Origin of the sequence: Actinomadura sp. CNU-125 (assembly GCF_001942465.1) — a bacterium.
GTDB lineage: Bacteria > Actinomycetota > Actinomycetes > Streptosporangiales > Streptosporangiaceae > Spirillospora.
On sequence record NZ_MKJY01000233.1, the window covers coordinates 1 to 54,597 of the forward strand.

The following is a 54,597-nucleotide window of genomic DNA, read 5'->3' on the forward strand; positions in this document are numbered from 1 at the left end:
AAGATCACGCAGATCTACGAGGGGACCAACCAGATCCAGCGGATGGTCATGGCCCGCCAGCTCCTCAAGTAACCGGCAGGCGCACCTCGAAGAGGGCGCCGCCCTCCGGCGCGTCCCGTACCGTCAGCGTGCCGCCGTGCGCCGCCACCAGGTCGCGGGCGATGGCGAGGCCGAGCCCCGCACCGCCCTCGTCCCGGCTGCGCGCGTCGTCCAGCCGGACGAACCGCTCGAAGACGCGTTCCCGGTCGGCGGCCGGGACGCCCGGCCCGTCGTCGGCGACCCGCACCACGGCGTCCCGTCCCTCCCGCCGGGCGGTGACGCGGACGACCCGGTCCGCGTGCCGCTCGGCGTTGTCGAGCAGGTTGCCCAGCACCCGCGACAGCCGTCCCGGCACGCCCGTCACCCGGGGATCGCCCTCGACGGACGCCCGCACCGGGACGCGGTCGCCCGCGGCCCGCCGGTCGAGTTCGTCCCGCACCAGCTCCGCGAGCCGGACGGGACGCGCCGGCGGGCGCTCGCCCGCGTCGATCCGGGCGAGGAGCAGCAGATCGGCGGCCAGATGCTGCAGCCGGACGACGTCGTCCACGGTGCCCTCGACGTCCAGCAGTTCGGGGTGCGCGACCGCCACCTCCAGTTGGGTGCGCAGCGAAGCGATCGGGCTGCGCAGCTCGTGCGACGCGTCCGCGACGAACGCGCGCTGCTTCGCCACCGAGTCCTCCAGCGCGGCGAGCGTCGCGTTCGTCGTGACGGCGAGCCGGCCCACCTCGTCCCGCGCCTCCGGCACCGGGACCCGGCGCGACAGGTCGCCCGCCACGGTGATCTCCGCCAGTTCCGCGCGGACCGCCTCCACCGGGAACAGCGCCCGCCGCGTGACCAGCCACGTCACACCCGCCACCACGGCCAGCAGCAGCGGCAGCCCCACGAGCATCGAGCGGATCACCGTCCCGACGGCGCTGCGGGCCGCGTCCAGCTCGGTGCCCGCGTACACCGTGACGGTCTCGCCCCCGGGCGTCGTCACCTCGACCGCCGCGAACCGGTAGTCGTCCGTCCGGCCGTCGACGGTCGCGGTGCCGGTGCCCAGCGACGGATCGTCGCCGGACACCTGCCCGCGGCCGGGCGCGTCGTCGTCGGATTCGTCGTCCCCGGGGTCGTCGTCCCCGTCGTCGCGTCCCGGCGCCGGGACGGACGCGTCTCCGGCGGGCGGCGTCCCGGTGACGGCCGTCAGGTCCTCGCTCGCCGCGCGCACCCGGCCCGTCCCGTCCACGACCTGTACCGGATGCTCCTCGTCGTCCGGCAGATCGAGCTCCCCGAACGCGGTGCCGGTCGCCAGCTGCGACGCCACCTCCCGCGCCGCGACCTCCGACCGCAGATCCGTCTGCCCGCCCAGTTCCGCGCGCAGCAGCAGCACGACGGCGAGCCCCGCGACGATCAGCGCGGCGGCGACGACGGCCGTCGCGCCCAGCGTCGTCCCCGGCCGACCGAGCCGAACCAGCGCCGCACGGACATCTCAGGCGCCCCCGTCCCGCGCCAGCCGGTACCCGGCGCCCCGTACCGTCGCGATCGACCTGCGGCCGAACGGCACGTCCACCTTGCGGCGGAGCGCGCTGATGTACACCTCGACGATGTTGGGGTCGCCGTCGTAGGCGAAGTCCCACACGGCCTCGATGATCTGCGCCTTCGACACGACGCGGCCCGCGTTCACCGCCAGATGCTCCAGCACCGCGAACTCCTTGGCCGTCAGCTCGACCTCCTCGCCGGCGCGGAACACCCGCCGGGCGGCCGGGTCCACGGTGAGGTCGCCCAGGACGATCGACGGGGCCGCCCCGCGCGTGCGGCGCCGCAGCAGCGCGCGGACGCGGGCCACCAGCACCACGTACGAGAACGGTTTCGTCAGGTAGTCGTCGGCGCCCGTGTCGAGGCCCTCGGCCTCGTCGTACTCGCCGTCCTTCGCGGTCAGCATCAGGATCGGCGTCTCGTCGCCCGCCGCGCGCAGCGCCGCGCACACCCGGTAGCCGTTCATCCCGGGCAGCATGATGTCGAGGACGATCAGGTCGTAGCCGCCCCCGGACGCCCGTTCGTACCCTTCGGCGCCGTCGTGGACGACGTCCACCACGAACCCTTCGGCGGTCAGTCCGCGGGCGAGGGACGTGGCCAGGCGTTTCTCGTCCTCCACGATGAGCAGGCGCATGACGCACAGCCTGCCAAACCCATCCTGAAGAGCGCTTCAGGTTGCTTCAGGCCCGCTACAGGAACGTCCTGCATCGTCGACGACACAAGGGCCGACCGGCCACGACACACCGACACGGAGGTGGAACCACATGAGCATCGACGCGCGCCGCATCCTCAGCGGCCGCAGGCTGCTGGTCACGGCGCTCGCCGCGGCGGCCGTCGCCGGTGGGGGAGCCGCCACGGCGGCCGCGGCCGCGGGCCCGGACGGCGGGGACGAGAACGTCCCGGCGGGCACCCGGGTCACGGCGGTGAAGGCGGCGCAGGCCGCGCTGAAGGCGGCCCCCGGGGCGTCGAGGACATCGACCTCGACGACGGCGGCTGGGAGATCGACGTCGTCACGTCCGGCGGCGTCCGCACCGTGATCGTCGACACCGGTTCGGGCGAGGTCGTCCAGAATCGGGCCGACCGGGACGACGATGACGACGCCGACGACCGCCGCGAGGCGGCCGCCGAGGCGAAGGCGCTGGGCGGCGCGAAGACGACCGCGGCCGACGCCGCGACCGCCGCACTGCGGGCGGCGTCCGGTACCGTCACGTCCGTCGACTTCCGGGCCGGGGGGACGCCCGCCTGGGAGGTCGAGGTCACCGGCGAGACGGCACCGAGCGCGAGGTCACCGTGGACGCCGCCTCCGGGAAGGTCCTGCAGAACCAGGCCGACGACCGGGACGACGACGATGACGACGACCGCGGCGACGACGACGGCCCCGACGACGACTGACGCGCCCTCGCACGGCGTCCCCCGGCCGGAACCGGCATGGGGGGCGCCGCCGCCGGGAAGACCTCGATCACGGCGGGTCGAGGGGGAGGCTATGAACGGTGACCAGGCACCGGCGCCCGGCGTGGACACGACCGTCCCGCAGGTGGCGCGCATCTGGAACTACTGGCTCGGCGGCAAGGACAACTTCCCCGTGGACCGGGAGGTCGGCGACCGGATCCTGCGCATCCTCCCGGACGTCGCGCGGCTCGCCCGCGCGTCCCGGCTGTACCTCAACCGCGTCGTGTGGTTCCTCACCGCCGAGGCCGGCATCCGCCAGTTCATCGACGTCGGCGCCGGCCTGCCCACCGTCGACAACACCCACGAGGTGGCGCAGCGCGCCGCGCCCGAGTCGCGCATCGTCTACGTCGACAACGACCCGATGGTGCTCGCCCACGCGAAGGCGCTGCTCACCAGCGCCCCCGAGGGGCGCACCGCCTACGTCCACGCCGACCTGCGCGACCCCGACCCCATCATCGAGGCCGCCGCCGAGACGCTCGACTTCGGGGAGCCCGTCGCGCTGACGCTGATGGGCATCCTCGAATTCATCACCGACGACGACGAGGCGTACGCGATCGTCCGGCGGCTCATGGACGCCCTCGCCCCCGGCAGCTACCTCGCCATGTACGACGGCACGAACGTCGTGCACGGCGCGGCTTCCGACCGGATCGTGGAGGTCTGGAACGAGTCCGGAGACTCCCCGCTCGTCCTGCGCACCCCCGAGCGCATCGCCCGGTTCTTCGAGGGCCTGGAGATCCTGCGGCCCGGCGTCGTCCCGATCACGCGCTGGCGTCCCGAACACCCCGCCGACGACGTCGACGCCTACGGCGGCGTGGGCCGCAAACTCTGAGCGGCTACGTCCCGTCCTTCCGGCCGCTCGCACGGAACTCCAGTGCCTCCGGCGTCTCGGTGTACTCCACGAGGTGGCTGCCCGCGACGCGTTCCAAGGCCGTGCGCACCTCGGCGGGCGTGGCGTAGAAGAACTCGCGGCGCTGGTTGACCTGCTCCACGTGCGACCGTTCCTTGAGCAGGCGCGCCTTCTCCCGTTCGAACTCCTTGCGGGCCTTCTCCTCCTCGCGCTCCCGTTCCCGCTCGGCGCGCACCCGCTCCATCTCCCCTCCACCTTCGCGAGGTGGTCGGGGGTCAGCCGGAGTTCTCTGACCCGGACCGCCTCGGACGTCCGGGCGGTGGATCAGCGGCGCATGCCGCTGCCGCCGGATTCCTCTTCGCCGTCGCTGCTGTGCTCGGGTTCGAGGTACTCGTCGTCGGGCCACAGGGTGTCGGCGAGGCAGGCGAGGTACTCCTCGTCCTCGGGGTCGAGTTCGGCGGTCATCGACTCCGGATGGACGCCGGGCGGCCCGCTCGACGGCTCCGCGGGCGCGCGCGGGGGGAAAGGGGCGGAGCAGGTTGGACACGCACAGGCAGAGCACGGCGACCAGCGCGATGAGGACCAGCACTGTGATCACACCACCCCGTCCTTTCGCGGTCGGGTTACACATGATCCTTGCGTAAGTAGCGAAACATTTGAACGCTACCGGGACGACCGTTCGGATGGGAGTCCGACATGCTGACCGCCGGGGACAATGGGCGCATGGACTCTCACAGCCCCGTGGACGAGCGGGCGCGCGAGCTGGCCCGGATCCTCTGGGATCATCTGGTGCTGGCCGACCCTCTCTCCCAGGCTGACGTGATCCTCGCGCTGGGGTGTCACGACACGCGGGTGGCGGTCCATGCCGCCCGGCTCTGGCATGAGGGACGGGCGCCGCTGCTCGTCGTCTCGGGCGGCCGCGGCAAGATCACGTCGGGCTGGGCGGAGCCGGAGGCGCGGGTGTTCGCGCGGGTGGCGCGCGAGCACGGCGTCCCGGAGCGGGCGCTGGTGCTGGAGGAGACCGCGGCCAACACGGGCGAGAACATCACGGCGACGCGCCGCCTGCTGGACGTGCGGGGCATCGCGGTGCGCAGCGGGATCCTGGTCGCCAAGCCCTACATGACGCGGCGGTCGCTCGCGACGGCCCGGCGCCAGTGGGCGGAGGTGGAGTGGACGGTCGCCGCGCCCGAGGTGGGGTTCGACGCGTACGAAGACGACGAGCGGCGGTTCGTCGAGCTGATGGTGGGCGACCTGCAGCGGATGGTCGTCTACGCCGACCGCGGGTTCCAGGTGCCGATGCCCGTCCCCGCGGCGGCGTGGGCGGCGTACGAGGAACTGGTCCGGCTCGGTTACGACCGTCACGTGATCAGGTGACGGTCGCGGCCGTCACGCGAGGGTGACCGGACGGTGCGGGGCGACGACGCGGCCGTCGGGCAGCAGCTCTCCGGTGTCGTCGAAGACGACGGTGCCGTTGCACAGCAGGCTCCAGCCCTGCTCGGGGTGGTGCGCGACGGTGCGCGCGGCCTCCCGGTCGTGGGCGTCCGACGCCGGGCAGGACGGGTCGTGCGGGCAGGTCGGGATCGGTTCGGCGGTCACGGGTTCCTCCATGGCGTCCCTGTGATTAAGGACATACTTCACCCTGCCGCCGGACGACCGAAATATGCAAGTAGATGGGGAAGTCTTTACGTTACGGGCGTGTAAAGGTTCGGTGGTCCGGGCATCAGCGGCGATCGGGCTCGTCGCCGTGATCGACGTCCAATCCGACGACCGAGGTGCAGCCCGTGCAGATCCATTCCGCGATCACCGACTCGAAACCGCCGCCGCGCGTGCGGTAGGGGTGGGCGACGCGCCTGCGCCGCATGCCGTGACCGCAGGACGAGTGCAGCAGCCGTCCGCACGCCGGGCACGGCCACACGTCCTCGCGGCGGAGCGCGCAGCGGGGGCACAGTGGCGACTCGTGCGCCTCGGGCGGTCCGTCCGGACGGACGTCGCCGGGGCCGTCGAGGCCCAGTTCGGCACGCCAGTCGCGTTCGAGTTCCAGGTACTCGTCGCCCGGCCAGTGGTGGTCGGCGAGCCAGGCGAGGTACTCCTCCTCGCCCGCTTCGAGCACGGCCGTCAGCGACTCGGGGTGCCCGGGCGCCGGGGCGGGCGGACGCCGGAAGCGGCGCCGTCTCACGGCCAGCAGAATGAGCAGGCCGGTGAGCACGGCGGCCAGACCTGTCGCCAGGGGCATCGCGGGGGTTCCTTTGGATCATGAATTCGCTTCACAAAACCCTGCGAACGGTACAAGAAGGCTTCCTGACCGAAAAGTCGATCAGAAAGATCCTTTGTCCGGATCTCTGACAAGGCGGGTCCGAAAATTAGAGATCCCGTGACCGAAACCCCGGCCGGGCGGGCCGGGGTCCGGGGTGCCGGGCGTTCCTCAGTCCTTGCGGCCGAGCACCGCGACCATCTGCCTGTGCAGCGGATGCTCCAGCGGCCCCGCCGGCCCGTTCGGACGCCACGCCGACACCGGTTCGACGCCCGGCTCCAGGATCGTCAGCCCCTCCATCATCCGCTCGACCTCGGAGGAATGACGGAAATAGGAACCGCCGAGCCCCGACTGCAGGATCTTCTTCGCCTCCTCGACGCGCGGGTCGTCGCCCGAGTCGTGCAGGTGCGTCAGGACGATGTGGCTGCCCGCCGGAAGGCGCCGGTGCAGCGCGCGGACGACGCCGGCCGGGTCCCGCTCGTCGGGCACGTGGTGGAGGATCGCGGCGAGGATGACGCCGACCGGACGGTCGAGATCGATCAGCGCGGTCAGCGCCGGATCCGCGAAGATCTTCTCTGGCTCGTACAGGTCGCCCTGGATGAACGTGGCGACGCCGGTCTCGGTGAGCAGCGCGCGGCCGTGGGCGAGCACGATCGGGTCGTTGTCGACGTACACGACACGGGCGCCGGGGACGGCCTTCTTGGCGAACTGGTGCACGTTGGACGACGTGGGCAGCCCCGACCCGATGTCGACGAACTGGTCGATGCCGAGTTCGCCGGCGAGGTAGGCCACCGCCCGCTCGATCGCGACCCGGTTGCCCCGCGCGACGACGGGCGCCTCCGGGACGAGCCGCATCACCATGTCCGCGACCTCCCGGTCGGCGGCGAAGTTGTCCTTGCCGCCGAGGAAGTAGTCGTACACCCGGGCGAACGTCGGGGTGGCGGGGTCGATGCCGGGGGGCGCGTTCTCCGGGAGGTCGTCGGCCACGCGTGCGGCTCCTCGCTGATCGGTGCGACGGGGTGAAAAGCCCGTGCGGCGGGGAAATCCACATTAGGCTGAAGTGCCCGGCCGTGCGGGCCTTTCACCGATCATCGCCGTTCCCGTCACCGTCCGGCCGGTGCGCGGCGGGCGGCGACGGTGCGGTTTTCCGCAGGGCCGGGGTTGTGGCGCGCGGCCGGTAAGGTCGGCGGTGCGCTCCATGGTGGCGGTACCGGCGGATCTCTAGTGTGGCGAGGCATGATCACAATGACGTTTTTGGCGGCGACCGAGGGCGAGCCGGTGGGCGGCATCGCGGGCTGGGCCACCGACCTGATGGAGCAGCTGGGCGCGCCGGGCGCGGGGCTCGCGATCGCCCTGGAGAACCTGTTCCCGCCGCTGCCGAGCGAGATCATCCTCCCGCTCGCGGGGTTCACCGCCTCGCAGGGCAAGATGAACCTCATCGCCGCCCTGATCTGGACGACCGTCGGTTCCGTCGTCGGCGCGCTCGCCCTCTACGGCATCGGCGCGATCATCGGACGCGACCGCATCCGCAGGCTCGTCGCCCGGCTCCCGCTCGTCAAGATCGAGGACCTCGACCGCACCGAGGCGTGGTTCGCCAAGCACGGCGCCAAGGCGGTCTTCTTCGGCCGGATGATCCCGATCTTCCGCAGCCTGATCTCCATCCCGGCCGGGGTGGAGCGGATGCCGCTTAGCAAGTTCATGCTCTACACCACCCTCGGCAGCGCCCTCTGGAACACGATCTTCGTCATGGCCGGTTACGGGCTCGGCGACCAGTGGCACAAGGTCGAGGAGTACGTCGGCGTCTACTCCAAGGGCGTCCTCGCGGTGGTGGGCGTGGCGGTCCTGGTGTTCATCGCCTTCCGCATCGTCAAGTCGCGCAAGGACGGCAACGGGAACGGTGGGGCGCACCGCGCCGGCGTGGGAGACCCCGAGCGTGATCGCAGCGCCTTCTGACGGCGCCACCGGCCGCGCCGACGATCACGACGAGACCGGTCACCACCGGACCGACCGTGCTGAAACCGATCGGGGCGGGACGGCCGGGAGCGGCCCCGTCCGGACGGCGGCGCGGGCGTCCGCGGGGCTCGCGCTCGGCGCCCTGAGCGCCGTCCTGGAGCTCGTCTTCCTGCTGGCCACGGCCATTCCCGTCCTGCTCGCGCTGGGACGCCGCCCGCCGCCTGCCGCCGTCGGCGCCGCGGCCCGCGGACTCACGGAACTGGAGCGGCGCAGGCTCGCGGCCTTCTTCGCCGAGGAGAGCGCCGCACCCGAAGACCCCGGCCGCGCGCTCGCCTACCTGGCGGTGCGCGCACCGATCGGGCTGCTCGGCGGGGCGATCCTGCTGCTGATCGGCTACGGCGCGTACCTCGGCGTCGGCCTGGCGGTGAGCTGGTGGATCACCGGCGAATACATGGACGGGATCCCGCCGCACCTCTGGATCGTCGTCTACACGTTCCTCGCGGGCGCGCTGCTGCTGTTCATCGCCGTCCAGGGGTTGGCGGGGGTCGTCGCGTTGGAGCGGACGGCCGCGCGCCGCCGGCTCGGGCCGAGCCCGCTGGACGCCTACCGGCGCCGCATCGCCGAACTGCGGGAGACCCGGGCGCAGGTGGTGGACGCGGTCGACGACGAGCGCCGCCGCATCGAACGCGACCTGCACGACGGCGTGCAGCAGCGGCTCGTCGCGCTCGGCATGCTGATCGGCCGGGCCCGCCGCGCGGGCGGCGGCGACCCCGAGCGCGCCGCCGAACTGCTGCGGCAGGCGCACGAGGAGTCGCGGCACGCCCTGGAGGAGCTGCGCGAGGTGTCGTGGCGGGTGTTCCCGGCGGCGCTCGACGGCGAGGGCCTGCGGACGGCGCTGGAGACGGTCGCGGAGCGGTCCGCGGTCCCGGTGACGATGGACTACGCCTACCCGGGGCGACCCCCGCACATGGTCGAGACCGCCGCGTACTTCGTCGTCTGCGAGGCCGTCACCAACGCCGCCAAGCACTCCGGCGCCGGACGCGTCCGCGTCGGCGTCGCGGAACTGAACGGGGGGATCGGCGTGCGCGTCGAGGACGACGGGGCCGGGGGAGCCGACCCGGACGGCGGCGGGCTGGCCGGGCTGGCCCGCCGGGTCGCGGCACTGGACGGGACGTTCGCCGTGCACAGCCCGCCCGGCGGCCCCACCGTGATCACCGCGGAGTTGCCGTGCGGGTGATGCTCGCCGAGGATTCCACGCTGCTGCGCGAGGGCCTGGTGCGGCTGCTGTCCGAGGAGGGACACGAGGTGGCCGCGGCGGTCGGCGACGGCGACGCGCTGCTCGCCGAAGTGGCCGCGGCGCCGCCCGACGTCGTCGTCGTGGACGTCCGGATGCCGCCCACGCACACCGACGAGGGATTGCGCGCCGCGCTGGAGATCCGCCGCCGGTGGCCGGGCGTCGGCGTGCTCGTGCTGTCCCAGTACGTGGAGAAGCGGTACGCCGCCGAGCTGATCGGCGCGGACACGGGCGGGGTCGGCTACCTGCTCAAGGACCGGGTCGCGCAGGTCGACGAGTTCCTCGACGCCCTCGACCGGATCGCGGCGGGCGGCGCCGCGTTCGACCCCGACGTGGTGCGGCGGCTGGTGGCGCACAGCACGCACGCCGATCCGCTGGGCCGGTTGACGCCACGCGAACGGGACGTCCTCGACCACATGGCGCAGGGCCATACCAACGGGTCGATCGCCGCGCACCTGCACATCTCGCAGAGCGCCGTGGAGAAGCACGTCAACGCGATCTTCGACAAGCTCGACCTGTCGAACACCGCCGGGTACAGCCGCCGCGTGCTGGCCGTGCTGCGCTACCTGCGGTCGTGAGCCGTCACGTCCCGTCGTCCACCGAGTCGACGGGATAGCGGGTGCCCCCGGCGGCGCGGGCGCGGGCGAGCAGCGCGCGGTTGGCGGCGAGCATCGCGGCGGCGGGCGCGCAGCCGGGCGAGGCCGTCCGCAGCATGCCGAGCAGGACGGGATCGGGCGGGACGGCGAGGCCGGGCACTCGTCCGGTGCGCAGCGCCTTGATCAGGACGACGCCGCTGCGGCCGATCCCGGCCGGGTCGGTGGCCGCCAGTTCGGTCTCGATGACGGCGGCGGCGCGGTCGCCGGGCAGGAACACCATGCCCCACGGGTGGGGGCGCGCCCATTCGCCGAGCGCGACGAGTTCGGTCACGTCGGGGCGGAGGCGGTCGGCGAAGTCGAGGTAGGGGAGTTCCTCGGCCTCGACGGTCCCGGGCGGCGGCGCGCCGTCGTGCAGTACCGCCTTGGCCTCGTACCGCCACCCGCCGTCCTCCGCGGGCCGGGCCTGCCCGGAGACGTGCTCGGCCCGCGTCTCGCGCTGGACGCGCAGCAGGTCGGCGGCGTCGCGGCACGGGATCGTGCAGGACAGCACCCGCTCGGGGACGGGCACGAGCCGCAGCGTCGCCCGGGTGATGACGCCGTGCCGACCGAGGCCCGCCCGGACCGCGTCGAACAGTTCCGGCCGGACGGCCGGGGAGCATTCCACCGGCCCGCCGCCGGACCGGACGACTTCGAGCGACGAGACGTTCGCGGCCTGCAGCCCGTGCCGGTGCGAGGTGCCGCCGACGCCGCCCGCCGACAGCGTCCCGCCGACGGTGACGTCGAGGTGGTCGGTCAGGACGGGCGGGGCGAGGCCGTGCGGCAGCGTCGCGTCGAGGACCTCGCGCCAGGTCGTCCCGGCGGCGACGACCGCGTGCGCGTCCGGACCGGCGGCGACCGCGCGGACCCCGGCCAGGCCGCGCATGTCGAGCGAGACGCCGTCGGTGAGCGACTGCCGAACGTGGACGTGCCCGAGGCCGCGCGGAACGGCGTCCAGGCCGTCCGCGGCGGCCTCCCGGAGCGCGGCGGCGACCTCGGCGGCGACCCGGGCCGGACGGTCCGTACCGGGGAGCGCTCGACGATCCCGCCGAAGTCGCGCACGCTACCGGCTCCGCAGGCGGTCGGCGACGCGGCCGAGCGCGTCCCCGAGCAACTCGATCTCCTCGCCGGACAGCACGTCGATCAGGGACTCCCGGACGACGCGCCGATGCCCCGGACGGACGCGTTCGAGCGCGGCCGCGCCCGCGCCGGTGAGCTCCGCCCACACCGAGCGGCGGTCGGTCTCGCAGCCGGTGCGCCGCACCAGCCCGGCCCGTTCCAGCTGCGTGACCTGGTAGGTCAGCCGGCTCTTGGAGATCATCACCTGGCGGGCGAGGTCGGACATGCGCAGTCGTCCGCCGTCGGCCCGGTCCAGCCGGACGAGGACCTCGAACTCGGGATGCGAGAGCCCGCCGTCGCGCTTCAGCTGCCGCTCGACCTCGTGGTCCATGAGGTGCCCGGCGGCCGACAGGAAGGCCATCCAGGCGCGCATCTCCGGGTCGCCGAGCGGATCCGCCGCGTCGCTCATGCGCCGATCTTAGTTGGCCCGCGTCCGGCCTGCGGTTTCTAGGCGGTCCGGGATTCGATCACCGCACGCGGCCATGGCGGCGCCGCACGCTCGACGGCCCCTCCGAGGCCGAGACCTCCGACCGACGACGCGGCGATGGCAGGACCCACGGCCGAGGGCGCGGCCGAGGCCCGATCCTCCGGTCGGCGACGGAGCCATAGGGAAGTGCGTCGGAGCGGCGGCGCGGCCGGAGCCGGGTCCTCCGGTCGGTCGACGGCCGATGGTCGGGCGGCCGGTCGGCGGGCGGGCCGCCGGGTGCGCCGCGCGGTGCGCCGCACGTCAACGCCGGTATGTGATCTGGGACACATTTTGTCAGGATCGGCCGGTGAAGGTGACGGCGCGGTAAACATCGGTCACCTGGCGCGAAAGGGATGTGGCCCGCTCCAATCCCGGTCATCGGTGGTCCCGCGTTCCTTACGCGACCCTTTTCCCGTCATGATCTCTTTGCGTCGAAGTGACAAGATGTTCCCGATGACCGTTTCTGGGCATGGTGATCACTGAGGTTCCTGGAGAGGCGGGTCGCAGTTGTCGCGGGGTAGTGAGTTCGTGGTGGTGGCCAACCGGCTTCCGGTCGACCGGATCGTCGGAGCGGACGGCGAACCGCGCTGGCGGCGCAGTCCCGGCGGGCTGGTCAGCGCGATCGCGCCGGTCATGCGGCGCCGCAACGGCACGTGGGTCGGCTGGACCGGAGCGCCGGACGAGCGGCTGGAGCCGTTCGAGGAGGACGGCATGGCGCTCGTCCCCATCTCGCAGTCGGCCGAGGACGTGGAGCTTTACTACGAGGGTTTCTCGAACGCCACGCTGTGGCCGCTCTACCACGACGTCGTGGCGCCGCCCGTGTACGACCGCGCGATGTGGGACGCCTACGTGCGCGTCAACCGGCGCTTCGCGGAGGCGGCGGCAGAGGTCGCCGCCGAGGGCGGCATCGTCTGGGTGCAGGACTACCAGCTCCAGCTCGTCCCGGCCATGCTGCGGGACCTGCGTCCCGACCTGCGCATCGGGTTCTTCCTGCACATCCCGTTCCCGCCCGTGGAGCTGTTCTGGCAGCTGCCGTGGCGGCGCCGGATCCTGGAGGGGCTGCTGGGCGCCGACCTGGTCGGTTTCCAGCTGCCCGGCGCCGCGGCCAACTTCGTGCGGCTCTGCCGGCGCCTGCTGGACACCCGGCACGTCAAGCAGGACGTCCTGTGGGACGGCCGCGTCGTCCGCGCCCGCGCGTTCCCGATCTCGGTCGACGTCGGCGAGCTGGACGACCTCGTGGCCCGTCCGGAGGTGCGGGAGCGTGCGCAGGAGATCCGCGGCGACCTCGGCGACTCGACGCTGCTGCTGGGCGTCGACCGGCTCGACTACACCAAGGGCATCCGGCAGCGCCTGGAGGCGTTCGGGGAGCTGTTCGAGGACGGCCACCTCAAGCCGGGCGAGGCCGCGTTCGTGCAGATCGCGACGCCGAGCCGCGAGCGCGTCGAGCAGTACCAGCTCCTGCGCGAGGAGATCGAGCAGGAGGTCGGCCGGATCAACGGCGAGTACGGCGAGATCGGTTTTCCGGTCGTGCACTATATGCACACTTCGTATGACCGTTCCGAGCTGGCCGCGCTCTACCTCGCCGCGGACGTCATGGTCGTCACGCCCCTGCGGGACGGCATGAACCTCGTCGCCAAGGAGTACGTCGCCTGCCGTGCGGACCTGCGCGGCGCCCTGGTGCTGAGCGAGTTCACCGGCGCCGCCGACGAGCTCAAGCGCGGCGCGTTCCTCGTCAACCCCTACGACATCGACGGGCTCAAGGAGCGGCTGCTGGACGCGCTCGGCGCCGAGCCCGCCGAGCTGGCCCGGCGGATGCGCTCGATGCGCCGCCGCGTCCTGGAGCACGACGTGGACCGCTGGGCCCACGCGTTCCTCAGTGAGCTGGAGCGTCCGGAGCGGGAACGTCCGGCCGACGCGGCGTCTCCGGTCCTTCCGGTGCCGGAGGGCTGACCCGCCGGGCGAAGGCCGCCCACACCGACTTGCCGCCGGTCGCGAGCGGCGCCCAGCCCCAGGCGTCGCTGACCGCGCCGACCACCAGCAGGCCCCGGCCGCCCTCGACGAACCGGTCGGGGTCCACCGCCGCGGGCTCGGGGGCGCGCCCGCTCGGGTCGGTCACCGCCACGACGAGCCGCCGCCGGTGGCCGATCAGCACGAGCTGGATCGGCTGCCGCGGCAGGGGCTGGGGGAGACCCTCCAGGCCGTGCCGCAGGGCGTTGGTGACCAGTTCCGACACCGTGACGACGATGTCTCCGGCGTCGGCGGCGTCGCCGTCCAGGCCCCACTCGCGGAGCGTCGCGGAGGTGAACTCGCGCGCCGTCCGGGGACGCGGTGATCTCGGCCCGCAGGACCCGGCGCGCGGTGCGCGGGACGCCGCGTGCGGCGTCGGCCAGCGTCCGGCCAGGCCGGGTTCCGGAGCCGGGACGCCGGGGACGGCGCGGCCGTCCGCGGGCACGTGCGCGGGCGCGGGCGCGTCCGGCCAGGTCGAGTGCCCGGCCGCGGCGTTGCGCGGCCGTAGGCCCTCCGCGGCGCCGTGGAGGGCGCCGTGCCTGGCGGCGTGCGCCGCGACGTCGTCTGCCTGGTCAACGGTCATGGTGTGAACCTCAGAGGCGAGCGGGTTGGTCACCGGCGAGCGTTCGCTATCTTGCTCCTCAAGTCGTGCAGATGCAAGACCGTCTGCACGAACGGGTGCAAGAACGAATGCAAGGCCAAATGCACGTGCATCTCGTACCATGGTGTGGGGTGGGGCGAGATCGCGGCCTCCCTGCGGGGAGGCGGACACGCCTAGAGGGGGCAAAGATGAACGGCCACCAGATGCCGCCCGGCGGCGCGAGCCGCAGCGGACTCGTCTGGCAGAAGAGCCGGCGGAGCAATCCGAGCGGCAACTGCGTCGAGATGGCCGAACTCCCCAGCGGAGACATCGCCGTGCGCAACTCCCGGGACCCCGAGGGGGCCGTCCTCGTCTACACGCGGGAGGAGGTGGAGGCGTTCGTCGGCGGGGCCAAGGACGGTGACTTCGACCACATGCTGGTCTGAGCGGCCGAATAAACCGAATCCCATTCCATTGCGGGGTGCGGCCCGCTAACGTGCGGATATGCACCTGGGGCAGATCGCCGCACAGACACCAGACAAGCCCGCCGTGATCATGGCGGGCTCGGGCCGCACCGTCACGTACCGGGAACTGAACGAGGAGTCCAACCGGCTCGCGCAGCTGCTCCACGCGGAGGGGCTGCGCCCGGGGGACCACATCGCGTTCATGCTGGAGAACCATCCGCTCTACCTCGCCATCGCCTGGGCCGCCCAGCGGTCCGGGCTCTACTACACGGCCGTGAGCTCGCGGCTCGGCCCCGACGAGGTCGCCTACATCGTGGGCAACTGCGAGGCCGAGGTGTTCATCGCGGACGCGGCGATCCCGGCGATCGCGCAGAACCCGCCGGACGTGCCGCTGCGCCTCATGCTCGGCGGCACGGCCCCCGGCTACGAGTCCTACGAGGAACGCGTCGCCGCGCACCCCGCCACGTCCATCGAGGACGAGTGCGAGGGCGTCGACATGCTCTACTCGTCGGGCACCACGGGCCGCCCCAAGGGCGTGAAACCCGCCCTCAGCAAGGCCGAGATGGGCACCCCCGGCCCCCTGACCCAGCTCATCGCGCTGCTGTTCCAGCCCGACGGCGACTCGGTGTACCTGTCCCCGGCGCCGCTCTACCACGCCGCCCCGCTGCGCTACTGCCTCACCTTCCAGCGCTTCGGCGCCACCGTCGTGGTGATGGAGAAGTTCGACCCCGAGCAGGCGCTCGCGGCCGTCGAGAAGTACGGGGTCACGCACAGCCAGTGGGTGCCGACCATGTTCATCCGGATGCTGAAGCTCCCCGCGGAGACGCGCGCCCGGTACGACGTGTCGAGCCTCCGCGCCGCCGTGCACGCCGCCGCGCCCTGCCCCGTCCCGGTCAAGGAGCAGATGATCGACTGGTGGGGCCCGATCCTCCACGAGTACTACGCGGGCACCGAGGGCAACTGCTTCGTCTACGCGAACTCCGAGGACTGGCTGGCCCACAAGGGCACCGTCGGACGTCCCGTCCTCGGCAAGGTCCACGTGTGCGACGAGGAGGGGGAGGAGGTTCCGACGGGCACCCCCGGGACGCTCTACTTCGGCGAGGGCCCCGAGTTCGAGTACCACGGCGACGACGACAAGACGGCGGCGTCCCGCGACCCCAAGGGGCGCGGCTGGAGCACCCTCGGCGACGTCGGCTACGTCGACGAGGACGGGTTCCTCTACCTCACCGACCGCCGCGCGTACATGATCATCAGCGGCGGGGTGAACATCTACCCGCAGGAGGCCGAGAACACCCTGGCCGTGCATCCGAAGGTCGCCGACGTCGCCGTGCTCGGCGTCCCGGACGCGGAGATGGGCGAGGCCGTCAAGGCGGTCGTCCAGCCGCTGAGCATGGACGACGCGGGCCCCGAGCTGGAGGCCGAGCTGATCGCCTACTGCCGCGACCGGCTCGCCCACTACAAGTGCCCGCGCTCGGTCGACTTCCGTGCCGAGCTGCCCCGCCACCCCACCGGCAAGCTCTACAAGCGGCTGCTGAAGGACGAGTACTGGAAGGACGCGGCGGCGTCCTGAGACGGGACGAGCCCCGGTCCGGGACGATCCGGACCGGGGCTCGCGGCCGTTCGGCGGCCGATCAGTGCATCGCGATCGGCGGACCGTCCGACGCCGGGGCGTCCGGCTTCTTGCGCGGGAGCACCAGCGCGGGCACGAACGCCAGGAGCAGCAGCCCCGCCGCGTACCAGAACGTGTTCTGGAACGCGTCCGCCATCGGGCCGACGATCTTCGCGAGGGCCTCGGGCGGCAGCTCGCTCATGGACCCGAGGCCGACCTCGCCGCCCCCACCGCCCTCGCCGCCCGGCATGGGCGGCAGCTGCGAGGTGAACTGACGGGCCAGCAGCACCGACATCATCGCCGTGCCGACCGACGCCGCCACCTGCTGGATGATGTTCAGCATCGTGCTCGCGCGCGGCACCTCGTCGTGCACGAGCGGCTGGATGGCCGCGGCCATGGTCGGCATCATCGTCATGCCCATGCCGAGGCCCATCGCGAACAGCGTCGCGCCGAGCGCCCAGTAGGAGGTGTCCTCCTGCACCTGGTAGGCGAAGCCCGCCAGCGAGAGGATCACGATCGAGAGGCCGCCCAGGACGACGCGTCCGGGGCCGATCCGGTCGGTGAGGCGGCCGCCGATCGGCATCGTGACCATCGCGCCGAGGCCCTGCGGCGCCAGCAGCAGGCCGGAGGCCATGGCCGCCTCACCGCGCACCACCTGGTAGTACAGCGGCATCAGCAGCATGGCGCCCATGAACGCGACGGCGAACAGCACCAGCGTCCCGGACGCGGCGGCCACCGACCGCCGCTTGAGCAGCCGCAGGTCGATCAGCGGGTTCGCGGCGGTCAGCGCCCGGGCCACGAACCCGAGCACCAGGACGGCGCCGACCAGCGTGAACGGCAGCGCCTCGGCCGCCAGGAAGTCGCTCAGCTCGCCGCCCTTCGCCAGCCCGTAGATCAGCAGTGCGAGACCGGGGGAGAGCAGCAGGAGCCCGATGAGGTCCAGCTTCTCGGCCGGCTTGGGGTTGTCGGGCGGCAGGATGCGGGCCGCCAGGAACAGCGACACGATCCCGATGGGCAGGTTGATGAAGAAGATCCAGCGCCAGGACACGTCGTCGACGAGGTAGCCGCCGAGGATGGGCCCGATGATCGGGCCGAGCAGCATCGGGATGCCGACGATGCTCATCACCTGGCCGACCCGCTGCGGGCCCGCCGCCTGGGTCATGATCGTCATGCCCGCGGGCATGATCATGCCGCCGCCGAGGCCCTGCAGGACCCGGAAGGCGATCAGCGACTCCGCCGACCACGCCATGCCGGCCAGCATCGAGCCGATCACGAACAGCGCGATCGAGATCATGTAGAGGCGCTTGGTGCCGAACCTCGCCGACGCCCAGCCCGTGATCGGGATCACGGTGGCCAGCGAGAGCGTGTACCCGGTCGCGACCCACTGCATGGTCGCGAGCGAGGTGTTGAACTCCTCGGTCAGCGCGTTGAGCGCGACATTGACGACGGTCACGTCGAGGATGGACATGATCGCGCCGAGCACCACGACGCCGGCGACCGCGAGCACGCCGCGGTCGAGACCTCCGGATTCCGGGGCCTCCGGCGGGCCGTCCGCCGCCTTGGGAGACGCGGGAGCGGTCAACTTACTTTCCAATCGTCGAGGTCCGCGCACGCGGGCACGCAGGGACCGGGGGAATCGTCATGGGGGATACCGCAGCAAAATACTGCAGAGACTGACACTTTCGCGAACGGTTAAACTCGCCCGACCTCGGAAGTATTCCGGCCGGGTCGGACGAACCGGTCGGGTCTGCGCTGCTCCCCGCGTTCCAGCGTCAGACCTCGACCGCGCTTGAGGTCAACCGAATGTGACGGACGCGACATATCGCCCTCCACCTCCGCGTTCACCCCGAAGCGACCGCGCACCGACTCAGACTTCCCCTGTCCTCGGAACTCATCGCCGCCCCTCGATGAACTCCCGACCAACAGCTTTGGGATCACTTTGTGTTACATTTACGATACTTGAGGTGGTCGCATCGGTCGAGGGTCAGAGGCCGTCCGCGACGCGATCCTCCAGGGCGAGGACCGTCAGCGCCTCGTCGGCCTCGTCGAGCGACACGAAGCGCCCGCCGTCCGAACCGGGGACCTCCAGCCGGAGACGCGTCTCACCGGACCCGCCGTCGGCTCGCCAGGCGATCCGGATCGAACCCCGAGACCTCCCGATATAGGTCAGGTGGTCGCCGTCCTCGTATTCGTGCCGGAGTCGGGCGAGGCACTCGGACAGGGTGTAGATCCCGTGATTGCCCCGGCCGTCGTCGGTGTAGGGATTGGACGGCACCATCTCCAGCATCTCCTCGGCCGGGCGGGCGGCGACGGCAGCGAAGGCGTCCGGGTCGAAGTCCGCACCGGCGAACAGCGGACCGAACGCCTCCTCGACCGAGCGCAGCGGCAGGTCGAACTCGACGATCCGCTCCTCGCCGGGCACGTGGAGGGTGCCGCGCAGCCGGTCGTACACGCGGTGGACCCGCAGTTCGTGCCGGCGCACGTCCTCGATGGACAGCCGGACGCCGTCCGGCATCACCGGCCGCGCCCACGCCTTCGCCCAGGCGATCCGCGCCAGGATGTCCGGGGCGGAGAACACGGTCGGACGCGGGCGCTTCGGGTTGACCCGGAAGAAAAGGTCCGCCGCGCCGTCGTCCAGGCGCCGCACGTCGGCCCTCGCCTCCGGCTCGCGGTCCCAGTAGCAGCGGGACTTGGTGAGCGTTCCCCACAGGAACCTGTGGGCGTCCGTCCCGTCCGCCGCCTCGGTGCGGTGGACGGGCACGACCTCCATGCCGCGGTCCTCCAGCGGGCGGCCGCGGAAGAAGGGGGCGTGCCCCGCGCCGAAGAGGGCCGCGCGGTCCAGGGCGAACCCGGGGACGTCGATGGGCCGCAGCCGGACGATCGCGCCGAGGTCGTCGCGGTCGGCGAGCCCGTCCACGGCGTCCAGCAGGGCCGCCGCGACGTCCTCGCGGTAGGCCCGGTTCGCGCGGATCGCCAGCACGCGGTCGCCCCGGACCCGGTAAACGGTCGTTCCCCGCCCGCCCTCTTCGAGGAGGACGTCGTGCCGCCCGATCCGCGCGGGCACGCAGGGAAACGCCCGGCCCTGCGAAATGAGCGCGATCCAATCGTTCGTGTCCATGCGGCGGAACGGTAACGCGGCGGACCGACATCCGCCGTGAGACGCCGGGGGCGGGGCGGCCGGTCCCGGCCGAGCCGCCGTGGCGCGTCCCGGCCGGGCGGCCGTCAGCCCATGCTCTTGGCACCGTCCAGGGACTCGCGGATGATGTCGGCGTGGCCCGCGTGCTGGGCGGTCTCGGCGATGATGTGGACGAGCGCCCGGCGGGCCGAGCAGGACGCGCCCGGCTCGAACCACGGGGCCTTCGGGAGCGGCTGCGCGGCGTCCAGGTCGGGGAGCGAGACGACGAGCCCGTCGGTCCGGCGGGCCGTCTCGTCGTAGTCGGCCAGCACACCGGCCAGCGTCTCGCCCGGCAGCAGGCGGAACCCGTCGACGCGCGCGGCGAAGTCCGCCTCGGTCATGGAGTCGAAGTCGCCCAGCGCGGACGGGCCCGTCACGATGAAGTCCGCCCAGCCCCGCTCGGTCGCGGCGACGTGCTTGATCAGGCCGCCGATCGTCAGCTCGCTGTCGGTGGTCCGGCGCCGGGCCTGCTCGTCGGTGAGGTCGCGGGCGGTGAAACGCAGGAAGTGGCGGGTCTCGGCCAGCTTCGCCAGCAGGTCGGCGCGCTCACCGGTGCGGGGCGCGGTCTCGCCGGTGGTCTGGTCGGTGGTCTGGTCGGTGGTTTTGCCGATGGTCTCGTTCATGGGTTTCGCCTCCCGGGTGTTCCGTCGGACAGAGTCCACGCTAGGAGGACAAGCGGCCACTTTCTGACCTATTTGCGGGCAGAATTCGGTCATGGCGAACACGAGCACGCGGACGCTGCGGCTGCTGTCCCTACTGCAGAACCGGCGCTACTGGCCGGGCGACGAACTGGCGGGACGGCTCGGGATCTCGCGGCGCACGCTGCGCCGGGACGTCGACCGGCTGCGCGAGCTGGGCTACCCCGTCGAGGCGCGGCGCGGCGTCGACGGCGGCTACCAGCTCGCGGCGGGCGCCGCGCTGCCGCCGCTGGTGATCGACGACGACGAGGCCGTCGCCCTGGCCGTCGGGTTGCAGACGGCCGCGCAGAGCGCGGTCGAGGGCATCGCCGAGCCTTCGGTGCGGGCGCTGGCCAAGGTCGTGCGGGTGATGCCGGCGCGGCTGCGGAGCCGGGTCGAGGCGCTGCGCACGATGACCGTGCCCGCCGGGTGGGGCGGCGCGTCCCGTCCGGGCGCCGACGGGGGCGTCGATCCGGGCGTGCTCACCGAGGCGGCGCTGGCCTGCCGGGACACCGAGCGGCTCCGCTTCGGCTACACCGCCGCCGGTGGCCGCCGCACCGACCGGCACGTCGAGCCGCACCGGCTCGTCTGCCTGGGCCGCCGCTGGTACCTGGTCGGCTACGACCTCGACCGGCACGACTGGCGCAGCTTCCGGGTCGACCGGCTCACCGGGCCGTACTCCACCGGGGCCCGCTTCCGGCCGCGCGAACTGCCCGCGGGGGACGCGGCCGAGTTCGTCCGCGCCGGGCTCGACGAGATGCCCCGCCCGTACACGGTCGAGGCGCTGATCGAGGCGCCCGCCGCGGTCGTGCGCGCGCGGATCGGCCGGTGGAGCACCGCCGAGGAGATCGACGCCGGGCGCTGCCGGGTGCGCATCACCGCCGACTCGCCGGACTGGGCGACGATGGCACTGGGCGTGGTCGGCGCCGACTTCCACGTCGTGGACCCGCCCGAGATGCGCGAGCGGGTCCACGAGTGGGGGAGCGCGGTTCCGCCGGGCGTAGGCCCGGCCGGGCCCGGCCGGGCCCGGCCGGGCCCGGCCGAACCCGGTTACGCCGGGGGCAGGCCGAGGGCGCGGGCGATGAGCATGCGCTGGACCTCGGACGTGCCCTCGCCGACTTCGAGGATCTTCGCGTCCCGGTAGAACCGGCCGACGGCGTACTCGTTCATGAACCCGTAGCCGCCGAAGACCTGCGTGGCCTCGCGGGCGTTGTCCATGGCGGCGTTCGACGCGACGAGCTTGGCGATCGCCGCCTCCTTCTTGAACGGCTCGCCCGCCAGCAGCCGGGCTGCGGCCGCGTAGTACGCCAGCCGGGCCGTGTGGGCGCGCATCTCCATGTCGGCGATCTTGAACTGGATCGCCTGGTAGCGGCCGATCTCCTTGCCGAACGCCTCGCGCTCGCGGACGTAGCGCAGCGACTCGTCCACGCAGCCCTGCGCGAGACCGACCGACAGCGCCGCGATGGCGATGCGGCCCTCGTCCAGGATGCGGAGGAACTGCGCGTAGCCCCGGCCGCGCTCCCCGACGAGGTTCTCGGCGGGGACGCGGACGTCGTCGAACGACAGCTCGCGGGTGTCGGACGCCGACCAGCCGACCTTCGAGTACTTGCGCCCGACCGTGAAGCCCGGCGTGCCGTTCGGGACGATGATCGTCGAGATCTCGCCGTCGCCGGTGAACGCGGTGACGGTGACGAACGCCGTGATGTCGGTGCCCGAGTTCGTGATGAACGACTTCGACCCGTTGATCACCCAGGAGTCGCCGTCGAGCCGGGCCGTGGTGCGCATGCCGCCCGGCACGTCCGAGCCGCCGCCCGGTTCGGTCAGGCCGAACCCGGCGAGGTTCTCACCGGACGTCAGCCGCGGCAGCCACCGGGCCTTCTGCGCGTCCGAACCGAACCGGTAGATCGGCATCGCGCCCAGGGAGACCCCGGCTTCGAGAGTGATCGCGACGGACGAGTCGACGCGCGCGAGCTCTTCGAGGGCCAGGCACAGCGCGAAGTAGTCGCCGCCCATGCCGCCGTGCTCCTCGGGGAACGGCAGCCCGAACAGGCCCATCTTCCCCATCGCCGCGACGATCTCGTACGGGAACTCGCCGCGCTCGTACAGGTCGCCGATCACCGGCGCGACGGTCTCGCGGGCGAACCGCTCGACCGTGCCCCGCAGCTCCTCCTGCTCGTCGCTCAGGTTGAAGTCGATCATCATTGCTCCGTTTCGGGGGACAGGGCCTGCACGACGCGGGACGGGCTCGGGCGGCCGAGCCGCCCGGCCATCCACCGGCTGGTCTCCACCAGCTTGCCGAGGTCGACTCCGGTGTCGACGCCGAGCCCGTTCAGCATCCACACGAGGTCCTCGGTGGCGAGGTTGCCGGTGGCGCTCTCGGCGTACGGGCAGCCGCCGATGCCGCCCGTCGAGGCGTCCACGACCGTGACGCCGGCGCGCAGCGCGGCGAGCGTGTTCGCGAGGGCCTGCCCGTAGGTGTCGTGGAAGTGGACGGCGAGCCGGTCGACGCCGATGCCGGCGGCGGTCATCGCCTCGATCAGCGCGGTGACGTGCCCGGCGGTGCCGACGCCGATGGTGTCGCCGATGCTGAGCTGCGAGCAGCCGAGCTCCATCAACCGGGACGCGACGGAGACGACCTGCTCGATCGGGACGTCGCCCTCCCACGGGTCGCCGAACGCCATCGACACGTACGCCCGCACCCACAGGCCCTGCTCGCGCGCCCGCCCGACGACGGGCGCGAACATCTCCAGGGACTCGGCCACGCTCCGGTTGAGGTTGCGCCGGGCGAACGACTCGGTGGCGCTGCCGAACACGGCGACCTCGGTGACGCCGTTGGCGAGCGCCCGGTCCAGGCCCCGCTCGTTCGGGACGAGGACGGGGTACCGCAGTTCGGGCGAGCGGGGCAGGACGGCCAGCAGCTCTTCGGCGTCCGCGAGTTGCGGCACCCACCTGGGGTGGACGAAGCTCGTCGTCTCGATCGTGCCCAGCCCCGCGTCCGCGAGCCGGGTGACGAACTCGGCCTTGACGGACGGCGGCACGATCGCCTTCTCGTTCTGCAGGCCGTCGCGCGGCCCGACCTCGTAGATCGAGACGCGCTCGGGCAGCCCCGGCAGCGGTGTGCGCATCGTCATGCCTCCTCGATCACGGCCAGCACCGCGTCGAGGGCCACCTGGGCGCCCGCGCGGACCGGCAGCTTCGCCACGACGCCCGCGAGGGGCGCGGTGACGGTGTGCTCCATCTTCATCGCCTCGACGACCACGAGCGCCTGCCCCTCGGCGACCGTGTCGCCCTCGGCCGCCTTGACGGCCAGGACAGTCCCGGGCATCGGGGCTGCGCACGCACGCCGTCCCCGGCCCCGGCGGCCGCCGCGCCGCCCTCGGCGGCGACGTGCTCGCCGAGGGCCCACGTCCGGCCCTCGCGTCCGAGCCACAGTGTGTCGCCGTCGCGGGCGGCGGCGAACGTGACCGTCCGTCCCGCGTAGGCGAGGGTCGTGCCGTGCAGGGACGCCTCGACGGGTTCGCCGTCGCCGACGCGGACCCACGCGGACGAGACGCGGCCCTGCACCCGGACCTCGACGGGCTCGCCGCCCGCGGGCGTGATGATCCAGCGCGTCCAGGCGTGCGCCCCGGGGCGCCAGCCGTCCGGGATCGTCCACGGGTCGTCGCCCGCCCGTTCGAGGGCGTGCATCCGTTCCAGCGCGGCGGCGGCGAGCACCTCGGGCGGGACGGCCGCGCCGCCGCCGAGGCCGCCGGTCAGGTCGTCGAGGGCGCGCTCCACCAGGCCGGTGTCGAGGTCGCCGGACGCGACGTCCGGATGCCGCAGCAGCGCGCGCAGGAACGCGACGTTCGTCGGGACGCCGAGGAGCGTGTACGCGGCGAGCGCCCGGTCGAGCCGGTGCAGCGCCTCGGCCCGGTCCGCGCCGTGCACGATCACCTTCGCGAGCATCGGGTCGTAGGAGCCGCCGATCTCGGTGCCGACGGCGAGCCCGGAGTCGACCCGCACGTCCGGTTCGTCCAGGGCGAGGACGCGGCCGCCGGTCGGCAGGAAGCCGCGCGCCGGGTCCTCGGCGTAGACGCGGGCCTCGATCGCGTGCCCGTCGAGGCGGACGTCGTCCTGCGCGAACGGCAGCGGCCGTCCGGCGGCCACGTGCAGCTGGAGTTCGACCAGGTCGAGGCCGGTGACCAGCTCGGTCACCGGGTGCTCGACCTGCAGCCGGGTGTTCATCTCCATGAAGAAGAACTCGTCCGGGCGGTCGGCCGACACGATGTACTCGACCGTTCCCGCGCCCGTGTACCCGACGGCCTGCGCGGCGGCGACGGCGGCGGCGCCCATCCGTTCGCGGGCCGCCGCGTCCAGCAGCGGCGACGGCGCCTCCTCGACGATCTTCTGGTGCCGCCGTTGCAGGCTGCACTCGCGTTCGCCCAGGTGGACGGCGTTGCCGTGGGCGTCCGCGAACACCTGGATCTCGATGTGCCGGGGGTTCTCGACGAACCGCTCGACGAGGATGGTGTCGTCGCCGAACGAGCCGCGCGCCTCGCGCCGCGCGGACGCGATCGCGTCCGGCAGGTCGGCGGCGTCGCGGACCAGCCGCATGCCCTTGCCGCCGCCGCCCGCCGACGGCTTGAGCAGCACCGGCAGGCCCACGTCGAGCGCGGCCGCCCGCAGCTCGCCGTCGGACAGGCCCGCCTCGTCCCGTCCGGGGACGACCGGGACCCCGGCCGCCGCGACCGTCCGCTTCGCGCGGATCTTGTCGCCCATCGCCTCGATCGCCGCGGCGGGCGGCCGATGAACACCAGCCCCGCGTCGCCGCAGGCCCGCGCGAACGCGGTGTTCTCGGCCAGGAACCCGTACCCCGGATGGACGGCCCGCGCGCCCGCCGCGCGGGCCGCGCCGATCACCGCCTCGATGTCCAGGTACGACGGGACGAGCAGTGCCTCGTCCGCCGCGCGCACGTGCGGGGCGCCCGCGTCGGCCGTCGTGTGGACGGCCACCGACCGCACGCCGAGCCGCCGCAGCGTGCGGAACACGCGGACGGCGATCTCACCCCGGTTGGCGACCAGGACGCTGTCGAACATCAGACCCTCACATCCGGAAGACGCCGTAGCCGACCGGCTCCAGCGGTGCGTTCGCCGCGACCGACAGCCCGAGCCCCAGCACCCGCCGGGTGTCGCGCGGGTCGATGACCCCGTCGTCCCACAGCCGCGCCGTGGAGTAGTACGGATTCCCCTGGTCCTCGTACTGCTCGCGGATCGGCGCCTTGAACCTCTCCTCGTCCGCGGCGGGCCACTGCTCGCCGCGCGCCTCCATCTGGTCGCGCCGGACGGTCGCCAGGACGCTCGCGGCCTGCTCGCCGCCCATGACCGAAACGCGGGCGTTCGGCCACATCCACAGGAACCTGGGGGAGTACGCCCGGCCGCACATGGCGTAGTTGCCCGCGCCGAACGAGCCGCCGATCACGACGGTGAACTTGGGGACGCGCGCGCACGCCACGGCCGTCACCATCTTGGCGCCGTGCTTGGCGATGCCGCTCGCCTCGTACTCGCGGCCCACCATGAACCCGGTGATGTTCTGCAGGAACACCAGCGGGACGCTGCGGCGGTCGCACAGCTCGATGAAGTGCGCGCCCTTCTGCGCCGACTCGCCGAACAGGATCCCGTTGTTCGCGACGATCCCGACCGGGTGCCCGTGGACGCGCGCGAAGCCGGTGACGAGCGTCGTCCCGTACTCCTTCTTGAACTCCTGGAACCGGCTGCCGTCCACGATCCGCGCGATGACCTCGCGGACGTCGTAGGGCGTGCGGGCGTCCGTCGGGACGACCCCGTACAGCTCGGACGGGTCCGCGGCCGGTTCCTCGGACGGCGCGACGTCCCACGGGCGGGGTTCGCGCGGCCCGAGCGTCCCGGCGATGTCGCGGACGATCCGCAGGGCGTGGGCGTCGTCCTCGGCGAGGTGGTCGGTGACGCCGGACGTGCGGGAGTGCAGCTCCCCGCCGCCCAGTTCCTCGGCCGTCACGACCTCGCCGGTCGCGGCCTTCACCAGCGGCGGGCCGCCCAGGAAGATCGTGCCCTGGCCGCGGACGATCACGGCCTCGTCGCTCATCGCGGGCACGTACGCGCCGCCCGCGGTGCAGGAGCCCATGACGGCCGCGATCTGCGGGATGCCGCGTTCCGACATCGTCGCCTGGTTGAAGAAGATCCGCCCGAAATGCTCCCGGTCGGGGAACACCTCGTCCTGGCGGGGCAGGAACGCGCCGCCGGAGTCGACCAGGTAGACGCAGGGGAGGCGGTTGTGCAGCGCCACCTCCTGCGCCCGCAGGTGCTTCTTCACCGTGACCGGGTAGTACGTGCCGCCCTTCACGGTGGCGTCGTTGGCGACGATCACGCATTCGCGCCCGGACACGCGGCCGATTCCGGTGATGATCCCGGCGCCCGGCGCCTCGTCGTCGTACATGCCGTTCGCGGCCAGCGGCGACAGTTCCAGGAACGGCGAGCCGGGGTCGAGAAGCGTGTCGACCCGGTCGCGGGGGAGCAGTTTGCCGCGGGCGGCGTGCCGTTCGCGGGCCCGCTCGGGACCGCCGCGCCCGGCCAGGTCAACGCGCTCGCGCAGCTCGGCGACCAGCGCCTCGTTGTGCGCGGCGTTGGCCTTGAACGCCTCGCCCGCGACGTCGGCGCGCGTGCCGATCTCGGGTCCGGTCATGGTGCCCTTCCCTGTTAATGCTCGTTAACAACTCCGATGTTAATGCTCATTAACTGGATTCGTCTACACTTGCCGCATGACCTCCCGACCCGCCGAGGCGGCCCCGGGCGGGCCCGAACCCGGGCCGCCGCCGAACCCGCGCCGGGCGGAGATCCTGGCGGCCGCCGCCGAACTGTTCGCGCGCCGCGGCTACCACGGCACGTCCATCGGCGACGTCGGCCGCGCCGTCGGGCTCACCGGCCCGGCCCTCTACCGGCACTTCCGCGGCAAGGAGGCCGTCCTCGCCGAGATGCTGCTGGACATCAGCGAACGCCTGCTCGCCGAGGGCGCCCGCGCCGCCGACCCCGACCCGTCGCGCGCCCTGGACGCCCTGCTGCGCTGGCACATCGCGTTCGCGCTGGACAACCCCGCGCTGATCACCGTGCACGAGCGCGAACTCGACAACGTCCCCGAGGACCAGCGGCACCGCGTCCGCCGACTGCAGCGCGCGTACGTCGAGAAATGGGTCACCGTCCTGCGCCGCCGGACGCCCGCGCTGCCCGACGACCGCACCCGCGCGGCCGTCCACGCCTGCTTCGGGCTGCTGAACTCCACCCCGCGCAGCGCCGCGGGCCTCGATCGCGCCGCGATGGGCGACCTGCTGCACGCCATGGCCCGCTCCGCCTTCGACGGCGCCGCACCCGGCGGTGAGACGGTCTAGCCCCGCTCCGCCAGCAGGGCGGCGTAGCCGACGGCGCCCGCGTGCACGGCCTCGTGGACGGCGCGCGCGAGCCGCGACCCCCACACCGAGCGCGGCCCCGCGAACGGTTCGGGCGTCCCCGCCTCCGGGACGGCGACGCACACGGCGTCCGACGCGGTGCCCGTGCAGGGGAACCCGGCTTCGAGCAGCGCCTGCGTCTTCGCCTCCGTGACGGTGACCACCGCGTTCACCAGCGCCGCGTCGGTCAGCGGAACCGGGACGACGGCGAGCACGTTGATCGTCCCGGGACGCCACGTCGCGGTTTCCCCGCGCGGGCGGGGGCGAGGTCGTCGAGGCGCATCGGTGCCAGTTCGGGGTCGGGCGCGCCCTCCGGCGCCGCCGCCCACGTCGGGACCCGCAGGCCCACGGTCGCCGCCGCCTCGACGCCGCCGTCCGCGCCCCGCACCGTCCCGCTCGACGGCGGCGGCCGTCAGCATCCCCACGCCCGGCCCGGCCAGGCCGTGGGACGCGGCCAGCTCGTCCAGGTGCGCGACCGGGTCGGTGCGCGAGTACCCGCCCGGGACCTGCGCGTTCAGCACCCAGCGGACCGGCCCGATCCCGCCGCCGACCATCGCCGACGAGATCGCGCGCCACCCGCCGCCCGCCCGCCACACCGTCGAGGCGAGCCGGGCGCCGTCCTCGGTCCGCCAGGTCGATTCGAGGGCCACCGGCACGTCGTTCACGGGCGCTCCAGAGACAGGACGGGCCGTCCGCCGGGCCCCACGGCGACGTGGACGCGCGCGTCGAAATGCTCCTCGACCGCGTCCTTGGTCAGGACCTCGCGGGGCGTCCCGGCCGCCGCGACGCGCCCGCCCGCCAGCAGGACGAGGGAGTCGGCGTACTGCCCGGCCAGCGTCAGGTCGTGGATCGTCGTCACCACGGTCAGCCCGTCCGACAGGCGCAGCCGGTCGATGAGCTCCATCACCTGCTGCTGATGGCCGATGTCGAGCGCGGACGTCGGCTCGTCCAGCAACAGGACGGACGTCTGCTGCGCCAGCGCGCGCGCCAGCACCACACGCTGCCGCTCACCGCCGGACAGGTGATCCAGTGGGCGGCCTGCGAACGACGTGAGGTCCAGGCGGTCGAGCACCTCGCCCGCTATGGCACGGTCCCGCGCGCTCTCTCGGCCGAGATGGGGAATGTAGGGGGAGCGGCCCAGCAGCGTGTAGTCGAAGACCGTCATCCCGGCCGGAAGATTGGGGGTCTGCGGCGCGTACGCGACCACGCGGGCCCGCCGCCTCGGCTTGAGGGCCCGCAGGTCCTCGCCCGCGACCAGCACCTCGCCCTCGGCGGGCAGCAGCCCGAGGATCGATCGCAGCAGCGTCGATTTGCCCGCCCCGTTCGGCCCGATCACCGCCGTCCACGAACCCGCCGGAACGTCCAGCGAGACGCCGCCGAGCACCGGCCGTCCGCCCAGCTCAACGCCGAGCCCGCGCGCTTCCACCGTCACGTCTCCACCTGCCTGCGGCTCGCGCGCAGCACCGCGACGAAGAACGGCCCGCCGACGAACGCCGTCACCACGCCGAGCGGAAGCTCGCCGGGCGCGACGACCGTCCGCGCGACCAGGTCCGCGGCCGCCAGGAACGCCGCGCCGCCGAGCAGCGACAGCGGCAGCACGATCCGGTACGAACCGCCCGCCAGCCGGCGCACGACGTGCGGCACCACGATCCCGACGAACCCGATCAGTCCGCTCACCGCGACCGCCGACGCCGTCGCCAGCGACGCCGCGACCAGCACCGTCAGCCGGACCCGCCGCGCCGACAGCCCGAGCGACGCGGCCTCCTCGTCGCCGACGCTCAGCACGTCCAGCAGCCGCCCGTGCGCGAGCACGATCACCGTCGAGACCAGCGCGTACGGGCCGACCAGCGCGAGCTGCGCCCAGTCGGCGCCGCCGACCCCGCCGAGGATCCACGCGTAGATCCGCTGCAGCTCCTCCGTCCCGAGCTGCTGCACGAACGTCTGCACGGCGGCGAGGAACGACGACACGGCCACCCCGGCCAGGACGAGCGTGGCCGCGCCGCCCGCCGCGCCCGCCGTCCGGCCCAGCGTGTACGCGAGCAGCACGCCGAGCAGCGCCCCGGCGAACGCGGCGACCGGCACCCCGTACCCGAGGTCGTCGTGCAGCAGCACGATCACCAGCGTCGCCCCGACGCCCGCCCCCGAGGCGGCGCCGAGCAGGTACGGGTCGGCGAGCGGGTTGCGGAACACGCCCTGGTAGCCGGCCCCGGCCATGGCGAGCATCCCGCCGACCAGCGCCGCCATCAGCACCCGGGGCAGGCGCAGCTCGAACAGCACGTTCTCCTCGATCACCGACAGGCCGGAGTCGAGGCGCACGAACGGCAGCCGGTCGGCGAGCGCCGCGAGCACCCCGCCGAACGGCAGGTCCGCGGCGCCGACGAACAGGCCCGCCAGCAGGACCGCCGCCAGCACGGCGACGGCCGTCGCGAGCGGGACGGGCCGCAGCCGCGCATGGACGGGACCGGCGGACGGTTCCACCGGGACCGACCGGGGGGCGGTCCGGGCGTCCGGCCGTTCCCCCGGTCGCGGGAGTCGGACCTTCACGGCCGGACGCCCTCCGTTCCGGACGTCACCGGACCTTCCGCACGGCGTCGCCGATCGCCTTCACGAACTCCGGCAGGCGCGGGCCCCAGCGGGACGCGACGTCGTCGTCGAGCTCCACCACGCCGCCGTCCCGCACGGCCTTCAGGTCGCCCCACCCGGGACGTTCGGCGACCGTCGCGGCGTCCTGCCCGCAGCACTTGGTATCGGCGAGGAACACGAGGTCCGGGTTCTGTTCGAGCAGGTGCTCGCGGGACAGCTGCGGGTACCCGCCGCTCGCGTCCTTCGCCTCGTCGGCGACGTTCCGCAGCCCGAACAGCCCGTACACCTGGCCGATGAACGTCTTGGACGTCACGGTGTGGTACTGGTTGTCCAGCTCGTGGTAGTAGGTCAGATCATCGGCCTTACCGGCCGTTTTGACCGTCTGCTCGATGTCCGCCCGCATCGTCTGGACGAGCTTGGTGGCCTCGGCGTCGTGCCCCGTGGCCTTCCCGAGGTCGGCGATCTCGTCGTACGCCTCGTCCAGGTTCGTCGCGGCGGGCTCCAGCAGGACCGGCACGCCCACCTTCTCCAGCGCCTTGACGATGCCGTTCATGTCGTCCGACAGCACGACGAGATCGGGCTCGTACCCGATGATCGCCTCCGCGTTCGGCGAGAAGCCCGACAGCTTCGTGCGCGGCGCGTCCTGCGGGTGGGTCGAGTACTCGTCGACCGCGACCACCTGCGCCCCGGCGCCGATCGCGAAGAGCGTCTCGGTGTGCGTGGGGGAGAGCGACACGATCTTCCCGGGCTTCTCCGGGATCGTGACCGCGCCGTTGGCGGCCTGGACGGTGACCTTGCCGGCGCCGGCCGCGGACGCCTCCTTCTCGCCGCCCCCGCCGCCGCACGCCGAGGCGAGCGTCACGACGCCGAACACGATGGCCGCGCCGAGCGCGCGTACGGGTCTCACAGGAGCCTCCTGGCTCAGGGAAGCCGCGGCCCGCGCAGGACGGATCGCCCTTCCACGAGGTCGATGGTCGTCGGCGCGCACGGAGGCGACCTGGCTCGGCCTCCAGGGGAGGACTCCACAGTTGCGGGACAGCGCCGGATTCGCACCGGACTTCGCTCCGCACGCGCTGAACTGCAAGGTTATCAGCAGGCAAAATCCGTCTCTCCGGCGAGTACCGGTGTGAGTCCTCACTCCGACCTTGACGGAGTGAGGACTCACACCGTACGGTCGGCGGCATGGACCCGGTCGAGAACCGCCGCCGCGCCCCCGGGATGAGCCCCGAACGCCGCCGCGAAATGATCGTGCGCGCCGCCCTGCCCCTGGTCGGCGAGCACGGCAGCGCCGTCACCACCGGCCGGATCGCCCGCGCCGCCGGCATCGGCGAGGCCACGATCTTCCGGGTGTTCGCCGACAAGGACGAACTGCTCGACGCGTGCGTCGCCGAGGCGCTCCGCCCCGACCGGGTCGTCGCCGAGATCGCCGCGATCGCGCCGGACGCACCGCTGCCCGTCCGGCTCGCCGAGGCCGCCCGGGCCATGGAAGCGCACCTCACCCGCATCGGCCTGGTCCTCGGCGCCCTGCACGCCACCGGCCGCCGAGCCGCCGCGGCCGCGGCGCGGACGACCGCACCGGCCGGGCCGCCGAAGGCCCCGCGAGCCCCGAGACCGGCGCCGCCGCCACCGATCGCGACGCGGCCATCGGCGGTGACGCCGCTTTCGGTCGAGACGCCGCCACCGACCGCGACGCGTCCACCGGTCGCGACGCGTCCATTGATCGCGGTGCGTCCACGCACCGCGGCACGTCCACCGAACGCGACGCGTCTGCGGATCGCACGCGGGCCGCCGTCGCCGTCCTGTTCGAGCCCGAGCGCGACCGGCTCCGCCTGCCGCCCGAACAGGCGGCCGACCTGTTCCTGGGCCTGATGTTCAGCCGAGCCCGGCCGCCGGCCGGATCGTCCGCGCCCGTCCTCTCCTTGGAGCGGTTCGTGGACGTGTTCCTGCACGGCGCGATCACGGAAGGGAAACCCGAATGACGATCACGCTGAACCACACGATCGTGACGGCCGCCGACAACGACGCGTCCGCACGGTTCTTCGCCGACGTGATGGGCCTCGCGTACACCGGCCCGCACCCCGCCGCGGGCCACTTCGTGCCCGTCCGGGTGAACGACGCCCTCACGCTCGACTTCATGACCGTCCCCGACGCGCGAGGCCACCACCTGGCGTTCGACGTCGACCCGGACACGTTCGACGCGGTCGTCGGACGCCTTGAGGCGCGCGGCGCCCCCTACGGCGACCACCCCGCCCACCCGGACAACGGGCGCGTCGACCACGATCACCCGCTCGGACGCCGCGGGCTGTACTTCGCCGATCCCGGCGGCAACCTCTACGAGATCATCGCGCCGTGACCGACCTGAGGAACCCGCGGGTCCGCCGCCGCTCCTCGCCCGGCATGAACTCCCCGGCCACGAAGTCGGTGACGCCCGCCGCGGCCAGTTCCTCCAGCCGCGTCCCCACCGCGTCCTCGTCCCCGATGATCGCGAGGTCCTCCGGGCCCTTCGCCCCCTCGCGGTCCATCATCGCCCGGTAGGACGGCAACGTCCCGTACACCTCGAACGCCATCGCCGCACGCTCCCGCGCGCGCTCCGCGTCGCCGGTGATGCAGACGGGCAGCACGCACACGATGCGCGGAGCGGGCCGTCCCGCGGTCTCGGCGGCCTCCACGATGGTCGGCGCGATGTGGTCGCGGACGGTCGCGGGCCCCGTCATCCACAGGACCGTCCCGTCCGTCCGCTCCGCCGCCAGCCTCAGCATCTTCGGCCCCAGCGCCGCGAGCAGCACCGGCACCCGCCCCTCGTTCGGCACGCCCAGCGAGATGTGCCCGCGCACGGTGTCGCCGTCGAACGCCGCTGTCTCGTCGTTCAGCAGCGGCAGCAGCACCGACAGGTACTCGTCCATGTGCCGCAGCGGACGGCGGAAATCGAACCCGTACATGTCCTCGATCACGACCTTGTGCGACAGGCCGAGGCCGAGCGTCAGCCGTCCGTCCAGCGCGAGCGCCACCGTCCGCGCCTGCTGCGCCAGCGCCGCCGGATGCCGCGGATACGACGGGACCACCGCCGTCCCGAGCTCGATCCCCGCGACCCCGCTCCCCGCGACGGCGAGCGCCGTCAGCGCGTCCATCCCGAAGATGTTCGACATCCACGCCGACGCGAACCCGTCGTCCGCGGCCTTCCGCACGTCGTCGCCGAGCCTGGCGAGCGCGTCCGGCCCGCTCCGTTCGCCGAGCGAAACACCGATGCGCATGCAACCTCCCTTATCGACCGTCGGGCGAGTACCGTTCGGCGATCTCCCGGTCGCGTTCGGCCCAGAACCGCTGCCGCGTGGCCGCCTGCAGATGCAGTTCGGCCTCCTCCGGGTGCGCCGCGGCCATCCGCTCCAGCAGCGCCGCCGCGCGCTCGTGCGCGCGCGCCGACGACACCAAAGCGCCGCACGCGTGCTCGCCCGGTGACGCACCGCCCCGCCGCGCCTTCACCGGCGTCGCATGGTCGTCGCCCCCCGGGGCCGATCGACCAGCCCTCCCGACACATTGCCCTACTACCCCGCGACCCGCCCGTTCAGCCCCACCCGCCCATGTCCGATCATTGGACACGTGCCGACTCCCGAACCGCTCACGCTCCGCACCGCCGACCGGGTCCGCATCGACGCCGGACACCTCCCGGGGCCGGACGGCCTGTGCTTCGTCCTCGCGCACGGATTCACCTGCTCGTGGCGGCAGCCCGCGCTGCGGCGGATCGCCGGGGTGCTGAACCGGTTCGGCGGCGTGGTCGGCCTCGACTTCCGCGGCCACGGCGCGTCCGGCGGCCGCTCCACGGTCGGCGACCGCGAGGTCCTCGACATCGAGGCCGCCGTCGGCGCCGCCCGCCGCCGCGGCTACGAGCGCGTCGCCGTCACCGGCTTCTCGATGGGCGGCGCCGTCGCCGTCCGGCACGCCGCCCTGCACGGGGGCGTCGACGCCGTCGTCTCGGTCAGCGCACCCGCCCGGTGGTACTACCGCGGCACCGTCCCGATGCGCCGCGTCCACTGGGCCATCGAGCGCCGCAGCGGCCGCCTCGCCGTCCGGCTCGCCCGCGGCACCCGCATCGCGCCCGCCGGATGGGACCCCGTCCCCGAGGCCCCGCACGAGGTCGCCGGACGCATCGCGCCCGTCCCGTTCCTCGTCGTCCACGGCGACGCGGACGCCTTCTTCCCCCTGGAGCACGCGCACCAGCTCTACGGGGCTGCTCGCGACCCGCGCGAACTGTGGGTGGAACCGTCCTTCGGGCACGCCGAGGTCGCAGCCACCCCCGACCTGATCACCCGCATCGCCCGGTGGACCACCGAAGCCGCGGCCGTGTCCGCGCACCACGAGTGACCTGCGCCGATCCGAAGTTATCCACAACCCGCGATCCCGCTTCCAAGCCTCGCTCCCGCCGGGCAGCATCGTTTCCATGAACGGAATCGCCCTCACCTGGAAACGCACCGCCGAGAACTCGATCACCCCCATCGGGCCGGGCGTCTACTTCGTCCCGGTCAAGGGCGCGTCGCTCGAAACGCGGGCGGCGATGCTCAGCCGCCTCCTTCCGGGCGAGGTCGTCGTCGCCCGCCGCACGGCCGCATGGCTCTGGGGGCTGGACGTCTTACCCCCGGGCGTCCGCGAAGCCGACTGGCCCGTCGATCTCGTCGATCCCCGGTCGTCCGGCCCCCAAGCCCGGATCCCCGCCGAACACACAGTGGAGAGAGCAGATGTACGCCTCACCTCCCCGCCCCGCACGGCCCTCGACTGCGCCCGCTGGCTGCCCCGCTACGAGGCCGTCGCCGGCCTCGACCAGTTCCTCAGACGCGGTGTCCGGGTGGCCGAACTCAGGAAGATGGCCCGCACCCTCCCCGGCTACCGTGGCAACACGCGCCTCGGCGAGATCCTCCGCCTCGGCGACCACGGATCCGCGTCACCCGGCGAGAGCTGGACCAAAGTGGCCGTCGTCGACGCCGGTTTCCCCCGCCCGGCCTGCCAGGTCCCGGTGATGGGCCCGTACGACCGGATGCTCTACGTGGACCTCGGCTACGAGAGATTCCGCGTGGGCCTCGAATACGACGGCGAACGGCACCACACCGGCTCCGAGGCGCGGGGCCGCGACCGGCGCCGCCGCAAATGGCTCGCGCAAGAACAGAACTGGGAGGTGATCCCCGTGACCCGCGACTTCTTATCCCGCCCGGCCCCCTACCTGGAGGCGCTCCTCACCGCGCTCCTGCACCGCGGCTGGACCCCAGACGACACCACCCTCGACCGCATCGGCAGACGCCTCCGCACCCTGACCCGCCACCGCCGCTGAACCACCGTTCCCGAACAGAGTGCAGGAGTGGGTCTTGCCGACCGCCGCTCAAGCGTCCGCACCCCGCCTCGATACGTTCCACGGGGCCTGCTGCCCCGGCGAGCCGGGGCCCACTGATCAGGAGACGTTTGGTGGATGAGCGGATCTACTGATTCCGGCGGCGCACCATCTCGATGATCCAGGTGGGCGCGAACGGGGACGTGCAGCCCGGGGAGGTCGGGTAGTCCTTGAGCACCTGCAGGCGCTCACCGATGTCGATCGCGCGGATGCGGTGCTCGGGGTGCCGGATGCCGATCTCGGCCAGGCAGTGGTTCATCGCCCACTGCAGACGATCGGGGGCGTCCTTCATTTCCGCCTCGATGGTGTCGAGGAGCGCCGCGAGGTCGAGGCCCTCGGGCTCCTTCGCCACGCGTGCGGTCGTCAGCGCCCATCCCGCACTGGCGACCACCGGATCCGGATCGCCGAACCAGGACAGGCGCAGGTCTTCGCAGTGCGGGTTCTTCTTCGTGACGTAATTAAGGAGCCAGTCTTGAACCTTGGGTGCGCGGGCCTCGCGCAGCATGACGTCCAGTTCATCGCGTCCGAACGACTTCGGGCGGGCGATCAGGATCGCCAGCAGCCTCGCCGCCGTGTCGTCGGTCTCCCAGAGCCGGTACGCCAGGTCCTGCTGCGCCTTCAAGCGCTTCGCCAGCGCGCGCAGCTTCCCGAGGTTCACGCCGTGGTCGTCGCCGTGTTTCTCGTTCACCGCGCGGGCCTTCGGGTCCTCCAGGGCGGCCAGCTCGGCCATCACCTCGGTCAGCGTCGTCTCGGCCACTTCAGCCTCCCGTCCGTCGGGTCGCAGCCTACGGCGGAAACCGGGCTGCCGCCGCCGGGCGGCGGAAGCCGCCATAGGACGTCCTTGCAGGTTCGGGTGGCCCGGAACCGTGCTCGGGCCGATCCGCCGTCTGGAATCACGGCCGTTCTTGGTCCAGGCGGGCGGAGAGGCGTTTCGGGGCGATGAGGCGGTAGCTGTCTTCGATCAGTTCGGCCAGTTCGTCCCAGTCCTGGTCGGTGTCGAGGTGCACGCCCACCCAGCCTTTGGGGCCGACGTACGGGGGGCGGTAGAAGCGTTCGGGGTCCTCGGCGATGAGGGCTTCCTGGGTGCCGGGTCCCGCCTTGAACCACAGCGAGAGGCCGTCCTCGGTCGTCATCGCGAAGAGCTTGTCCCGGACGCGGAAGGAAGGGGAGGTGTGACCACCGAACGGTTTCTCGGTCGCCTCCGGCAGCGACAGGCAGATCTCCCGCAGGTGCTCGAAGGGGTCCATCGTTGCGTCCTTCCGTCGGTCGACGTCACACCCTAAGTGTCGGTATTCGAACATGCAATCGATCGCGGTGGGTCCCGCGGTCGCGTCGGGCCCGGGTTCTTCCGTTCGACGGAACCTCGGCTGACGTGCGGCGGTGCCGGGCGGGATCGTCGTCGTGACCGGACGTCGTGCAACGGAGGGCCGAGTGGCCGCGGGCAACGCCATGGAGACCGAGGTCGTCGTCGCCGAGCGGACGGACCTCGCCGACGGCGTCGTGGGGCTGACCCTGCGGGCCGCGGACGGGGGACGGCTGCCGCCGTGGCGGCCCGGGGCGCACATCGACGTGCTGCTCGACGGTGATGTCGTGCGGCAGTACTCGCTGTGCGGCGACCCGGGGGACGGGACGTGGCGGCTGGGGGTGCTCCGGGAAGGGCCCGGTTCGACGATCGTGCACGAGCGGGTCCGGCCGGGGGACCGGCTCCGGACGCGCGGGCCCCGCAACAACTTCGCGTTCGAGGAAGCCCCCCGGTACCTCTTCCTCGCGGGCGGCATCGGCATCACGCCGATCCTGCCGATGGTCGCGGCGGCCGAGGCGGCGGGCGCGGACTGGCGGCTGCTGTACGGCGGGCGGAGGCTTGCCGCGATGGCGTTCCTCGACGAACTGTCCCGCTACGGAAACCGTGTCGAGGTGCGCCCCCAGGACGAGTTCGGGCTGCTCGACCTGGACGCGGCGCTGGGCGACGTCGGGCCCGGGACGCTCGTGTACTGCTGCGGTCCGGAGCCGATGATCGCGGCGGTGGAGGAGCGGGCGCCGGGCGTCCGGACCGAGCGGTTCGCCGCCCGGCCCGAGACCGGGCCGCGGGACGCCTTCGAGGTCGAGCTGGCGCTGAGCGGGCGGACGGTCGAGGTCCCGGCGGGCTGCTCGATCCTGGAGGCGGTCGAGAAGGCGGGCGTGAACGTGCTGTTCTCGTGCCGGGAAGGAACGTGCGGGACCTGCGAGACGCCCGTCCTGGAGGGCGAGCCCGACCACCGCGACTCCGTCCTGACCGAGGACGAGCGGGCGGACGGCGGGTTCATGATGATCTGCGTGTCCCGCGCCCGCGGCCCCCGCCTCGTCCTCGAACTCTGACGGTCACGGCAGGGCGAAGAGCGCGGCGGCGTTGCCGCCCAGGACGGCGTCGCGGCCCGGGCCCTCGGGGAGCGCGGCGCGGATTCGGGCGACGGGGTCTTCGACGCCCATGTCGAACGGGTGGTCCGACCCCATGACGACCTGGGAGATCCCCGCGGCGTCGATCAGGGCCCGCAGCGCGGACGGTTCGTAGACCAGCGAGTCGAACCAGATGCGGCGCAGGTAACCGCCGGGGGCGTCGGCGCACTCGCGCGCCTCGGGGCGCACCGCGTGACCGTGGTCGGCGCGGCCGAGGTAGGTCGGCAGGTAGCCGCCGCCGTGCGCCGCGAGGACCTTCAGGGCCGGGTGCCGGTCCAGCACGCCGGAGAAGATCAGGTGCGAGAGGGCGACGGCGTTCTCGACGGGCTGCCCGACGATGTTCGAGAGGTAGAAGCGGTCGAGGCGTTCGTCGAGCGTGCAGCCGAAGGGGTGGACGAACACCACCGCGCCGTGCGCTTCGGCGCGAGTCCAGAAGGGGGTGAGCGCGGGGTCCGACAGTTCGCGGCCGGGGGCGTGCGAGGAGATCTCGACGCCCTTCAGGCCGAGCGCCATCGCGTGGTCGAGCGCCTCGACGGCGAGGTCCGGATGCTGCAGGGGGACGAGACCGAGGCCGTGCAGCCGGTCGGATCCGGCGCAGTGGGCGGCGGTGCCCTCGTTGGCGAGGCGGTACACGGTGCGGGCCAGGTCGCGGTCCGCCCAGTAGTGGTAGTGGGAGGGCGATGGGCTGACGATCTGGACGTCGACCTCCGCGGCGTCCATGTCGGTGAGGCGCGCGTCGACGCGGGTGAGGCGGTCGATACGTTCGCCGATCATCGCGCCGCTCGCCCGCAGGGACGCGGGGCCGTTGCGGCGGGCGTCCAGGGCGCGGTGCTCCGCGTGGCCCGGCCGTCCGGCGACCGCGTCTTCGATCGCGGGGAGGAGCACGTGGGCGTGGACGTCGATGTTCAGCGCACCGATCTTCATTTCGCCGCCGCTCATTTCACCGCGATGGGGTTGACGGGGGCGCGACGGCGCCGGTGACGGGGATGGGGCCCGCGGTGAGCCAGAACTCGTGGACGCCGTCGGCCGCGCAGTCTTCGGCGAGCGCGTCGAGGTCCCAGAGTTCGCCGACGAGCAGGCCCATGTTCGGGATGACGACCTGGTGCAGGGGCTGGAAGGCGTCGTCGAACTCGTTGGGCCGCACCTCGAAGCCCCAGGTGTCGGTGGCGATCGCGGCGATCTCCGTGCGGTGCAGCCAGGACGCGGTGGTGAACGACAGGCCGGGGGCGGGGCCGCCCGCGTAGTCGCCCCAGCCGTCGCGGCGGGCGCGGGAGAGGTGGCCGGTGCGCACGCAGACGATGTCGCCGCGGCCGACGGCGACGCCGTGCGCGTCGATGGCGGCCCGCAGGTGCTCCTCGGTGATCGCGAAGCCGTCGGGGAGTTCGCCGCCGCCGACTACGCCGCCGACGACGCGGCCGACGTCGAGCAGGACGCCGCGTCCGGCGACCGGGGCGGCCATGTGCTCGATGCCGGTGACCAGGTCGCCTTCGGAGGTGACGACCTTCTCGGCGGGGCGGCCGTTCCACGCGCGGCCGTGGTCGAAGATGTGGCCGAGGCCGTCCCACTGGGTGGAGCACTGCAGCGGCATCGACACGACGTCGTCGGCGCCGCCGATCCCGTGCGGGAAACCCTGGTTGCCGAGGGCGGCGTCGGTGCCGGTGTCGAGCATGGTGTGCACCGGGTTGGTGCGGCGCCGCCAGCCCTTCTGGGGCCCGTTCATGTCGAACCGCTGGGAGAGGGAGAAGGACGTGCCGCGCCGGACGAGCGCGGCCCCTTCGCGCCGTTTGGCGTCGTCGATGAAGTTGACGGTGCCGAGGACGTCGTCCTCGCCCCAGCGTCCCCAGTTGGAGTACGCGGCGGCGGCCGCGGCGATCGCGCTCTCCGGGTCGGTGCGGTCGAGCATCAGACCTCCTCGGCGACGCATCGGTTGCGCTGCGAGCCCAGCCCGCCGACGGTGCCTTCCATGACGTCGCCGGGGCGCAGCAGCCGTCCCCAGTGCATGCCGTTCCCGGCGGGGCTGCCGGTGAGGACGAGGTCGCCGGGCAGCAGCCGGGTGGTCCGCGACGCGTACGCGACCAGCCGGGCCACGTCGAAGATCATGTCGGCGGTGGACTCGTCCTGCATGACGTCGCCGTTGAGGCGGAGGGTGACGCGCAGGCCGGACGGGTCGACGAACCCGGCCGGGACCAGGTAGGGCCCGAGGGGCGTGAAGGTCGGGGCGTTCTTGGCGCGGAGCCAGTCGGTGCCGATCTCGGGCATGTCGCGGCGGAAGACGAGTTCGCGGGCCGTCACGTCGTTGGCGATCGTGTACCCGGCGACGTGCGCGAGGGCGTCGGCCGGGGACACCCGGTAGGCGGGGCGGCCGATCACCGCGGCCAGTTCGAGTTCCCAGTCGGGCTTGGTGCACCACGACGGGATCACCACGTCGTCGTAGGGCCCGGTGACGGACGAGGGCAGGCCGATGAACGCGTACGGTTCGTCCTCGGCGGCGCGCCGGTCCATCATCGCGGCCGTCTCGGCGCGGACGCGGTCGGCCGGGCGCCCGGCCGCCGGTCGAGCGCGACGGCGAGGTCGATGACGTGCGTGCGGTAGTTCGCGCCCGACTGGATGATCTGCCGGGGTTCGAGGGGGGCGTGCACGCGCAGTTCGCCGAGCGGCAGCGGCCCGGGGTCCGCGGCGTGCAGTAGCGGCAGCACGTCGTCCCAGCGTTCCAGCAGGTCCCGGACGGTCCGAAAGGCGGCGAGCCCGGGCACCGTGCGCAGGTCGGCGACACGGTCGAGGTGACCAGCCCCGGGAACGCGGGGCCGTCCCCGGCGGAGAAGGTGCCGACCCCGAACCGGTCGGCGGGCAGTGTTTCCACGGCGATGTCCACGACGTCCCTCCTAGCGATGCCATTAACCTTGGGGCACCCGGGCGTAATCTGGGAAATCGATTCCCCAGATGCCTGTTATCCATAGAGCGAATGGATGCTTCCGCCGTGAACCTGGCCAGCCTCGACCTGAACCTGCTCGTGGCCCTGCGCGCCCTGCTGGAGGAGCGCAACGTCACCCGGGCGGGGCGGCGCATCGGCCTCAGCCAGCCCGCGACCAGCGCGGCGCTCGCCCGGCTGCGCCGCCATTTCGGCGACGAGCTGCTGGTCCGGACGGGCAACAACTACGAGCCGACGCCGCTCGGCGCGGCCCTGCAGGCGCCCGCCGCGAACGCCTGCGTGCTGCTGGAGCGCCTGTTCACCAGCCGCGCGGAGTTCGATCCCGCGACCGAACGGCGCGAGTTCACGATCATGGCGTCCGACTACGCGGTGGCGGTGTTCGGTGCGGCGCTCGCCCGCGCCGTGCACGCGGCGGCGCCCGGGGTCCGGCTGACGTTCCGGCAGGTCGGCCCGGAGATCGGCGAGAACACCGACGCGCTGCTCAGCGCCGTGGACGGGCTGCTGATGCCGCACGGCGTGATCAGCGGCTTCCCCACCGTCGAGCTGTACCGGGACGAGTGGGTGTGCCTCGTGGCCGCCGACCATCCCGAGATCGGCGACGCCCTCACCCTCGACGACCTCGCCCGCCTGCCGTGGGTGGTCTACCAGCGGCCCTACGATGCCCCGGCGGCGAGGCAGCTCAGCATGCTCGGCCTGGAGCCCCGCGTGGAGGTGTCGGTGCAGAACTTCCAGCTGATGCCGTCGCTCGTCGCGGGGACCCGGCGGCTCGCGCTGATCCAGCGCCGGCTCGCCGGACTCCTCGCGCCCGTCGCCGCCGTCCGCGCGCTGCCGTGCCCGTTCGAGGCGGTGCCGGTCCAGGAGGCGCTGTGGTGGCATCCCGTGCACACGCACGACGCCGCGCACACCTGGCTCCGCGCACTCGCCGCCCGGACGGCCGCCGCGTTCATCGGCGGATCGGCGTGACCGAACCGGTTTCGGGACGTTCTCAGCGGCGAACTCCCTGATGAGAGCGCGTCGCGAGGGGGAACCGGTGGAAACCGAGATGATCGTCGAGATTCCGCGTGGATCGCGGAACAAGTACGAGATGGATCACCGGCTCGGGCGGATCCGGCTGGACCGCATGCTGTTCACCTCGACGCAGTACCCGGTCGACTACGGCTACATCCCGGGCACCGTGGCCGAGGACGGCGATCCGCTCGACGCGATGGTCCTGCTGGAGGAACCGACGTTCCCCGGCTGCCAGGTCACCGTCCGCAGCGTCGGGGTCTTCTGGATGCTGGACGAGAAGGGCCCGGACGCGAAGATCCTCGGCGTCCCGGCCCGCGACGTCCGCTACGAGGGCATCCGCGACCTGGACGACGTCCACGGGTACATCCTCGACGAGATCGGCCACTTCTTCGACATCTACAAGAGCCTCGAACCGGGCAAGAGCGCGGACGTCCGGGGCTGGCAGGACCGCGAGGTCGCCGACCGGGAGATCGCCGACTCGGCCGGACGCGCGGGCCGCTGACCCGTCGGTGCGGGCGATCCGTCAGAAGAGCGTCGGCGGCCCGGCGGGCTCCGGCTCCGGCAGCGGCTCCAGTTCGGGCACCAGCGCCCGCACCTCGTCGTGGAAGCGCCGGGCGAGTTCGAGCGCCTCGGCGTTGTCGGGGGTGTGGACGAACACGGTCGGCGTGCGGCCCTCGCGCAGCCAGCCGGCGACCGTCGCGGCCCAGTCCCGCCAGCCCTCGACGGTGCGGTCGGCGTCGTCGCGGCCGAGGTAGCGGACGATCGGACGGCCGGTCAGCGCGGCCGCGCGCCGCGGCATCCGCGGTTTCTTCAGCCACGCGTCCCGTTCGGCGTCGCTGGTCGGCGGGGTCCGGAACAGGGTGGTGGTGTCGAAGGGGACCCATTCGGCGCCCGTCTCGCGGAGCGCCCGCTCCAGGAGCCCCGCGGCCCGGGCGTCCTCGAAGAACGCGCGGTGCCGCACTTCGACGGCGTACCGGTGCGACGCGGGCAGCCGCCGGAGGAACCGCACGAGCGTCCCGACGTCGCCCGGCCCGAACGAGCCCGGCAACTGCACCCACAGCGCGTGGGCGCGCGGGCCGAGCGGCTCGATCGCGTCGAGGAACGCGCGCAGTTCGTCGTCGGCGCCCGCCAGCCTGCTCCCGTGCGTGACCGGTTTCGGGAGCTTCAACACGAAGCGGAAGTCGGGGGACGTCTGCCGCGCCCACGATTCGACCGCGTCCCGCGACGGGGTCGCGTAGAAGGTCGTGTTGCCCTCGACCGCGTTGCACCACGACGCGTAGGCGCGCAGGCGCTCGTCGGCGGGCAGCGCGCGAGGCAGGTAGCGCCCCTGCCACGGGGCGAGGTTCCACATCGCGCATCCCACATGAAGCCGCACGGCCCCGACGTTATCGCGCGATCCCGTCATCCCGCCGCCGCGAGCGCCTTCACCCGCCGGACGACCGGCCCGCCCAGCGGGCGATGTCGGTCTGGTCGCGTCGGGACCGAGGTCTTCGGCCGCCGCCGCCCACAGTTCCACGGCGGCCCGGCCGAAGGGCAGCGGGGTGCCCTGCGCCTCGGCCAGTTCGGCCGCGATCCGGATGTCCTTGAGCATCAGCGACAGCCCGAACCCGGAGTCGTAGCGGTCGTTGAGGACGAAGTTCGGCCACTTGACCTCGGTGGACGCGCAGCGGCCGCTCGACCGGTTGATGGCGTCGATCATCACCGCCGGGTCGAGGCCGAAGCGGCTCCCCGCCCGCATGACCTCGGCGGTCGCGAGCAGGTGGGAGGCCGACAGGAGGTTGTTGAACGCCTTGAGGGCGTGCCCGGCCCCGACCTCCCCGGCGTGCACGACGGCGCCGCCGAGCACGTCCAGGACCGGCCGGACGCGGTCGACGTCGGCGGCGGCGCCCCCGGCCATGATCGTGAGCGTCCCGCCCTCGGCGCCCTTCACCCCGCCGGAGACCGGCGCGTCGACGAACGCGACGCCGCGCTCCGCCGCGCGGGCCGCGACCTTCTGCGTGGACAGCGGACGGCTCGACCCCATGTCGAGCAGCGTCGGGCCCGCTTCGAGCACGTCGAGCAGCCCGTCGACGACGCCCTCGACGATGTCGCTGTTCGGCAGCATGAGCACCACGGCGTCGGCGCCTCTGGCGGCGTCGGCGGGCGATCCGACGAGAACGAGGCCGTCCGGGAGGGCGGCGGCGGGCGGCGGCGCGGGGTCGTGGCCGAGCACCCGCAGCCCGGCCTCCGCCAGCCGCCCGGACATCGGACGCCCCATGTGGCCGAGGCCCACGAACCCGACCGTGCGGATCGGCGCGCGCTCACTCATGGTCCTGCCGCCCCTCCGCGCCGCGCAGTTCGTCGAGCACGCGCTCGGCGGTCCGGAACGACTGCATCGCCGCCGGGACGCCGCAGTACACCGCCGTCTGGAGCAGCGCCTCCCGGATCTCCTCCACGGTGCAGCCGTTGGTGACCGCCGCGCGGACGTGCACCGCGAACTCGTGGTCGCGGCCGAGCGCCGTCAGCATCCCGAGGTTGATCAGGCTGCGGGTGCGCCGGTCCAGGCCGTCGCGGGTCCACACCGCGCCCCAGCAGTACTCGGTGACCAGTTCCTGGACGGGCCGCGCGAACTCGCTCACGCCCGCCATGGAACGCTCCACGTGCTCGGCGCCGAGCACCTCCCGGCGGGTCGCCATGCCCTGCTCGAAACGGGACGGATGCGCGTCGGTGACGCTCAAGGGCTGCTCCTCGGACTCGGTGACACCGGGGGACCGGTGGTCGGCGGGCGGGCCGCGCTCAGCCGAGCGCGGCGACGATCTGCGGCAGGTCGGCGGTCGTGCGGATGCCCGGCTCGGCGGCGCAGACGAACGGGACGGCGTTGACGGCGCGGTGCGCGGTGTAGCCGGGGGTGGTGGCGGCCATCCGGTCGAGCGGCACGGGGAACCGCAGGTCGACGTCCAGGGGCGTGTCGCCCTCCATCGCGATGTGCCAGCCGGTGTCCCGGACGTCCCAGTCGGCGTCGAGGTCGGTGGTGCAGTACCAGGTGGCGCGGAAGCGCAGCAGGGGCCGCCCGTCGCGGACGCCGTCGACCGTGATGCGCTGGCCGGCCACGGTCCCCGCCGGGATCTCCCCGGCGGCGATGCGGATCGTGCGGGGCGCGGTCGCGACCTCCCCGGACGCCTCCAGCGAGTCCAGCGGCAGCCCGAGTGCGTCGGCGACGAGTTCCAGGGACGGGCCGAAACTGACGCGCCCGTGGGACAGCCGGCGTTCGTCCATCTCGGCGGGCGGCTTGCCGAACCCCATGACGTCGAACAGCAGCCCGGGGGAGTCGCGCTTGGACAGGTCGGCGAACTCGCTGATCGTCAGCCGGTCGAGCCGCCGCTGGATCGAGGTGAGCACCAGCGGGACGGCCTCGGTGATGAACCCGGGGCTGCTTCCGGTGCTGTGGATCGAGGCGCCGCCGCGCTCGCAGGCCGCCTCGACCCGCTTGCGGACGTCGGGGTCGATGCTGTCCGGGCGGTGGAACTCGCCGCGCGTCGTCACGATGTTCACGCCCGCCTCCAGCAGCAGGCACACCGTGTCGAAGTCGCAGGCCCGCGGCATGTACAGGACGCAGTCCGGCCGCGAGGCCAGGATCTCGCCGACGTCGCCGGTGGCGGCGACGCCGGTGGGGCCGAGGCCGCACAGCTCCCCGGCGTCCTTCCCCGCCTTGGCCGGAGAGTGGACGTACGTTCCGGCCAACGTCAGGGTCGGGTGCTCGATCACCGCGCGCAGCGCCCGCGTGCCGATGTTCCCGGTGGCCCACTGGACGACGCGGTACCGCGGCCGTCCGTCCCGTCCGTCCACCGGCGGGACGGCCGGGTCGTCATGCGGCGTCTCGGGCATGTGCTCGCACCTCGCTCTCGAATAACGAGAACGTTAATCTCGCAAGCGGAGATGGTCAATGCCGCATCGGTCCGGGAACCGGCCGCGTGCCCCGCTACCTGGGATGTTCCATGATCCCCAGGGCGTCGTCGGCCGCCCGCATGACCGGTCCCGCCGGGACGCCCGCCGCCTCGGCGACCGCGGCCAGCAGCCGCGCGTCCTTCTGGAGCAGGGCGCCCGCGCGGGACGCCATCGGGTCGAGCGTGCCGCCCGCCGCCGCGACCCGCCCGAGCGCGAAGCTCGTCCCGCTGCCGTGGGAGACGACCTCGGCGAGCCGGGCCGGGTCGATGTCCAGCGACCGGCCGAGCGCGAGCGCGCCCGCCGCCGTCGCGAGGTTCGCCGTGAACAGCACGTTGTTGAGCAGCTTGGTCAGCTGCCCGGACCCGAGCGGGCCGAGGTGGACGATCGGGTCGGCGTACGTCGCGAACACCGGCCGGCAGCGCTCGACGGCCGCCGCGTCGCCGCCCGCCATCACCAGCAGGTGCCCCTCGGCGGCCGCCTGGCCGCCGCCGCTGACCGGCGCGTCGACCACGGACACGCCGCGCGCGGCGGCCGCGTCGGCGAGCCGCCGGCAGGTGTCGGGGTGCACGGTGCTGTGCACGACGATCACGCCGCCCTCCGCGAGCCCGGACAGGATGCCGTTCTCGCCGGTGACGACCTGCTCGACGTCGGCGTCGTCGATCACGCAGACGCAGGCGACGTCGCAGTCCGCGGCCATCGCGGCGGGGGACTCGGCGACCTTCGCGGCGGTGTCGGCGAACGGTTCGAGGGAGCCGGGGCGGCGCGCCCACAGCGTTGTCGGATGCCCGGCCTCGACGATCCGGCGCGCCATCGGCCCGCCCTGGCTGCCCAGCCCGACGAAGCCGACGCGCGCCTTCGCCGCGGGCGTGCTCCCGGGCGATGTTCCGGGCTGGGGGGTGGATGTCGGTCCGCTCATCGGCGTTCCTCCTCGGACGGAGTGTCTGAAACGTTCTGCGATCTCGGCGTCGGCGTCGGCGTGGCGGCGCAGGCCGCGCCGCCTGTGCGAAGGCCTGCCGCTGGGGTGCCGCCGGGGTGCGTGCGTGGACGGACGGGAGCGCGCGCTCCGGGCACGGGGCGTCCCACGGCGAAGGAAATCAGCCGACCGTCGGGCAGTCAACAGCCCCGGGACGCCCCGGACGGGCGCGCGTGCACGACCCGCGAGACCGTCCCGGAGCACGGGCGGATGGGCCCGCAGCAGCACCTCAAAACCACTCTGACCAGCAACGATGCCCCAAGGTGAAAAGGGCGGCCCGGCCCCGGCCGCATCCGGCCGATGCATGCTCGATCAGGCGATTGAATCAGTGTTCATCGAGGTGACCTATTGCTCAAACCGTTGAGCGTGGCTAGTGTCGCGGTCACCTGAGTCTCCCCACCGGGGGATCGACGTCGACCGGGACGGCCGCCATGTGCCGGGGCCCGCGACGACCACGCGCGAACAGGAGCAGCCGATGCGCCTCGGATTCGTCGGAGCGGGCCGGATGGGCCGTCCGATGGTGGACCGCCTCGTGCGGGCCGGTCACGAGGTCCGCGTGCTCGGCCGGACGGCCGACGGCGGTGCGGGCGCTCGCCGCGGCCGGGGCCCACCCCGTCGCCGCCGCCGCGGACGCCGCGGAGAACGCCGACGCCGTCCTGGTGAGCGTCTTCGACGACGCCCAGGTCCGGGAGGTGTGCGTAGACGGCCCGCTGCCGGACCGGATGCCGCGCGGATCGGTCGTCGTCGTCCACACCACCGGCGACCCCGACACCGCCGCGGCCGTCGCCGACCGCGCCGCCGCCCGGGACGTCCACGTGGTCGACGCCCCCGTCAGCGGCGGGCCGCACGACATCGCGGCCGGGCGGATCTCCCTCTTCGTGGGCGGCGCCGACGACGCCGTGGCCCGGGTACGGCCCGCGCTGCGCTGCTACGGCGACCCGGTCCTGCACGTCGGCGCGCTCGGCGCGGGCCAGCGCGTGAAGCTGCTCAACAACGCGGTGTTCGCCGCCCAGATCGGGCTGCTGGCCGAGGCGCCCGCTCGCCGCGGCGTTCGGCGTCGACGAGCCCGTCCTGCTCGACGCCGCGGGCACCGCAGCGCGGCGAGCCGGGCCCAGGCGGGCGTCGCCTCCCGCGGCTCGGTGGCGCGGTTCGCCGAGGCGGTGGGCGGGTTCCTCGGCAAGGACATGGACGTCGTGCGGCGGGTCGCCGCCGAGCACGGCGCGGACCTCGGCGCGCTGGGCGGGGGCCTGGACGCGCTGGCCGGTGCGCTGGACGCCGCCGCCGGCGAGCGCACCACAACATCTACCGCCGGTTGACGGCAACCGGACGTGAGAGCGGGAAAGGGACGACGCCACATGGGACGTGTCGAGGGGAAGGTCGCGTTCGTCACGGGCGCGGCGCGCGGGCAGGGACGCAGCCACGCGGTGCGGCTGGCCGAGGAGGGCGCCGACATCATCGCGGTCGACCTCTGCCAGGACATCGAGACGGTCGGCTACAAGCTGGCCTCGCCGGACGACCTCAAGGAGACGGCCCGGCTGGTCGAGGCCGCCGGACGGCGCGTCGTGGCGGTGCAGGCCGACGTCCGCGACGCCGCGCAGCTCGCCGACGCCGTGGACCGGGGCGTCCGCGAGCTCGGCCGGCTGGACGTCGTCGTCGCGCAGGCCGGCATCGCGCCCCTGCACGGCAACCCGCCCTTGCAGGCGTGGACGGACGTCATCAACGTCAACCTGGTCGGGACGATCAACGCGATCCAGGTCGCGCTGCCGCACCTCGGCGAGGGCGCCTCGATCATCGCGACCGGGTCGGCGGCGGCGCTGATGAACATGGGCATGGTGCAGAACCCCGGGTCGAACCCCGGCGCAGCGGCTACGCGTTCACCAAGCGGGCGCTGTCGGAGTACGCGCACGAACTCGGCCGCAACCTCGCGCCGCTCAAGATCCGGATCAACGTGATCCACCCGACGAACTGCAACACGCCGATGCTGCAGAGCGCGCCGATGTACCGCTCGTTCCGTCCGGACCTCGAGAACCCGACCCGCGAGGACGCCGAGCCGGCGTTCGCCGTGCAGCAGGCGTTCCCGATCTCCTACGTGGAGCCGGGCGACATCAGCGACACCGTCCTCTTCCTCGCGTCGGACGAGTCGAAGTACGTTACCGGAATGCAGATGCGGGTGGACGCGGGCGGCTATCTGAAGTGGCACGACTACCACGTCTGAAACCGATGCCGATTAACAGGTAGGAGGAAAGAGCGTGAAGGTGCGCGTCGATTCGGAACGGTGCCAGGGCCACACGCTCTGCGCGATGATCGCTCCGGAGATCTTCGAGCTCCGGGACGTCGACGGTCACTCGTCCGTCGTGCAGGAGGACGTCCCGCCGGACCAGGAGGAGCAGGTCATCGAGGCCGTCAATTCGTGCCCGGAACGCGCGATCTCCATCTCCTGACGGCGCGGTGTCCGGCTCCCGCCGCGATGACTCCGACCTCTAGTGACTTTGGAGAAAGGCAATATGGGTGCGGATGACGTCGTCAAGGACGACGATCGTAAACAGCTGCGATACCACTTCGACCGGCACACGCCCGAATATCGCGGCCGGTTCGAGGCGATCACGGAGGAGATGCACGAGAAGTGCCCCGTCGCGTGGTCGGAAACCTACGGCGGCCACTGGGTCGCGGCGGGCAACCGCGAGGTGTTCGAACTCGCCCGGTCCGCCGACAAGGTGTCGAACGACCATGACATCAAGGGCGAGCGGCGCGGCTACCAGGGCATCTCCATTCCCACGCCCGAACGGGGCAAGGGGAGCACCGGCGGCTTCCTGGAAATGGACCCGCCCGCGCAGCGGTACTACCGGCAGGCGCTGAACCCGTACCTGTCGCCGGCCGCGATCAACCGGTGGATCCCGGTGATCGACGAGCTGGTGCGCGCGTGCCTCGACGAGAAGATCGAGAGCGGCCGCATCGACTTCGTCGACGACCTCGCCAACGTCGTCCCGGCGGTCCTCACGCTGGGCATGATGGGCATCCCGCTGAAGGACTGGGTCGTCTACAACGAGCCGGTGCACGCCGCCGTGTACACGCGGCCCAACACGCCCGAGGCGGAGCGGGTCGCCGAGATGCACAAGGACATGGGCCGGCACCTGGTCGGCCAGTTCTTCGAGATCCAGAAGAACCCGCGGCCGGGGCTGATCGACCAGATCGCACGGATCAAGATCGACGGCGAGCCGCCGGACTTCATGGACCAGGTCGGGGCGCTCGGGCTGATCATCGGCGGCGGGTTCGACACCACGACGGCGCTCACCGCGCACGCGCTGGAGTGGCTGTCGGAGAACCCCGCGGAGCGCGACCGGCTCAGCCGCGAGCGCGACACCCTGCTGAACTCGGCGACCGAGGAGTTCCTGCGCTTCTACAGCCCCGCACCGGGCGACGGGCGCACGATCTCGGCCGACTGCGAGATGGTCGGGACGCGCTTCAAGGAGGGCGACCGGCTCTGGCTGTCGTGGGCGATGGCGAACCGGGACGCCGAGGTGTTCCCGGAGCCGAACACGATCGACCTCGGCCGCAAGAACAACCGGCACAGCAGCTTCGGGATCGGCATCCACCGGTGCATCGGCTCGAACGTCGCGCGCACGGTGTTCAAGCGGATGCTGCTGCAGGTGCTCGACCGGATGCCGGACTACCGGTGCGACGCCGAGGGCGCGGTGCACTACGACACCATCGGCGTCATCAACGGGATGCGCAACCTCCCGGCGACGTTCACCCCCGGCGAGCGGCTGGGGGCGGGGCTCGACGAGACCATCGCGCAGATGCAGCGGATCTGTGACGAGCAGGGGCTCGCCGAGCCGGTGACGGTCCGGAAGGCACAGGCCAAGATCTGATCGGCGTCCCGGCGCGCGTACCCGCCGGGGCACAGGGGCCGGTGCGGTCGTCGGCGCGGCGACCGTACCGGCCCGTTGCCGTGCCCGTCCGTCGTGATCCGGAAGCCGGAGTGCTGTGCATCCTGCATAAATTGTGCATTCGCCATACCATATGTATGGTGCACAGGCCAAACCGTTCCGGATAACCGAATAAGAGGTGCGTGCATCGTGGAGGTCTCCGCGTCCCGGGGGCGGCCCGGAGGAATCGTGGGCGTGCTGGCCGTCGCCGGCATCGTCGCATCGCTCATGCAGACGCTCGTGGTGCCGCTGATCGGGGAACTCCCGCGGCTGTTCGGCACCACGGCGTCCAACGCCGCGTGGGTGGTCACCGCGACGCTGCTGGCCGGCGCCGTCGCGATGCCGGTCACCGGGAAACTCGGCGACCTGTACGGCAAGCGGCGCATGCTGCTCGTCCTGATGATCCCGCTGATCGCCGGGTCGATCGTCTGCGCGCTGTCGGGCTCCGTGGTCCCGATGATCGTCGGGCGCGGGCTGCAGGGCGTCGGCATGGGCATGATCCCGCTCGGCATCAGCGCGCTGCGCGACCTGCTGCCGCCCGAGCGGCTGGGGTCGGCGATCGCGCTGATGAGCTCGTCCATGGGCATCGGCGGCGCCTTCGGGCTGCCGCTGTCGGCCGCGGTGATCGAGAACGTCAGCTGGCGCGCGCTGTTCTGGGGGTCGGCCGGGCTGAGCCTGCTGGTGGCCGCGCTGATCTGGTTCCTGGTCCCGGACGTGCCGGCCCGCGGCGGCGGGCGCATCGACGCCGTGGGCGCCGTCGGCCTGGGCGGCGGGCTGGTGTGCTTCCTGCTCGGCGTGTCCAAGGGCTCCGACTGGGGCTGGACGAGCGCCGCCACGATCGGGCTGCTCGCGGGCGCGGTCGTCCTCTTCGTCCTCTGGGGCCTCTGGGAGATGCGGGCGCGCGACCCGCTGGTCGACCTGCGCGTCACCGCCCGCCGTCCCGTGCTGCTGACGAACGCGGCCTCGATCATGATCGGCTTCGCGATGTACGCGCAGGCGCTGATCGCCCCGCAACTGCTGCAGATCCCGGAGGCCGTCGGGTACGGCCTCGGCCAGTCGATGCTGGCCGCCGGGCTGTGGATGGCACCGGGCGGCCTGATGATGATGCTGGTCTCCCCGTTGGGCGCCCGGCTGTCGGCCGCGCGCGGGCCCAAGGTGACGCTCTGCGTCGGTGCGCTGATCATCGCGCTCGGCTACGGCTCCTCGGTGCTGCTGACGGGCTCGACGTGGGGCGTGGTCGCGTTCACCTGCGTCATCAGCATCGGCGTCGGCTTCGCGTACGGGGCCATGCCCGCGCTGATCATGAGTTCGGTGCCGCGCTCGGAGACCGCCTCGGCCAACAGCTTCAACACCTTGATGCGCTCGATCGGCACGTCGGTCGCGGCGGCCGTGGTCGGCGTCGTCCTCGCCGAGATGACCGTCACGATGGGCGGGCACGCCCTGCCGTCGGAGAACGGATTCCGCGTCGGCCTGCTGATCGGCTGCGGCGCCGCGCTGGTCTCCGCGCTGATCGCGCTGACGATCCCGGGCCGCCGCCCGGCGACCGGCGGTCCGGGCGAGGAGGCCGCCGGCAGCGCCGTCCCGGCCGGTGCCGGGGCCGCGGCGAAGTCCTGACCAGTCCTGACCAGTCCTGACCGCGGTCCCGTGCGCCGTGCGCCCCGATCGCCTCGCTGTTCACAGATGAGCCTCGCATCAGTAGGATCAACGACGATCCAGGAAAATGAACGACAATTCAATGCACTTGAAGGCCATGACGCGGGAGTGCGGGCGGCATGGCGTCGGGCGGCATGGAGTGAGGAGGCCCCGTGGGCGGCAGCGCGACCGGTGGCGATGCGGGCGGCGTCCCGGGGCGGCCCCTGCCCCGGCTCACCCCCGAGACCGAGTTCTTCTGGACGTCCGGTGCGGACGGGCGGCTGCGCGTGCAGGAGTGCGAGGCGTGCGCGGCCCTGATCCACCCGCCGCAACCGGTATGCCGGTATTGCCGCGGCACGAAGATGGGCGTGCGGGGCGTCTCGGGGTTCGCGACCCTCATCGGGTTCACCGTCAACCACCGGTTCAGCCTCCCCGGCCTCCCGGCGCCCTACGTCGTGGCCCACGTCGCCCTCGAAGACGACCCGCGCGTGCGCCTCACGACCAACGCCGTCGAATGCGACCCGGCCGAACTGAAGCTCGGCATGCGGATGGAGGTCGTGTTCGAGCAGGCCGAGGACGTGTGGCTGCCGCTCTTCCGGCCCGCCGCGGACCAGGGCGCGGCGCCCGCCGAACTCCCCGCTGACGAGGTCGAACCGGAACGGATGGCGAGCCGCGTCCGTCCGATGCTCACCGCCGACAAGTTCGAGGACCGGGTCGCCCTCACCGGCATCGGCGCGTCCGAACTCGGCCGCCGCCTGATGGTGGATCCGCTGTCCCTCACCGTGCAGGCGTGCGAGCGCGCCGTCGCCGACGCCGGGCTGACGCTGGACGACATCGACGGGCTGGCCACCTATCCCGGCGCGGGCATGGTCGGCGGGTTCGGCGAGGGCGGCGTGACCGCGCTCGAATCCGCGCTGGGCCTGAATCCGACCTGGTACAACGGCGGCATCGAGACGTTCGGGCCGGGCGGCTCGCTGATCGCGGCGATGCTCGCGGTGGCGGGCGGGCTCGCCCGCCACGTCCTGTGCTTCCGGACGCTGTGGGAGACCACGCACGGGGAGCGGATGCGGCTGGGCGGCGCGGGAGCGGGCGGCGGCGGCCGGGTGGAGGGCGCCGCGAGCTGGCGGATGCCGTTCGGGTCGACGTCGCGGCGCACACCCTCGCGCTGAACGCCCAGCGGCACTTCCACCGGTACGGCACCACGCGGGAGACGCTCGGCTGGATCGCGCTGAACCAGCGGGCGAACGCCGCCCTCAACCCGACGGCGATCTACCGCTCGCCGATGACGATGGACGACTACCTGGAGGCGCGGCCGATCACCACGCCGTTCGGCCTCTACGACTGCGATGTGCCCTGCGACGGCGCCGTCGCCGTGATCGTGTCGGCGGTGGACGCCGCGCGGGAGCTGGCGAAGCCGCCCGTCCTGGTGGAGGCGGTCGGCACGCAGATCACCGAGCGGATCGACTGGGACCAGAGCACGCTGACCCACGAGCCGCAGGTGCTCGGCCCCGCCGCCCACCTGTGGACGCGCACGTCCCTGCGGCCGTCCGACGTGGACGTCGCGCAGCTCTACGACGGGTTCACCCTCAACTGCCTCTCCTGGATCGAGGCGCTCGGGTTCTGCGGCATCGGCGAGGCCAAGGACTTCCTCGACGGCGGCAAGAACATCGCACGGGACGGCGTCCTGCCGCTGAACACCCACGGCGGGCAGCTGTCGCACGGTCGGACGCACGGCATGGGGCTGGTCCACGAGGCGGTCGTGCAACTGCGCGGGGAGGGCGGGGAACGGCAGGTGCCGGGCGCGCGCGTCGCCGTCGTGAGCAGCGGCGGCCTCACTCCCGGCGGGACGATGCTCCTCAGGGCGGACGCATGACGTTCGGCGAACGCGCTCGGAACGCGCCCCCGCGGGACGGCGGCGCGAACGGGGACGCCCCCGGCGGCTCGGCGGCGCCCCCCGTGGCCGACATCGTGGTCGATGCCGTGGTCGACGTCGACGGAGTCCCGATGTCGGCGCTCGTCGCGGCGGTGCCGCGGCCGCGCGCGATCGTCCTCGCGCTGCACGGCGCGGTGAGCCCCGCCTACTTCGACGCGCCCGGGCATCCCCGGCTGTCGCTGCTGCGGACGGGCGCGGCGCTCGGCTTCACCGTCGTCGCGCTCGCCCGCCCCGGCTACGGCGCGTCCGCCCCGCACGCGGAGCGGGTGGCGCCCGCCGAGCGGCGGGTCGACCTCGCGTACCGGGCCGTGGACGCGCTCGTCGGGCCGGGCCCGCGGGGTGCGGGGCTGTT

The 54,597-nt window shown here is 73.0% G+C and carries 58 protein-coding genes, 4 pseudogenes and 1 riboswitch (1 of these 63 only partly in view); of the genes and pseudogenes, 28 read left to right on the forward strand and 34 right to left on the reverse strand.

Annotated elements, in window-relative coordinates; translation table 11 throughout:
* Positions 1–64: 64 nt before the first annotated feature.
* Positions 65–1,408: a sensor histidine kinase gene (locus BJF79_RS25545; RefSeq protein ID WP_262402571.1), complete on the reverse strand. Its 1,344-nt coding sequence runs from the start codon at positions 1,406–1,408 to the stop codon at positions 65–67.
* Between the two features lie 99 nt (positions 1,409–1,507).
* The gene (locus BJF79_RS25550) at positions 1,508–2,188 is read right to left on the reverse strand and encodes a response regulator transcription factor (protein WP_075901112.1); all 681 of its coding nucleotides are present in this window, start codon (positions 2,186–2,188) and stop codon (positions 1,508–1,510) included.
* A gap of 130 nt (positions 2,189–2,318) precedes the next feature.
* Here BJF79_RS25550 and BJF79_RS25555 point away from each other — a divergent pair, with 130 nt between their 5' ends.
* The gene (locus BJF79_RS25555; RefSeq protein ID WP_075901114.1) at positions 2,319–2,591 is read left to right on the forward strand and encodes a hypothetical protein; all 273 of its coding nucleotides are present in this window, start codon (positions 2,319–2,321) and stop codon (positions 2,589–2,591) included.
* On the forward strand, positions 2,588–3,832 hold the full coding sequence (locus tag BJF79_RS65795; protein WP_316043432.1) for an SAM-dependent methyltransferase: 1,245 nt from the start codon (positions 2,588–2,590) through the stop codon (positions 3,830–3,832). Before BJF79_RS25555 ends, BJF79_RS65795 begins: the two co-directional genes overlap by 4 nt.
* Before the next feature lie 4 nt (positions 3,833–3,836).
* Here BJF79_RS65795 and BJF79_RS25565 read toward each other — a convergent pair whose 3' ends face one another.
* Complete coding sequence (locus BJF79_RS25565) at positions 3,837–4,094, reverse strand: hypothetical protein (protein ID WP_075901116.1); 258 nt, start codon at positions 4,092–4,094, stop codon at positions 3,837–3,839.
* Positions 4,095–4,174: 80 nt separating this feature from the next.
* Positions 4,175–4,315 carry a hypothetical protein gene (locus BJF79_RS55850; protein ID WP_158079290.1) on the reverse strand — a complete coding sequence of 47 codons (141 nt, stop codon included), beginning with the start codon at positions 4,313–4,315 and terminating at the stop codon, positions 4,175–4,177.
* A gap of 258 nt (positions 4,316–4,573) precedes the next feature.
* Between BJF79_RS55850 and BJF79_RS25570 the strand changes: the two genes are divergently transcribed.
* Complete coding sequence (locus BJF79_RS25570) at positions 4,574–5,224, forward strand: YdcF family protein (RefSeq protein ID WP_075901186.1); 651 nt, start codon at positions 4,574–4,576, stop codon at positions 5,222–5,224.
* A gap of 12 nt (positions 5,225–5,236) precedes the next feature.
* On the opposite strand, the gene BJF79_RS25575 is transcribed toward BJF79_RS25570, so the two are convergent.
* The 3 genes from BJF79_RS25575 to BJF79_RS25585 form a co-directional block, all read right to left on the reverse strand.
* A complete protein-coding gene (locus BJF79_RS25575) occupies positions 5,237–5,446 on the reverse strand; it encodes a DUF5999 family protein (protein WP_262402572.1) in 210 nt (69 codons plus the stop codon).
* Positions 5,447–5,570: 124 nt separating this feature from the next.
* Complete coding sequence (locus BJF79_RS25580) at positions 5,571–6,083, reverse strand: hypothetical protein (protein WP_075901120.1); 513 nt, start codon at positions 6,081–6,083, stop codon at positions 5,571–5,573.
* A 189-nt stretch (positions 6,084–6,272) separates the two neighbouring features.
* The gene (locus BJF79_RS25585) at positions 6,273–7,088 is read right to left on the reverse strand and encodes an SAM-dependent methyltransferase (protein WP_075901122.1); all 816 of its coding nucleotides are present in this window, start codon (positions 7,086–7,088) and stop codon (positions 6,273–6,275) included.
* Between the two features lie 249 nt (positions 7,089–7,337).
* On the opposite strand from BJF79_RS25585, the gene BJF79_RS25590 reads away from it, so the two are divergent.
* From BJF79_RS25590 to BJF79_RS25600, 3 genes are read left to right on the forward strand one after another with little or no spacing between them, the layout of a single operon-like run.
* The gene (locus tag BJF79_RS25590; protein WP_083733885.1) at positions 7,338–8,054 is read left to right on the forward strand and encodes a DedA family protein; all 717 of its coding nucleotides are present in this window, start codon (positions 7,338–7,340) and stop codon (positions 8,052–8,054) included.
* A complete protein-coding gene (locus BJF79_RS25595) occupies positions 8,035–9,291 on the forward strand; it encodes a sensor histidine kinase (protein WP_262402573.1) in 1,257 nt (418 codons plus the stop codon). Before BJF79_RS25590 ends, BJF79_RS25595 begins: the two co-directional genes overlap by 20 nt.
* A complete protein-coding gene (locus tag BJF79_RS25600; RefSeq protein WP_075901124.1) occupies positions 9,282–9,926 on the forward strand; it encodes a response regulator in 645 nt (214 codons plus the stop codon). The genes BJF79_RS25595 and BJF79_RS25600 overlap by 10 nt, the downstream gene beginning before the upstream one ends.
* Positions 9,927–9,930: 4 nt before the next feature.
* Here BJF79_RS25600 and BJF79_RS25605 read toward each other — a convergent pair whose 3' ends face one another.
* The 3 genes and pseudogenes from BJF79_RS25605 to BJF79_RS25610 form a co-directional block, all read right to left on the reverse strand.
* A complete protein-coding gene (locus tag BJF79_RS25605; protein ID WP_262402588.1) occupies positions 9,931–10,608 on the reverse strand; it encodes a hypothetical protein in 678 nt (225 codons plus the stop codon).
* Positions 10,609–10,971, reverse strand: a pseudogene (locus BJF79_RS61600) (FAD-binding protein); the annotation flags it as partial.
* A gap of 72 nt (positions 10,972–11,043) precedes the next feature.
* Complete coding sequence (locus BJF79_RS25610) at positions 11,044–11,508, reverse strand: MarR family winged helix-turn-helix transcriptional regulator (RefSeq protein WP_075901128.1); 465 nt, start codon at positions 11,506–11,508, stop codon at positions 11,044–11,046.
* A gap of 564 nt (positions 11,509–12,072) precedes the next feature.
* Here BJF79_RS25610 and BJF79_RS25615 point away from each other — a divergent pair.
* On the forward strand, positions 12,073–13,515 hold the full coding sequence (locus BJF79_RS25615; protein WP_075901130.1) for a trehalose-6-phosphate synthase: 1,443 nt from the start codon (positions 12,073–12,075) through the stop codon (positions 13,513–13,515).
* On the opposite strand, the gene BJF79_RS25620 is transcribed toward BJF79_RS25615, so the two are convergent.
* Positions 13,439–14,155 carry an ATP-binding protein gene (locus BJF79_RS25620; protein WP_083733910.1) on the reverse strand — a complete coding sequence of 239 codons (717 nt, stop codon included), beginning with the start codon at positions 14,153–14,155 and terminating at the stop codon, positions 13,439–13,441. The two genes, BJF79_RS25615 and BJF79_RS25620, sit on opposite strands and share 77 nt — an antisense overlap.
* A 206-nt stretch (positions 14,156–14,361) precedes the next feature.
* Here BJF79_RS25620 and BJF79_RS25625 point away from each other — a divergent pair, with 206 nt between their 5' ends.
* Positions 14,362–14,598 carry a DUF397 domain-containing protein gene (locus tag BJF79_RS25625; protein WP_075901134.1) on the forward strand — a complete coding sequence of 79 codons (237 nt, stop codon included), beginning with the start codon at positions 14,362–14,364 and terminating at the stop codon, positions 14,596–14,598.
* Between the two features lie 58 nt (positions 14,599–14,656).
* Entirely contained in the window at positions 14,657–16,186 is a 1,530-nt protein-coding gene (locus BJF79_RS25630) for an AMP-binding protein (RefSeq protein WP_075901136.1), read from the forward strand.
* A 61-nt stretch (positions 16,187–16,247) separates the two neighbouring features.
* Here the strand turns inward: BJF79_RS25630 and BJF79_RS25635 are convergent, their stop codons facing one another.
* The 3 genes from BJF79_RS25635 to BJF79_RS25645 form a co-directional block, all read right to left on the reverse strand.
* Complete coding sequence (locus BJF79_RS25635; RefSeq protein WP_075901138.1) at positions 16,248–17,807, reverse strand: DHA2 family efflux MFS transporter permease subunit; 1,560 nt, start codon at positions 17,805–17,807, stop codon at positions 16,248–16,250.
* Between the two features lie 402 nt (positions 17,808–18,209).
* Entirely contained in the window at positions 18,210–19,343 is a 1,134-nt protein-coding gene (locus BJF79_RS25640) for a hypothetical protein (RefSeq protein ID WP_075901140.1), read from the reverse strand.
* A 104-nt stretch (positions 19,344–19,447) separates the two neighbouring features.
* Positions 19,448–20,023, reverse strand: a complete 576-nt coding sequence (locus BJF79_RS25645) for a DinB family protein (RefSeq protein ID WP_075901142.1) — start codon at positions 20,021–20,023, stop codon at positions 19,448–19,450.
* Positions 20,024–20,114: 91 nt separating this feature from the next.
* Here BJF79_RS25645 and BJF79_RS25650 point away from each other — a divergent pair, with 91 nt between their 5' ends.
* The gene (locus tag BJF79_RS25650) at positions 20,115–21,221 is read left to right on the forward strand and encodes a helix-turn-helix transcriptional regulator (RefSeq protein WP_083733890.1); all 1,107 of its coding nucleotides are present in this window, start codon (positions 20,115–20,117) and stop codon (positions 21,219–21,221) included.
* Here BJF79_RS25650 and BJF79_RS25655 read toward each other — a convergent pair.
* The 4 genes and pseudogenes from BJF79_RS25655 to BJF79_RS25670 all read right to left on the reverse strand — a co-directional run bounded on the left by BJF79_RS25655 (position 21,128) and on the right by BJF79_RS25670 (position 26,773).
* On the reverse strand, positions 21,128–22,276 hold the full coding sequence (locus BJF79_RS25655; RefSeq protein ID WP_075901144.1) for an acyl-CoA dehydrogenase family protein: 1,149 nt from the start codon (positions 22,274–22,276) through the stop codon (positions 21,128–21,130). The two genes, BJF79_RS25650 and BJF79_RS25655, sit on opposite strands and share 94 nt — an antisense overlap.
* Positions 22,276–23,202 carry a hydroxymethylglutaryl-CoA lyase gene (locus BJF79_RS25660; RefSeq protein ID WP_075901190.1) on the reverse strand — a complete coding sequence of 309 codons (927 nt, stop codon included), beginning with the start codon at positions 23,200–23,202 and terminating at the stop codon, positions 22,276–22,278. The genes BJF79_RS25655 and BJF79_RS25660 overlap by 1 nt, the downstream gene beginning before the upstream one ends.
* 2 nt (positions 23,203–23,204) lie before the next feature.
* Positions 23,205–25,152: pseudogene (locus BJF79_RS25665) on the reverse strand (acetyl/propionyl/methylcrotonyl-CoA carboxylase subunit alpha).
* Between the two features lie 7 nt (positions 25,153–25,159).
* Positions 25,160–26,773, reverse strand: a complete 1,614-nt coding sequence (locus tag BJF79_RS25670) for a carboxyl transferase domain-containing protein (protein ID WP_075901146.1) — start codon at positions 26,771–26,773, stop codon at positions 25,160–25,162.
* Between the two features lie 76 nt (positions 26,774–26,849).
* Between BJF79_RS25670 and BJF79_RS25675 the strand changes: the two genes are divergently transcribed.
* A complete protein-coding gene (locus BJF79_RS25675) occupies positions 26,850–27,473 on the forward strand; it encodes a TetR/AcrR family transcriptional regulator (protein WP_083733892.1) in 624 nt (207 codons plus the stop codon).
* Here BJF79_RS25675 and BJF79_RS25680 read toward each other — a convergent pair.
* The 4 genes from BJF79_RS25680 to BJF79_RS25695 all read right to left on the reverse strand — a co-directional run bounded on the left by BJF79_RS25680 (position 27,470) and on the right by BJF79_RS25695 (position 31,020).
* Positions 27,470–28,195 (reverse strand): adenosylcobinamide amidohydrolase, encoded by a 726-nt coding sequence (locus BJF79_RS25680; protein WP_075901148.1) that lies wholly within the window; start codon positions 28,193–28,195, stop codon positions 27,470–27,472. The two genes, BJF79_RS25675 and BJF79_RS25680, sit on opposite strands and share 4 nt — an antisense overlap.
* The gene (locus tag BJF79_RS25685; protein ID WP_075901150.1) at positions 28,192–28,962 is read right to left on the reverse strand and encodes an ABC transporter ATP-binding protein; all 771 of its coding nucleotides are present in this window, start codon (positions 28,960–28,962) and stop codon (positions 28,192–28,194) included. Before BJF79_RS25685 ends, BJF79_RS25680 begins: the two co-directional genes overlap by 4 nt.
* Positions 28,959–30,008: an iron chelate uptake ABC transporter family permease subunit gene (locus BJF79_RS25690; RefSeq protein WP_187357057.1), complete on the reverse strand. Its 1,050-nt coding sequence runs from the start codon at positions 30,006–30,008 to the stop codon at positions 28,959–28,961. Before BJF79_RS25690 ends, BJF79_RS25685 begins: the two co-directional genes overlap by 4 nt.
* A gap of 91 nt (positions 30,009–30,099) precedes the next feature.
* Positions 30,100–31,020, reverse strand: coding sequence for an ABC transporter substrate-binding protein (locus BJF79_RS25695; RefSeq protein ID WP_075901152.1), 921 nt, complete (start codon positions 31,018–31,020; stop codon positions 30,100–30,102).
* 89 nt (positions 31,021–31,109) lie between these two features.
* Positions 31,110–31,171, reverse strand: a riboswitch (cobalamin riboswitch).
* A 124-nt stretch (positions 31,172–31,295) separates the two neighbouring features.
* Between BJF79_RS25695 and BJF79_RS51485 the strand changes: the two genes are divergently transcribed.
* Together BJF79_RS51485 and BJF79_RS25705 are read left to right on the forward strand one after the other, a co-directional pair.
* Positions 31,296–31,982, forward strand: coding sequence for a TetR/AcrR family transcriptional regulator (locus BJF79_RS51485; RefSeq protein WP_262402574.1), 687 nt, complete (start codon positions 31,296–31,298; stop codon positions 31,980–31,982).
* Positions 31,983–32,088: 106 nt separating this feature from the next.
* Positions 32,089–32,466 (forward strand): VOC family protein, encoded by a 378-nt coding sequence (locus BJF79_RS25705; protein WP_075901154.1) that lies wholly within the window; start codon positions 32,089–32,091, stop codon positions 32,464–32,466.
* Here BJF79_RS25705 and BJF79_RS25710 read toward each other — a convergent pair.
* Together BJF79_RS25710 and BJF79_RS25715 are read right to left on the reverse strand one after the other, a co-directional pair.
* The gene (locus tag BJF79_RS25710; protein WP_075901156.1) at positions 32,453–33,364 is read right to left on the reverse strand and encodes an LLM class F420-dependent oxidoreductase; all 912 of its coding nucleotides are present in this window, start codon (positions 33,362–33,364) and stop codon (positions 32,453–32,455) included. The two genes, BJF79_RS25705 and BJF79_RS25710, sit on opposite strands and share 14 nt — an antisense overlap.
* A 10-nt stretch (positions 33,365–33,374) precedes the next feature.
* Entirely contained in the window at positions 33,375–33,593 is a 219-nt protein-coding gene (locus BJF79_RS25715; RefSeq protein ID WP_075901158.1) for a hypothetical protein, read from the reverse strand.
* Positions 33,594–33,710: 117 nt separating this feature from the next.
* On the opposite strand from BJF79_RS25715, the gene BJF79_RS25720 reads away from it, so the two are divergent.
* Positions 33,711–34,472 carry an alpha/beta hydrolase gene (locus tag BJF79_RS25720; protein ID WP_262402575.1) on the forward strand — a complete coding sequence of 254 codons (762 nt, stop codon included), beginning with the start codon at positions 33,711–33,713 and terminating at the stop codon, positions 34,470–34,472.
* Positions 34,473–34,548: 76 nt separating this feature from the next.
* The gene (locus BJF79_RS25725; protein WP_075901160.1) at positions 34,549–35,430 is read left to right on the forward strand and encodes a hypothetical protein; all 882 of its coding nucleotides are present in this window, start codon (positions 34,549–34,551) and stop codon (positions 35,428–35,430) included.
* A gap of 145 nt (positions 35,431–35,575) precedes the next feature.
* Here the strand turns inward: BJF79_RS25725 and BJF79_RS25730 are convergent, their stop codons facing one another.
* Together BJF79_RS25730 and BJF79_RS25735 are read right to left on the reverse strand one after the other, a co-directional pair.
* Positions 35,576–36,217 (reverse strand): DNA alkylation repair protein, encoded by a 642-nt coding sequence (locus BJF79_RS25730; RefSeq protein WP_075901198.1) that lies wholly within the window; start codon positions 36,215–36,217, stop codon positions 35,576–35,578.
* Between the two features lie 163 nt (positions 36,218–36,380).
* Positions 36,381–36,734 carry an MmcQ/YjbR family DNA-binding protein gene (locus tag BJF79_RS25735; RefSeq protein WP_075901162.1) on the reverse strand — a complete coding sequence of 118 codons (354 nt, stop codon included), beginning with the start codon at positions 36,732–36,734 and terminating at the stop codon, positions 36,381–36,383.
* 184 nt (positions 36,735–36,918) lie between these two features.
* On the opposite strand from BJF79_RS25735, the gene BJF79_RS25740 reads away from it, so the two are divergent.
* Positions 36,919–37,842, forward strand: coding sequence for a PDR/VanB family oxidoreductase (locus tag BJF79_RS25740; protein ID WP_262402577.1), 924 nt, complete (start codon positions 36,919–36,921; stop codon positions 37,840–37,842).
* 3 nt (positions 37,843–37,845) lie between these two features.
* On the opposite strand, the gene BJF79_RS25745 is transcribed toward BJF79_RS25740, so the two are convergent.
* Genes BJF79_RS25745 through BJF79_RS61605 form a run of 4 tightly spaced genes read right to left on the reverse strand, consistent with a single transcriptional unit; the run spans position 37,846 to position 40,673 of the window.
* Positions 37,846–38,859 (reverse strand): amidohydrolase family protein, encoded by a 1,014-nt coding sequence (locus BJF79_RS25745; RefSeq protein ID WP_083733902.1) that lies wholly within the window; start codon positions 38,857–38,859, stop codon positions 37,846–37,848.
* 1 nt (position 38,860) lies between these two features.
* A complete protein-coding gene (locus BJF79_RS25750; protein WP_262402578.1) occupies positions 38,861–39,823 on the reverse strand; it encodes a cyclase family protein in 963 nt (320 codons plus the stop codon).
* Complete coding sequence (locus BJF79_RS25755) at positions 39,823–40,425, reverse strand: fumarylacetoacetate hydrolase family protein (protein WP_262402579.1); 603 nt, start codon at positions 40,423–40,425, stop codon at positions 39,823–39,825. Before BJF79_RS25755 ends, BJF79_RS25750 begins: the two co-directional genes overlap by 1 nt.
* Positions 40,422–40,673, reverse strand: coding sequence for a hypothetical protein (locus tag BJF79_RS61605; protein ID WP_262402580.1), 252 nt, complete (start codon positions 40,671–40,673; stop codon positions 40,422–40,424). The genes BJF79_RS25755 and BJF79_RS61605 overlap by 4 nt, the downstream gene beginning before the upstream one ends.
* Before the next feature lie 224 nt (positions 40,674–40,897).
* Here BJF79_RS61605 and BJF79_RS25760 point away from each other — a divergent pair, with 224 nt between their 5' ends.
* Positions 40,898–41,812, forward strand: a complete 915-nt coding sequence (locus BJF79_RS25760; RefSeq protein ID WP_075901166.1) for a LysR family transcriptional regulator — start codon at positions 40,898–40,900, stop codon at positions 41,810–41,812.
* Positions 41,813–41,879: 67 nt separating this feature from the next.
* The gene (locus BJF79_RS25765) at positions 41,880–42,359 is read left to right on the forward strand and encodes an inorganic diphosphatase (RefSeq protein WP_143220165.1); all 480 of its coding nucleotides are present in this window, start codon (positions 41,880–41,882) and stop codon (positions 42,357–42,359) included.
* Positions 42,360–42,380: 21 nt separating this feature from the next.
* On the opposite strand, the gene BJF79_RS61610 is transcribed toward BJF79_RS25765, so the two are convergent.
* The 4 genes from BJF79_RS61610 to BJF79_RS25795 all read right to left on the reverse strand — a co-directional run bounded on the left by BJF79_RS61610 (position 42,381) and on the right by BJF79_RS25795 (position 46,697).
* Positions 42,381–44,165: a DUF72 domain-containing protein gene (locus BJF79_RS61610; RefSeq protein ID WP_262402581.1), complete on the reverse strand. Its 1,785-nt coding sequence runs from the start codon at positions 44,163–44,165 to the stop codon at positions 42,381–42,383.
* A complete protein-coding gene (pcaC, locus tag BJF79_RS25785; RefSeq protein ID WP_262402582.1) occupies positions 44,158–44,574 on the reverse strand; it encodes a 4-carboxymuconolactone decarboxylase in 417 nt (138 codons plus the stop codon). Before pcaC ends, BJF79_RS61610 begins: the two co-directional genes overlap by 8 nt.
* Before the next feature lie 58 nt (positions 44,575–44,632).
* On the reverse strand, positions 44,633–45,721 hold the full coding sequence (locus BJF79_RS25790; protein ID WP_083733904.1) for a dihydrodipicolinate reductase: 1,089 nt from the start codon (positions 45,719–45,721) through the stop codon (positions 44,633–44,635).
* A gap of 94 nt (positions 45,722–45,815) precedes the next feature.
* Complete coding sequence (locus tag BJF79_RS25795) at positions 45,816–46,697, reverse strand: NAD(P)-dependent oxidoreductase (RefSeq protein ID WP_083733906.1); 882 nt, start codon at positions 46,695–46,697, stop codon at positions 45,816–45,818.
* Positions 46,698–47,229: 532 nt separating this feature from the next.
* Between BJF79_RS25795 and BJF79_RS67280 the strand changes: the two are divergent.
* The 10 genes and pseudogenes from BJF79_RS67280 to BJF79_RS25830 all read left to right on the forward strand — a co-directional run.
* Positions 47,230–47,313: pseudogene (locus tag BJF79_RS67280) on the forward strand (NAD(P)-binding domain-containing protein); the annotation flags it as partial.
* Positions 47,314–47,335: 22 nt separating this feature from the next.
* Entirely contained in the window at positions 47,336–48,070 is a 735-nt protein-coding gene (locus BJF79_RS25800) for an NAD(P)-binding domain-containing protein (protein WP_262402583.1), read from the forward strand.
* Positions 48,071–48,109: 39 nt separating this feature from the next.
* The gene (locus BJF79_RS25805; RefSeq protein WP_262402584.1) at positions 48,110–48,706 is read left to right on the forward strand and encodes an SDR family NAD(P)-dependent oxidoreductase; all 597 of its coding nucleotides are present in this window, start codon (positions 48,110–48,112) and stop codon (positions 48,704–48,706) included.
* A pseudogene (locus BJF79_RS61615) lies at positions 48,658–48,969 on the forward strand (SDR family oxidoreductase); the annotation flags it as partial. The gene BJF79_RS25805 and the pseudogene BJF79_RS61615, both read left to right, overlap by 49 nt.
* A 40-nt stretch (positions 48,970–49,009) precedes the next feature.
* Positions 49,010–49,195, forward strand: coding sequence for a ferredoxin (locus BJF79_RS25810; protein WP_316043433.1), 186 nt, complete (start codon positions 49,010–49,012; stop codon positions 49,193–49,195).
* Between the two features lie 63 nt (positions 49,196–49,258).
* On the forward strand, positions 49,259–50,623 hold the full coding sequence (locus BJF79_RS25815) for a cytochrome P450 (RefSeq protein WP_075901172.1): 1,365 nt from the start codon (positions 49,259–49,261) through the stop codon (positions 50,621–50,623).
* 252 nt (positions 50,624–50,875) lie between these two features.
* Positions 50,876–52,294 carry an MFS transporter gene (locus BJF79_RS25820; RefSeq protein ID WP_262402585.1) on the forward strand — a complete coding sequence of 473 codons (1,419 nt, stop codon included), beginning with the start codon at positions 50,876–50,878 and terminating at the stop codon, positions 52,292–52,294.
* A gap of 191 nt (positions 52,295–52,485) precedes the next feature.
* Positions 52,486–53,481, forward strand: coding sequence for an OB-fold domain-containing protein (locus tag BJF79_RS61620; RefSeq protein WP_262402586.1), 996 nt, complete (start codon positions 52,486–52,488; stop codon positions 53,479–53,481).
* Positions 53,482–53,600: 119 nt separating this feature from the next.
* Positions 53,601–54,185: a thiolase family protein gene (locus tag BJF79_RS67285; RefSeq protein WP_410050139.1), complete on the forward strand. Its 585-nt coding sequence runs from the start codon at positions 53,601–53,603 to the stop codon at positions 54,183–54,185.
* Positions 54,182–54,597, forward strand: the beginning of a protein-coding gene (locus BJF79_RS25830) for an alpha/beta hydrolase (protein ID WP_262402587.1). 571 nt of this gene lie beyond the right edge of the window; only the first 416 of its 987 coding nucleotides appear in the window; its start codon is at positions 54,182–54,184; the stop codon falls past the right edge of the window. Before BJF79_RS67285 ends, BJF79_RS25830 begins: the two co-directional genes overlap by 4 nt.

Bases quoted from the DNA above. Each gene is read 5' to 3' on its own strand.
- BJF79_RS25580 (WP_075901120.1), bottom strand. From the start codon at position 6,083: ATGCCCCTGGCGACAGGTCTGGCCGCCGTGCTCACCGGCCTGCTCATT.
- BJF79_RS25570 (WP_075901186.1), top strand. From the start codon at position 4,574: ATGGACTCTCACAGCCCCGTGGACGAGCGGGCGCGCGAGCTGGCCCGG.
- BJF79_RS25645 (WP_075901142.1), bottom strand. From the start codon at position 20,023: ATGAACGAGACCATCGGCAAAACCACCGACCAGACCACCGACCAGACC.
- BJF79_RS25550 (WP_075901112.1), bottom strand. From the start codon at position 2,188: ATGCGCCTGCTCATCGTGGAGGACGAGAAACGCCTGGCCACGTCCCTC.
- BJF79_RS25750 (WP_262402578.1), bottom strand. From the start codon at position 39,823: ATGCTCGACCGCACCGACCCGGAGAGCGCGATCGCCGCGGCCGCCGCC.
- BJF79_RS25755 (WP_262402579.1), bottom strand. From the start codon at position 40,425: ATGATGGACCGGCGCGCCGCCGAGGACGAACCGTACGCGTTCATCGGC.
- BJF79_RS25725 (WP_075901160.1), top strand. From the start codon at position 34,549: ATGAACGGAATCGCCCTCACCTGGAAACGCACCGCCGAGAACTCGATC.
- BJF79_RS25555 (WP_075901114.1), top strand. From the start codon at position 2,319: ATGAGCATCGACGCGCGCCGCATCCTCAGCGGCCGCAGGCTGCTGGTC.
- BJF79_RS25675 (WP_083733892.1), top strand. From the start codon at position 26,850: ATGACCTCCCGACCCGCCGAGGCGGCCCCGGGCGGGCCCGAACCCGGG.
- BJF79_RS25670 (WP_075901146.1), bottom strand. From the start codon at position 26,773: ATGACCGGACCCGAGATCGGCACGCGCGCCGACGTCGCGGGCGAGGCG.
- BJF79_RS25730 (WP_075901198.1), bottom strand. From the start codon at position 36,217: ATGGCCGAGCTGGCCGCCCTGGAGGACCCGAAGGCCCGCGCGGTGAAC.
- BJF79_RS25660 (WP_075901190.1), bottom strand. From the start codon at position 23,202: ATGCGCACACCGCTGCCGGGGCTGCCCGAGCGCGTCTCGATCTACGAG.
- BJF79_RS25620 (WP_083733910.1), bottom strand. From the start codon at position 14,155: ATGACCGTTGACCAGGCAGACGACGTCGCGGCGCACGCCGCCAGGCAC.
- BJF79_RS25735 (WP_075901162.1), bottom strand. From the start codon at position 36,734: ATGGACCCCTTCGAGCACCTGCGGGAGATCTGCCTGTCGCTGCCGGAG.
- BJF79_RS67285 (WP_410050139.1), top strand. From the start codon at position 53,601: ATGGACGACTACCTGGAGGCGCGGCCGATCACCACGCCGTTCGGCCTC.
- BJF79_RS25630 (WP_075901136.1), top strand. From the start codon at position 14,657: ATGCACCTGGGGCAGATCGCCGCACAGACACCAGACAAGCCCGCCGTG.
- BJF79_RS25805 (WP_262402584.1), top strand. From the start codon at position 48,110: ATGGGACGTGTCGAGGGGAAGGTCGCGTTCGTCACGGGCGCGGCGCGC.
- BJF79_RS25745 (WP_083733902.1), bottom strand. From the start codon at position 38,859: ATGAGCGGCGGCGAAATGAAGATCGGTGCGCTGAACATCGACGTCCAC.
- BJF79_RS25790 (WP_083733904.1), bottom strand. From the start codon at position 45,721: ATGCCCGAGACGCCGCATGACGACCCGGCCGTCCCGCCGGTGGACGGA.
- BJF79_RS25590 (WP_083733885.1), top strand. From the start codon at position 7,338: ATGATCACAATGACGTTTTTGGCGGCGACCGAGGGCGAGCCGGTGGGC.
- BJF79_RS25705 (WP_075901154.1), top strand. From the start codon at position 32,089: ATGACGATCACGCTGAACCACACGATCGTGACGGCCGCCGACAACGAC.
- BJF79_RS25610 (WP_075901128.1), bottom strand. From the start codon at position 11,508: ATGAGCGACGCGGCGGATCCGCTCGGCGACCCGGAGATGCGCGCCTGG.
- BJF79_RS51485 (WP_262402574.1), top strand. From the start codon at position 31,296: ATGGACCCGGTCGAGAACCGCCGCCGCGCCCCCGGGATGAGCCCCGAA.
- BJF79_RS25655 (WP_075901144.1), bottom strand. From the start codon at position 22,276: ATGATCGACTTCAACCTGAGCGACGAGCAGGAGGAGCTGCGGGGCACG.
- BJF79_RS25710 (WP_075901156.1), bottom strand. From the start codon at position 33,364: ATGCGCATCGGTGTTTCGCTCGGCGAACGGAGCGGGCCGGACGCGCTC.
- BJF79_RS25795 (WP_083733906.1), bottom strand. From the start codon at position 46,697: ATGAGCGGACCGACATCCACCCCCCAGCCCGGAACATCGCCCGGGAGC.
- BJF79_RS25625 (WP_075901134.1), top strand. From the start codon at position 14,362: ATGAACGGCCACCAGATGCCGCCCGGCGGCGCGAGCCGCAGCGGACTC.
- BJF79_RS25640 (WP_075901140.1), bottom strand. From the start codon at position 19,343: ATGGACACGAACGATTGGATCGCGCTCATTTCGCAGGGCCGGGCGTTT.
- BJF79_RS25565 (WP_075901116.1), bottom strand. From the start codon at position 4,094: ATGGAGCGGGTGCGCGCCGAGCGGGAACGGGAGCGCGAGGAGGAGAAG.
- BJF79_RS25815 (WP_075901172.1), top strand. From the start codon at position 49,259: ATGGGTGCGGATGACGTCGTCAAGGACGACGATCGTAAACAGCTGCGA.
- BJF79_RS55850 (WP_158079290.1), bottom strand. From the start codon at position 4,315: ATGACCGCCGAACTCGACCCCGAGGACGAGGAGTACCTCGCCTGCCTC.
- BJF79_RS61610 (WP_262402581.1), bottom strand. From the start codon at position 44,165: ATGAGTGAGCGCGCGCCGATCCGCACGGTCGGGTTCGTGGGCCTCGGC.
- BJF79_RS25650 (WP_083733890.1), top strand. From the start codon at position 20,115: ATGGCGAACACGAGCACGCGGACGCTGCGGCTGCTGTCCCTACTGCAG.